We start from the raw sequence: 55,932 nt of genomic DNA, 5'->3' as shown, positions 1-55,932 counted from the left end.
GAGCCTAGTGGAAGAACAGCCCCGGGATGCCGCGGGCGCGTTCCGTCATTCTTCGGACGCCGGATGTTCCGGTCCCCGAAAAATGACAGACTGGGACCCGGAACCGGCCCATCAGCGTTGGAGGATCACCATGGCAAAATCAGACGAAGTACGTTCATCGGCATCGGTTTACCGAAGCGGCCAGGAAATCGAATGCTGGCTGACGGACATGGACGGCGTCCTGGTCCACGAAAACCAGCCGATCCCCGGTGCCGCTGAACTGATCCAGCGCTGGGTGGACACCTCCAAGCGCTTCCTGGTCCTCACCAACAACTCCATCTTCACGCCCCGGGACCTGGCCGCGCGGCTGCGTTCCTCCGGGCTGGAGATCCCGGAGGAGAACATCTGGACCTCGGCGCTGGCCACCGCACAGTTCCTGAAGGACCAGGTGCGCGGCTCGGAATCCGGGAACCGTGCCTACACCATCGGCGAGGCGGGACTCACGACGGCGCTGCACGAGGCCGGCTTCATCCTCACCGACCAGAACCCGGACTTTGTGGTGCTCGGCGAAACGCGCACGTACTCCTTCGAAGCCATCACCATGGCCATCCGGCTGATCCTGGCCGGTGCCCGCTTCATCGCCACCAACCCGGACGCCACCGGCCCATCCAAGGACGGCCCCATGCCCGCCACCGGAGCCATCGCGGCCCTGATCACCAAGGCCACCGGCCGCGAACCGTACATCGTGGGCAAGCCGAACCCCATGATGTTCCGTTCGGCCATGAACCAGATCGACGCCCACTCCGAGACCACCGCCATGATCGGCGACCGCATGGACACCGACATCATCGCGGGCATGGAGGCCGGACTGCACACCGTGCTGGTCCTCAGCGGAATCACGCACCGGGACGACATCGCCGCCTATCCGTTCCGGCCCAACCAGATCCTCAACTCGGTGGCGGACCTCAAGAGCCAGATCTAGTCTCCTTCGGACTGCGGCGGCCCGGCTGCGGCGGCCGGGCACCGGTTCAGAACGCCGTCATCTTGCCGCCGCCCGAAGGCAACGGGAAGATTTCATCCTGCAGCTCTTCGATGATGGGCCGGTAAACGAACGGGTTCCACTGCGGGCTGGCATGCGCCGGCAGGGCGTCGTCGGTGCGCAGGTCGTTGGACACCATGTTCGCGGCAAACGTCTGGGCCCACGATTGGCGGGCCGTCTGGTAGTTCACCGTGCCGTCGCGAGGGTTGCCAATGAAGGCCATCCGGGTCGCACCGATCTTGCCGGCGAACCGGGTGGCGTCGAAATGGTAGATGTAGGCCGATTCGGACTGGATCAGCACACTGGACGGAGCGATCGGTGACAGCTGTTCCAGGCTCTGGTCCACCACCTGGCGCCAGGTCCGCTCGTCCTTGTGCGCGATGCGTTCGCCGAGTTCATAGCCGCCGCGCAGGACGGTGGGAACGCGGAACCCGCCTTCGTAGAGGACAACCACACCCTCGAACCAGCTCTGGTCCAGGACGTCGAACTTGCTGTAGGGGCTGGAGTCGAGCAGGATCAACTCCACTTCCACGCCGTGCAGCTCGAGCAACCGGGCAGCGACCTGCGTCGCCACCATCCCGCCGAAGCTGTGGCCGTAGAAGTACAGGCTGGTCAGCTGCTTTTCCCGAACGTACTCGATCACCTCAATCACGATCTGGTCAATGTCCAGCCCCTCGTTGGAATACCCGACTGCGGCAAGCTGGCCGCGCTGGCGCAGCGTGCCGCGCAGGGAATTGAGGATCCACAGCGCCTCCTCCCAGCTTGTTTTGTAGCCGGGAAACAGGATCCAGCTGGAGTGCGGGTAGTAGCTCTCCGCAAAATCGTCGTGCACCGTCAGGATCCTGTTGGTGCGGCGCTCCGCCTGAACGTCCCGGGTGAAGAACATGTCGGTGGCCAGCAGGGACGCCGCACCCGCGCCGATCAGGAAATTCCGCCGGGAGAATCTCTTGAGCTCGGCGGCATGCCTGAGGAGGCGGCCCTCGGCTGATCCGGGGCCGCCCTCGGGGTATGGCTCCTGGGCACGCGGCACACCTCTACCGTAGCCACAGCGGAAGCCGGATATAAAACGCGATGAACGGTACTAGTTCGCATCCCCGGACGGACGGACAGGAACGCCGCCTACGGCGTCCTTCCCGCCGGCTCTGGCGCTTTCCCGCCGGGAAATTTCCAGGCCGATCGCATCGTAGCGTGCCAGGAGTTCGGTCCGGGCGATCGCAGCAGGATCGTCCAGCATTCCGAACACTGAGTCGCTGGCCGCAAGAAGTTCGTCATCGGAGTACTGGGCCAGCGGACCGCACCCCGACGGGTCAATGGACGCCGCGAATTCCCCGGTGATTTCAACGGTCCTGGAACCAGCGCCGGAATCTGAAGCAACGTCGTCCCGCCGCGGCGTGAAATCGAGCGAAACCCCCGATCCGGTGGATACGCCGCCGTCGCTGGCGCCGCCGTCGATCGCGTTGAGGTCATTGCGGAGTCCTACCAGGGCGACCGATTCGACGAAGGCGGCCCGGGAGAGATCCACGCGGATGTGGGCGGTGATGCCCATCCGGCGGATGCGGCGAATAACCAGCACAAGGGCGGGGCGGGAATCGTGGTTAAGGCTCCCCCGGACATCAATCCGGACAACATCGGAGGTGACATCGAGTTTAACGAGGGCGTGAAGTTTGCGGTCCATAGGTACTCCAAAAAAGGGTGTCTATGGCCGACGGCTCAACCTTGGCCAGCGTATCCTCCGCGCACCGCCAGCACAAGCCTGCGGTCAGCGCGCAGGCTTGTGCTGGCCGGTAGCGGAGGACCGGGCCCGGCCCGCACCGGCTAGCTTGCCTGGATTCGGCCCTGTCCGCGGTTCTGGCCCTGGCCCGGCTCCTCGAAGTGGGTGCGTGCTTCCGCGCCGCCCACCGAATCCACCAATGACCTGGCGATGTCCCGGAGCTTGACGTTGCTGTTGCTGGAGGCATCAGTCAGGATCTGGACCGCCGCTTCCTGGCTGCAGCGGTTTTGCGCCATGACAATTCCCACGGCGATATCGATGGTGGTCCGGGACTCCAACGTGGCCCGAAGGTTGGTGGCGCTGTCTGTGTGCAGCGAAAACCTGACGGCCAGCCGCAGCGCCTGCGAAATTTCGCGCGTGTAGCCCCTGGCGCGGGCCGCTGCCTTCTCATCGAATTTGCGTGGAACGTCCGAGTAGAGGTTCAGGGCGGCCTTGGCATCACCCTGGAGGTGGAACGGGAGGGACAGCACGGACCGAAGCCCGTGCGAGGCGACGGCATTTGCGTAGTCAGGGCCCCAGCGGTCCTCCTCGAAGAGGTCCGGAACGTGGACTTCCCGTTCCTCCTCCGCAGCCGTCAGGCAGGGCCCCTGGGACAGCGAGTACTGGATTTCGTCCACCTCGCGCGCGGAATCGCTGCTCCAGCCGATGGTGGCCGCCTTGCGGTCCCGGAGCAAGGTAATGCCGCACAGCGCGTCGTCGCCGTCGCCCGCCATCTGGTGCGCGGAAAAGCGCGCCAGTTCGTTGAGGAAGTCCTCGAAATCCGCACTCTCCAGGATGAGGTTCTGGATCTGGTCGACGGTGGTGGGGTTTGGGTTGGACGGGAGCATGGCGCGTTTTCTCCAGGGACAGGTGCACGGGGTCGTAAGGCAAATGGTAAGCCACCGGCGGAGGACCGTCCACGCAGGCTTGGCTACCGGAAGCTGGTCTCCGAGGACACCGGAGCGGCATTGGGCCGCGTGGCCTCAACGGCAGCTGTCGCCTGGCGGAGGTGTCCGGTTCGGGGAAGCGCCTTGACGTTCCGGGCGGGAATCCCCTAGCTCAGGCCGAGTTCGTCCTTGCCGAACGCAAACAGGTACGGCACGCCGGTCTCGGCTTCGATCTTTTCCTTGGCCCCGGTGTCGCGGTCCACGATGACGGCGACCGCAACTACGTTGCCGCCGGCGTTCCGGACACCCTCCACGGCGGTCAGGGCGGAGCCACCCGTGGTGGACGTGTCCTCAAGTACCAGGACCTTGCGGCCTTCCACCGATGGGCCTTCCACCTGGCGGCCCATGCCGTAGGACTTCTGCGCCTTCCGGACAACGAAGGCATCCACGTTGCGGCCCCGGTCCACGGCGGCGTGCATCACTGCGGTGCCCACCGGGTCGGCGCCCATGGTGAGGCCGCCGGCGCACTCGAAGTCGATCCCGGCGTCATCGATCAGCGAGAGCATGACCTGGCCAACGAGCTTGGACGCTTCGTGGTGCAGGGTGATGCGGCGGAGGTCGATGTAGTAGTCGGCCTCGGCTCCGCTGGACAGGATCACCTTGCCGCGGACCACGGCGAGTTCCTTGATGAGTTCAAGCAGGCGGGCACGGGCGGCAGTGGCATCAAGCGGGGCAGTCATGGGGTCCAGTTTAGTGGCTCCGGGATTTATGACGGCGCGGTCCGCGTTGCGGGGGAACCGGCGGAACGGCCAAGGGACTTTCTACTCTATGCAGCCACCCCGGGGAGGAGTCCGATGGAGTCATGACGGCCGGAACCGCTCCATCGACCCGCTGGCCCGCAATCCCCAAGGACATCCGCGGCCTCGCAGTCCGCCCGAACATGGTGGACTACGAGGCCAGCCGCGCCGCGTTCTCCTGGGATGAGGCGCGGCATGCACTGTCAGGACTGCCCGACGGCGGCATCAACATTGCCTACGAGGCCGTGGACCGCCACGCCGCGGGCGAGCTGGCAGGCCATGAAGCGCTGCGCTTCATTCGCGCCGACGGTACCGCCCGTTCGTTGAGTTACGCAGAGCTGGCGGAACAGACCGGACGGTTTGCCGGCGTCCTGCAGGGGCTGGGAGTCGGCCGCGGGGAACGGGTCTTTTCGCTCCTGGGCCGCACGCCGGAGTTGTACGTGGCGGTCTTGGGAACGCTCAAGAACGCCAGCGTGTTCTGCCCCCTCTTTTCCGCCTTCGGCCCCGAGCCCGTCCGTCAGCGTCTTCACCTGGGATCCGGCCGTGCCCTGGTCACCACTCGGGCACTGTACCGGCGGAAGGTTGCCCAGATGCGGGACGAGCTGCCGGAGCTGGAGCACGTGCTTCTGATCGATGCGGACGGCCTGCCGGACCCCGGAACCCTGGATCTGGCCGAACTGATGCGGGACGCGCAGCCGCGGGAAACCGTCCCGACCCGGGCCGAAGAAATGGCCCTGCTGCACTTCACCAGCGGCACCACCGGCACCCCCAAAGGGGCCATCCATGTGCATGACGCCGTCACGGCGCACCGCGCCACAGGCTTCTTTGCACTGGACCTCCACCCGGACGACGTCTACTGGTGCACGGCCGATCCCGGCTGGGTCACGGGCACCTCCTACGGTGTGATCGCTCCCCTGACCCACGGGGTGACCACCATCGTGGACGAAGAGGAAATGGACGCGGACAGGTGGTACCGGATCCTCGCCGAGCAGCGCGTCACCGTCTGGTACACCGCCCCCACCGCGCTGCGCATGCTGATGAAGGCCGGGGCTGACCATGCGGCCGGGCACGATCTGTCCGCACTGCGGTTTGTGGCCAGCGTGGGCGAGCCACTCAACCCCGAAGTGGTGGTGTGGGGCCAGGAAGCCTTCGGTCAGCCTGTCCATGACAACTGGTGGCAGACCGAAACCGGCGGAATCATGATTTCGAACTACCCCGCCATGGAGATCCGGCCCGGCTCCATGGGCCGGCCCCTGCCCGGCATCGAGGCCGCCATTGTGGCCCGGGACCAGGACGGCAAGCCAGTGCTCCGGAACGGCGAAGCCGTGCTGGTGAACGAGCCGGATGCGGTGGGCGAACTGGCCCTCCGTCCGGGCTGGCCGTCCATGTTCCGCGGCTACCTCCACGAAGACGAGCGGTACCGGCGTTGCTTTGCCGGCGGCTGGTACCTCACCGGGGACCTCGCGAAGAAGGACGCCGACGGGTACTTCTGGTTTGTCGGCAGGGGCGACGACGTCATCAAGTCCTCCGGGCACCTGATCGGTCCGTTCGAGGTTGAGAGCTCGCTGATGGAACACGAAGCCGTGGCCGAGGCAGGGGTGATCGGCGTCCCCGATCCAGTTGCCGGCGAAGTGGTCAAGGCCTTCGTGGAACTTCGCACCGGGTGGCAGCCCTCGGAGGCGCTCAAGCTCGACATCATCGGTTTTGCCCGCAAACGGCTGGGCCCGGCGGTGGCTCCCCGACTTCTGGACTTCACCGAGGCACTGCCCAAGACCCGGAGCGGCAAGATCCTCCGGCGGCTCCTGAAGGCCCGTGAACTCGGCCTCCCCGAGGGGGACACCTCAACCATCGAGTCACCTCCCGGCAGCTACCCCGGAGCGCCGGCATGACCGGCACGTCAGCACGGGGAACTGGAAGCGGGGACTCCGACCATAGGAGGCACCTGCTCCACCAGATGCTGCGGGTACGGCGGCTCGAGGAGCAGTGTGTGGAGCTCTACAGCGCGGCCAAGATCCGCGGATTCCTGCACGTCTACATCGGTGAGGAAGCCGTCGCCGCAGGTGTGATGAGCACCCTGGGTCCGGATGACGCCGTGGTGGCAACGTACCGCGAACACGGCCACGCCCTGTTGCGCGGCGTGCCGGCGGGAGCCATCCTGGCCGAAATGTACGGTTACGTGGAGGGCTGCTGCCGGGGCCGCGGCGGCTCCATGCACCTGTTTGACGCCGCCACCCGCTTCTACGGCGGCAACGCGATCGTGGCGGGCGGCCTGCCATTGGCTGTAGGCCTGGCACTGGCGGACAAGATGTCCGGGCGCTCCCGGGTGACGGCCTGCTTCTTCGGCGAGGGCGCCGTGGCCGAGGGTGAATTCCACGAAAGCCTGAACCTTGCGGCACTCTGGCAACTGCCCGTCCTGTTCTGCTGCGAGAACAACCTTTACGCCATGGGCACCGCGCTGGCCCGCTCCGAATCGCAGACCGACATCGCCCTCAAGGCGGCCAGTTACGAGATCGCCTCGTGGTCCGCGGACGGGATGGACGTGCTCGCCGTCGAAGAAACCGCCCGGCGCGCGGTGGATGCCGTCCGGGCAGGCGGCGGACCGCATTTCCTCGAGCTCCGGACCTACCGTTTCAGGGCCCACTCCATGTTCGATCCCGAACGGTACCGCGACAAGGCGGAGGTCTCGCGCTGGATGGAGCGTGATCCGATCGACAAGCTCCGGAACACCCTGGAAGCCGCCGGGCAGTTGACGGACAAGGACTGGAAATCCATCCAGCTGGATGTGGAGGCCGAAGTGAAGGCGGCGGTCGAGTTTGCCGAGGCGGGCACACCGGAGCCGGTGGAGGACCTGACCCGCTTCGTCTACAGCGAGCGGAGCCCGCAATGAAGACCACCTACCGCGAGGCCATGCGGGCAGCCATCAGAGATGCCATGCAGCGCGACGGGCGGGTGTTCCTCATGGGCGAGGATGTTGGCGCGTACGGCGGGTGCTTCGCCGTGAGCCTTGGCCTCTTCGAGGAGTTCGGTCCGGAACGGATCAGGGACACCCCGCTGTCCGAATCCGGCTTCGTGGGCGCAGGGATCGGGGCAGCCCTGGGCGGGATGCGGCCCATTGTTGAGATCATGACCGTCAATTTCAGCCTGCTGGCGCTGGATCAGCTGGTGAACAACGCGGCCACCCTGCTGCACATGTCCGGCGGCCAGTTCAACGTGCCGCTGGTCATCCGGATGACAACAGGCGCCGGCCGCCAGCTCGGTGCCCAGCACTCCCACAGCCTGGAGGGGTGGTACGCGCACATCCCGGGCCTGCGGATCCTCACCCCTGCAACCCTGGAGGATGCCCGCGGAATGCTGTGGACGGCGCTGGAAGACCCTGATCCGGTGCTCATCTTCGAGCACGGCACCCTGTACAACGTGGCCGGGGAGCTCGCTGACGACGCCGGCCCCGTGGACATCAGCACGGCAGCGGTCCGCCGTCCCGGCAAGGATATTTCGCTCATCACCTACGGCGGAACACTCCCGACAGTGCTCGACGCCGCCGCCCGGCTGGCGGGCGACGGCATCGACGCCGAGGTGCTCGATTTGCGCGTGCTGCGCCCGCTCGATGACGCCGCCATTCTGGGCAGCGTGGCCAAGACCCACCGTGCCGTTGTCGTGGATGAGGGCTGGCGGAGCGGCAGCATCTCCGCGGAACTGAGTGCACGGATCACCGAAAATGCCTTCTTCGACCTGGACGCCCCCGTGGGCCGCGTCTGCAGTGCCGAAGTTCCGTTGCCGTACGCCAAACACCTGGAACTGGCGGCGCTGCCCACGGCAGAACGCATCGTCGCTGCTGCCCGGGAGGCGGTAGGGACCCGTGGGTGAATTCAGGATGCCCTCCCTGGGCGCGGACATGGAGCACGGCAAGATGGTGGAGTGGCTGGTCAAGCCCGGCGACTTTGTGCACCGCGGCGATGTGGTGGCCGTGGTGGACACGGACAAGACCGTGATGGACGTGGAGACCTTCGAAGAGGGCGTGGTGGCCGAACTCCTGGTGGACGTCGGCGCCACAGTTCCGATCGGCACTCCGCTGGCGCGGATCACCCAGACCCCCGATGACGGTGCGGGGCCCGGTGCGGAGCCTGCTGAGGGCGGCGCGGCAGGCGCGGCGGGCGCGGCGCACGTTCCTCCACCGGTCCGCCATTTGGCACACCAGCTGGGGCTGGACACTTCAAACATCCGCGGCACGGGAAAGCACGGGGCGCTTACCCGCGCCGATGTGGAACACGCTGCGGCTGCCCAGCACCCTTCCAAGCCCGCCCCAGCCCCGCATGCTCCCGCCGTTTCAGCTGCGCCGCACACGGCACACGTGCGGTCCTCTCCCCGCGCCCGACGGCTCGCGGAAGAGCTGGGCGTCGACATCGGCACGGTGCCAGGCACGGGACCGGACAGCGCAGTGACGGAAACTGACATCCGGCGTGCCGCCAGTTCGGCGGTGCCGCCGGCACCGCCCGAGCTGCCTGTGCCCGCGCCCGGGAAAGGGATGCCCGCCGTCGAATTGGCGCAGCCCCTGGCGGCCTCCGAGCCGCACGACCGTGCGGCCAGCCTCCGGCGTTCCGTCGGATCGCTGATGTCCCGGTCCAAAAAGACCATTCCTCACTACTACCTCAGCACTACGCTGGACCTGCGCGCCGCCGTCGCCTGGATGGAGCAGGTCAACCTGCAGCGGCCGGTGGCCTCCCGGCTGGTTTCCTCAGCTCTGCTGTTGAAGGCAACCGCGCTGGCGGCCCGGGAGAATCCCGAAGTCAACGGCTTCTTCACCGACGGCGACTTCCGGCCAAGCAGTTCCGTACACCTCGGCGTGGCAGTGGCCCTGCGGCACGGCGGACTGGTGGCGCCTGCCATCCACGACGCTGACACCCTGGCAGTCGACGTACTAATGCAGAACCTGCGGGACCTCGTCAGCCGCGCCAGGGCAGGCCACCTTCAGCGCGCCGAAATGGCCGACCCCACCATCACGGTGACGAACCTCGGGGACCTCGGAGTGGAGGCGGTGTACGGCGTCATCTATCCGCCACAGGTGGCTATGGTGGGGTTGGGCCGGGTGGTGGAGCAGCCCTGGGCCCAAAACGGCATGTTGGGTGTGCGGCCTGCCGTCACCGCTACGCTTTCAGCCGACCACAGGGTCAGCGACGGGCTCCGGGGCGCCCGTTTCCTGGCCCGCATCGACGAACTGCTGCAGAAACCGGAGGAGCTATGAACGAGCAGGACGCACGGCGGGCCGTACACACGGCCATCGGCCAGGTTGCGCCGGACGTGGACTTTGACGGGCTCGATGAAACCTCCAGGCTGCGGCAGGACCTGGAACTCGATTCGCTGGACTTCCTGCGGCTCGTGGAAACGATCGACGAGTCCACTGGCGTTGATATCCCCGAGCGCGACTACACCGCAGTGGCCACCGTCAAGGGTCTGATCGACTACCTGGTGGCCCGCGGCTGACCGCGGCGGGCGAAGCCGGGCGCATGCTCCGGCCGGGGCCCGAAGGCAATGAGACGCGGCATGAGCCTGGTCACCGCGGGAACGTGCCTGGCAACAAACACCACCACGCGAGGTACTCCGGACCGCCGTCCGGCAAACAACGGAACGAACACTGCCCGGTGCATGATGCGCTGGACGGTCTGTACCACGACGGTGGGCATCCGCCGCCGCCGTTCCACCGCAGCGAGATCCTGCACTGTCACTTGCCCGCGAAGGAGGGCCGGCGCGAGCCGGGCCGCCGCAGCCACCGCGTCCTGGATGGCCAGGTTGATGCCTACGCCGCCCGCCGGGGACATCGCATGCGCGGCGTCCCCGATGCACAGCAGGCCATCCACATACCAGCGCCGCAACCGGTCCAGCCGGACATCAAGCATATGAAGGTCATCGAGCGAACGGATCGAGTCCACCCGGTCCGCCAGATCAGGACGAAGGCCTGCCACCCGCTGGCGGAACCGTTCCAACCCTTCGGCACGGATTCGCGCGTCCGTGCCCTTGGGACCCAGGTAACCCATCTGGTAGTAGTCATCACGGAACAGCGCGATCATGGCTTCGGTTCCCCGGAATGCCGGAACGATGCCGGCCACCGCGCCCTTTTCCGAGGCGTGGCGCGGGAGCTTGAACCACCAGGTGTCGAACGGAACGGGGAATTCCTTGGGTTGCAATCCTGCTGCCCGGCGCAGCACGGAGTGGCGCCCGTCCGTGGCCACCACAAGGTCCGCCAGGATGGCACCTTCGGAACCGCGGCGGGTCCGGTAGCGGACGCCGGTGACGCGGCCGCCGTCGGACATTAACGATGTGGCTTCATGCTCCATCAGGAGGGTGAAGGTGGGCTCACGCGCTGCTTCGCCGGCCAGGAAGCTCAGGAAATCCCACTGCGGCATCATGGCGATGTAATTGTAGGGCGGCTTCAAGGAGGAGAAATCGCCGAGCGTCAGCATGCCGCCGCCCGGGAGTGGGATGGCGGCGGCGTTCAGCCTGCTCTGCGGCAGTTTCCGGAACTGGTCCCCCAGTCCCAGCTCGTCAATCAGCCTGATGGTGGACGCGTGCACGGTGTCGCCGCGGAAGTCCCGCAGGAAGTCGCCATGCTTTTCGAGGACGGTGACCTCCACACCGGCCCGTGCCAGCAGCAGGCCGAGCATCATGCCCGCCGGTCCCCCGCCCACCACAACGCACCCCGTTCGCTCCATGCACCCACGCTACGCCCCGGGCATGCGGGAGCACAGAGCGCGAACGGACACTTGAGTCCCGGATTGCAGGGCCGCAAGTGTCCGTTCGCGCTGCTGCCCCGCTAGAGCCGGGTGTCGAAGGAATCGCAGAAGACGTTGTCGTTGAACGTTCCCTGGAATTCCGACGTGCCCATGATCTTTTGGATGGTCGCCCGAATGGCCTCGGGCGTTCCGGCGTGGGCGTTGATGGCGGTTTTCACCATCGGCACGTCAATCAGGTGGTTGGGCTGATTGAGCGAGACGAACACGGTGGGGACTTCGGTGACGTACCACGGGATCTCCACGGCCATCGGTGAGGACCACTTGATCCGGATGGCTGCCTCCTGGGCGAAGCCCTTGACATTGGCGAACACGAAGGCCGCATCGTACTTGTCCGCGTAGTCGCCGGTGGCTTCCTCGGAGATGATCGACATGAAATTCACGCCGGTCTCCCCCGCCGCCTCCCGCTGGTCCGCCGTCTTGAACAGGTGCACCTCAAAGCCGGCGCTTTCCAGTTCGGCCTTGACGGTGTCCAGGTAGGCCAGCGGATCAGCCCGGGTGAAGTCCGAGCCGCCGGAGATGCCGTACAGGCGGATCCGTTTATGCGTCTCCGGCGTGATGGGCAGGTTGTTGGCCGTGTCCTTGATCAGCGTGACGGTCTTGTCCGCGATCTCTGCCGCGACGGCCCGGTGGGCATCGCTGCCGATCTTCGCCAGCGCCTCAACCGGCGGCACAAGCTCGGCGGCTGGCTTGAGGTGCAGCCCGAGGCTTGCCTTGAGGGCCAGGATCCGGCGCAGTGCATCGTGCAGGCGCTGCTCGGTGATGACGCCGGACTTGTAGCCGTCCATCATGTACCCGAAGTCCTCGGCCGGGTTGCGGAAGAACAGGAACATGTCGCAGCCGGCGGCGATAGTGGCCGGAACCAGGTCCTTGCGCCTCATGGCCTGGGTGAGGCCGATCATCTGCGAGGCGTCAGTAAGGATCAGTCCGTTGAAGCCCAGCTCGCCGCGGAGCAGGTCCTGCAGCAGTTCCGGGGACAGCGTGGCGGGCAGGATGTCCTTGTCCGCCGTTCCCGGGCGGAAATGCCGTGTGACCTCCGGCGCGCCGATGTGCCCGATCATGATGGACTGCACGCCGTGCCCGATCATCTCGCGGTACACGTGCCCGTAGGTCCTGTTCCAGTCCTCGTAGCCGAGGGTGTTGTAGGAGGTGACCACGTGCTGGTCGCGTTCGTCCATGCCGTCGCCGGGGAAGTGCTTCATTGCACAGACGGTAGGGGATTCGCTGATGCCGTCGAAGTACTCCTTGGCGCGCTCCACCACGATCTCCGGCGTGTTGCCGAAGGCCCGGGTGGAGATCACCGTGTTCCGCCAGTTGTAGTGAATGTCCACGATCGGCGCGAACGCCCAGTTGCAGCCCAGTGCCGCGGTTTCCACCCCGGCCACCTGCCCCATCTTCCGGGCGATGGCCTTGTCCGGGTGCGAGCCGGCCTGCAGGTGCGTCGAGACAAATGTTCCGTCGTCGCAGCTTCCGGCTCCCCCCATTTCCGGGTTGGAGGCCACCAGGAGCGGGATCCGGGTCCTGGACTGCGCGTAGCGGATGTGTTCCTGCACGGCTGTGGAGGGTCCCGGCCGGTAGCGCATGCCGCCCACGTGGTAGGTGTCCAGGACACCGTCCAGATACTTCGGGGAGTAGTCGTTGTTGTGGTTGATGAACAGCTGCCCGATTTTTTCCTCGAGGCTCAGTCCGGCGATGGTGGATTCCACCCATGCAACGGCATCGCCGTCGAGATTGAACGGCGCGGCCTGGAGGTCGACGTCGAACTGGCGCGGTTGGGTGCCCGGGGCACTCTGGTACGCCACACCGGAAGTTCCGACGGCGGCTCCGGCGACGGCGGCAATGCCGGCCAGCGCTTCGGTCACCACCTGGTCAACCGGGGCGGCGATGTCCACCACAATTCCTGCTTCGTCGGCTTCGAGCGGTTCGAGGGTTGCGAGCTGGGATTCCAGGAGGGCGGGCGGCATGAAGTGGCCGGTGCGTCCTTCAGTGCGCGCCCTGAGCACTTCTTTGCTGCCGTGCAGGTGCAGGAACACGGTGTCCGGTGCCTGCTCCCGGATGGCGTCGCGGTAGCTGCGCCGCAGGGCAGAGCAGGCGAGCACCAGGCCGCCGTCGCCGGCGTTGGCCAGCTCCGCGCCCACGGTGGCCAGCCAGGGCCACCGGTCCTCGTCGGTCAGCGGCGTGCCGGCCGCCATCTTGGCCACGTTTTCCACGGGGTGGAGGGAGTCGCCGTCGAGGAACGGAACGCCCAGTTCGCGGGCCACGAGGTCGCCGATGGTGGTCTTGCCGCAGCCGGAGACGCCCATCACGATGATGCGGTGCTTGCTGTTCACTGCCGGTGCCTCACCAGTCATGGACGGTGCCGTCGACGAGGCGGTTGTAGGGCAGGTAGGCCTGCTGGTACGGGTACGTGGCGGCTGCTTCTTCGTTGAATTCGACGCCGATGCCGGGCTTGTCGCCCGGGTGCAGGTAGCCGTCCACGAACGTCATGGACTGCTCGAACACCGTGTTGGTCGCGTCGGAGTGCTGCATGTATTCCTGGATGCCGTAGTTGTGGATGGCCAGGCCCACGTGCAGCTGGGCGGCGAACCCGACCGGGGAGATGTCGGTGGGGCCGTGGAAGCCGGACTTGATCTGGTACTGCGCGGCGAAGTCCATGACCTTCTTCAGCGGGGAGATCCCGCCGAAGTGCGTGGACGCTGCCCGGACGTAGTCGATCAGCTGTTCCTTGATGATGGTCTGGTAGTCGTACACGGTGTTGAAGATTTCGCCGATGGCCAGCGGGGTGGTGGTGTGCTGGCGGACCAGGCGCAGGGCCTCCTGGTTTTCGGCCGGGGTGCAGTCCTCGAGCCAGAACAGGTCATAGGGTTCCAGGGCCTTGCCCAGCTTGGCGGCCTGGATCGGGGTCATGCGGTGGTGGCCGTCGTGCAGCAGCGGCAGCTCCGGGCCGAACTCGTTCCGGACGGCCTCGAAGACGGACGGCAGGTGGCGCAGGTAGGCCCGGGTGTCCCAGTCCTCCTCCACCGGGAACGCGCCGCGGCCGGCGGGTTCGTAGTCGTAGCGTTCACCCGAGGCCTGGGCCTGGGCGGCGACACCGTAGACGGCTTTGATGCCCGGAACGGCGGTCTGGATGCGGACCGACTTGTAGCCGAGTTCCAGGTGCTCGCGGACCGAGTCGAACAGGGAGGGGATGTCCGCGCCGGAGGCGTGGCCGTAAGCGCGCAGGCCGTTGCGGGAAGCCCCGCCGAGGAGCTGGTAGACCGGCATCCCGGCCATTTTGCCCTTGATGTCCCAGAGCGCCATGTCCACGGCGGCGATCGCGGCCATGGTCACCGGCCCCCGGCGCCAGTAGGAGCTGCGGTACAGGAACTGCCAGGTGTCCTCGATCCGGTGCGGGTCCTTGCCGATCAGCAGCTGCGCAACGTGTTCCTTGAGGTACGCGGCAACGGCGAGCTCGCGGCCGTTCAGGGTGGCGTCACCGATGCCGGTCACGCCGTCCTCCGTGGTGATCCGGAGGGTCACGAAGTTACGGGACGGGCTTGTGACAAATACTTCGGCTGCAACGATCTTCATGAAGTTCAGCTGTTCCTTCCGGGAATCAGGTGGGTAGTTGTGGCGACGTTGTCGGTGAAGGTGCCGCACAGGCCCGCTACCATCGACACGGTCTGGGCGTCGTTTCCCAGCTGGGGGCTGACCAGGCTTAGGAGGGCGGCTACCCTTTCCTGTCCCCGGGACCTGTTCGCCGTCCCAATGGCGGCGGACAACGGGTCCTGAAGCCCGTTTTGTTCGGACACACAGTCGACCCAGGCCGCCAGCATCAGGGCACTGCCGGCGCCGGATCGGCCCTGGGATCTTTCGGCGGTCAGGACCGGCAATGCCCTCATCCGGAGCTTGGTGGTGCCGTCCGCGGCAATCTGGGAGAGGTGGTGGGCAATGCGGCTGTTGCCGAACCGGTCCAGCAGGGCCAGGCGGTACTCGGGAACATGGAGCTCTCTTCCGTGCAGATGGGCCGCCGCTTCATCCCAGAAGGCTTCCACGGCTTCCCGGCACAGCGGATCCTCAAGTGCCTGTGCAACCGTGGTGTGCCCCCGGAGCTGACCGGCGTATGCCAGGAGCGAATGGGCGCCGTTCAGGAGCCACAATTTGCGGTTCTCGTACGGTTCGATGTCGTCCACCACGACGGCGCCGGCATCCTCCCATCGGGGCCTGCCGTTCGGGAAGTCCCCGCTGATCACCCAGTCCCGGAACGGCTCCGCCACCACCGGTGAGCTGTCCAGGTACCCGCATTCTTCAGCCACCTCGGCAATGTCAGCCTCCGTGGTGCGCGGGGTGATCCGGTCCACAGACGTGCTGACAAAACTGACGTGCTCCCCTATCCAGGCTGCGAGCGTCCCGTCCCAGGCTTCCGCCATTCCGGTGACTGCGCGGCGGGCTACGTCCCCGTTGCCGGAGAGGTTGTCGCAACTCACGACGGCGATGGGGCCGGCCGCGGCGTCCCTGCGAGCGGCGAGGGAGAACACCAGCCGGCCCAGCGGCGTCGTCAGCGTCCCGCCCGTGCCGGCATCTGTCAGCACGGCGAGATCGCCGGCGACGCCAGGCGAATCGGCGTCGAAGCTGCCGTTGGAGGCCAGCCCGTAGGCGGCTTCCGTGATGGTCAGGGTCACCATGGCAGTTTCCGGCGCGGAGATCAGCTCACCGAGCCTGCCGACGTCGGCGCCGTCGACCGCTTCGACAACGCTTCCGATGACTTCGAACCTGTCCCCGTTGCCGGTGCGCTCGATCAGCGTAAACAGGCCGTCCTGCGCCGCGAGCGCAGCGGCCGCATCCGGCCGCCTGCCCGTGAAGGCGGCGATCCCCCATTCGCTGCCGTCACCGGCGTGCTGCGTGTACCAGGCCTGGTGCGAACGATGGAAGGCGCCGAGGCCAAGATGGACGATCCGCACCGGTGCCTTGGGCAGCGGGCGAAGCCCCCGGTCCAGCACGGGCAGGCTGTTGGCGCTCACAGCTTGAACACCCTGCGCGGCGAGGAATCGACGATGTCCACGATGAGTTCATGCGCACGTTGTTCGCTGATCCGGTGCTCGGCCACGAGGCGTGCCAGGAAGGATGACTCGATCCGGCGGGACGTGTCGTGGCGGGCCGGAATGGAGCAGAACGCGCGGGTGTCGTCGATGAACCCGGAGGATCGTGAGAAACCGGCGGTTTCCGTAACCGCGGCCCGGAAGCGCAGCATTGCATCAGGCGCGTCCAGGAACCACCACGGTGCCCCGATGTACACAGACGGGTAGAAACCGGCCAGCGGTGCCAGTTCACGTGAAAACACGGTCTCGTCCAGGGTGAACAGCACCAGGTGGAAGTCCTTGGCGGTGCCGAAATCCTGCAGCAGCGGCCGGATGGCCTCGGTGTAATTTACCGCGAACGGAATGTCATGCCCCGTGTCCGCCCCAAAGGCCTCGAAAGTGGGAGCGTGGTGGTTACGGTACGAGCCTGGGTGGATGGTCATGACCAGCCCGTCCTCGACGGACATCCTCGCCATCTCGTACATCATGTGGGCCTCGAAGGCCTGGCAGTCCTCCGGAGTCGCTTCCCCTGACCTGGCACGCTCGAACAGCCGCTCCGCATCCGCCTTGTCCATTTTCAGGGTGGCCGGGGTCCGGACGCCATGGTCTGCAGACACTGCCCCGTTTGCCACGAAGTGCCGCCGTCTTGATTCCAGGGCGCTGATGTAGCCCGAATATCCGGACGCACCCGAACCGGCGGCAGCAATGAGCCGTTCCACGTTGTCGTGCCAGGCCGGATGGGCAATGTTCAGGTACTGGTCCGGACGGAAGGTCGGCAGGACACGGCCGGCGAAGGCAGGGTCCGCGGCCAAGGCGGCATGGCTGTCCAGGGAGTCCAGCGGATCGTCCGTGGTGGCCAGCACCTCGATGTTGAATTCCTTGAACAGCTGCCGCGGCCGGAACCCAGGTTCGGCAAGCTTGGCCGAAATCGCGTCGAAGATGCGATCTGCGTTCTCCGCGTTCGGTTCGTCGTGCAGGCCGAAGACAAACTCGAATTCCTGCCGGATCCAATACCCTGAGGCCGTGCCCTCGAAGTCGGGCCACGCGGCACAGAAGTTGCGCCAGATCTGTCGCGAGCCTGCAGTGGAGTCGCCGAGCCCCAACTGGTCCATCGGGACGCCCCCAGCGTGGATCAGGCGGGTCACATAGTGATCCGGCGTGACCAGCAGGGCGGCAGGATCGGGGAAGGGCAGGTTCTGTTCAATCACTGCTGCGTCCACGTGACCGTGCGGTGAAATGATCGGAAGACCCTCCACCAGGGTGTACAGCGAGCGGGCAATGTCCCGTACTCCAGGTTCCGCGGGGAGAAGCCGGTCCGGATGGGCTGCTATTGTGTGCGCCATGGTCTCAACGGGCCCCGGCCCCGGCGGTGAGTCCGGCGATGGCCGCGGTACGCCGCAGGTAGTCAAGGTTGGCGGCGGTTCGTTCGGCGAGGGGAAGCTCCGTGGAGAAATCTTCCACCGTGACCCAGCCGTCGTAGCCATGGGCAGCCAACGCGTGGAAGTACTCAAGGACGCTCCCCTGTCCGGACTGCAGCGGTGCCCATTCGTTCTGGAAGACTGCCGCTCCGGATGCGTCCGTCTCGTCCCGGCGGACCCACACGGCGTTCTTGACGTGAATATGCGCCAGGTATTCTCCCAGGAGCTCGAAGGCTGGAAGGTAGTCTTCCTGGCCTTCGATCAGCAGATTGCCCAGGTCGTGGATGACCCCGACATGCCGCGGGTCCAGACCCTCCAGCAGGCGCCGTGCAGAGGAAGCGGACGCCGTAATCGTGCGATGGTGCAGTTCCACCAGTGCCTTCACTCCGTGGTGGGCGGCCCGTTCCGCCACCCACTCGAAATCACGGCGTGCCGACTCAAAAAGAACAGGGTACGGGATTCCGCTGGGCTCCTCATTCCCCCATCCGGCAGTCCCCAGCGGAAGCGTGGTCACGCGGACCTGGCCCGCGCCCAAGGCGGCGGTCGCCGCCAGCATGCGCTCGACGTCATCGTGGTTGTCGCACCGGGCATAGCCGCCAATCCCGGAGAACTCCAAGCCGGCGTCGCGGGTGATGGCAGCGATCCGCTCCAGGTTGCCTTCGAGGCCCGTCAGCGGGATGGTGGCCCTGTTGCCGGCCCAGAAACCGGGCTCGGGCGCCTCCGCCTGGTCCGTGACCCGCCATTCGATGCCGTCCCACCCCTGTGCGGAGAGGTGGGCGACTGCGTCCTCCGGAGTCCAATCAGGCGTGGAGGCCGTGAATACTGAGAATTTCATCGCTTCAGGCGCTTTCTGTCGAAGTGGATCCTGTACGGACTTCAAGGTCGTTGTACTTTCCTGCCAGGACGTCCTCGAACAGGACCGCCTGGTTAAGGGTGGCCGACACGTAGACGGCGCGGACGGTGGCCAGGGCGTTGACTGCATCGCTAACGGTCACGCCAGGCTGGCGGCCCTCGGCGATGGCCCCCAAGATGTCGCGGTACTGGCGGACATGGCCGGCCGGGTACACCGTGGGATCCTTGGCCTCGTAGTCCTCTGCCGGGTACTTGGCAAGTTCCTCCTGTGCCTGGTTGCCTCCGCCCTGGAGCCCCATGTCCGCGGACGCGTCGCCGATGTCCTTGGCGTGGAAATACTGCAACTGGTCGTTGTCCACCACCGCGGAGCCTTCCGAGCCCATGAGCTGGACCCGCACCGTCAGCCCCGGGTAGGCGGCCGTCGTGGCATGCAGGACGGCCAGGCCGCCGTTTTCGAATGTCACGGTGGCAACGGCGGTGTCTTCCACCTCGATCCGCTCGTGTGCCAGGCGGGCCGTGTGGGCGTGGATCTCCACCGGCCGGCCCATGAACCACAGGAGCAGGTCCACTGTGTGGACACCCTGGTTCATGAGGGCTCCGCCGCCGTCCATCGACCAGGTGCCGCGCCAGTCCCCGGAATCGTAGTAGCCCTGCCCCCGCCACCACGCCACGGAGGCGATAGCGGAGGTTAGCCGGCCAAAGCGGCCCTTGGCCACGGCATCCGCAACGGCAACGCTCGCCTGGTCAAAACGGTGCTGGCTGATCACGGAGGCGACGACGCCGCGGCTGGCGGCTTCGTTTGCTGCCGCCTCGATCTCCTGGGCACGGCTCAGATCGACGTCAAGCGGCTTTTCGATGACCACGTGCTTACCGGCCGCCAGGACTTCAAGCCCCTGCTGGATGTGCAGTCCACTGGGAGTGGCCAGAGCCACCAGATCAATTTCTTTGGCGGCCAGCGCCAAACTGATGGTAGCGAAGACGGAGGGCCTCGGCCGCCCACTCGCCTCGATGAAGTCGGCAAGGGACTCGGCCGCGTCCGGGATGGCGTCAACCAGCGCCTCAATGCTGGTCCCGGGGAATTCCTGCAGGGCAACTGCGTGGGTGCGGCCGATGACGCCGCATCCCGTGATTGCTACCTTCAATGTCTCATTCATACTGTCTGGACTCCTGCTTCTGCTGTGACTTTTGCAAACGCCCGGGCGGCAATCCCGAATGCCGTGGGGCCGGAAAATCCGCCGAGTCCGTGCGCGCCGGCAAGGTGGGGTTCAAGGGAAGCGAAGCCAGTGAAGCCGTCGGCCTTGAGCGCCTCCACGGTGCGCAGCACGTCGCCGTCGCCTTCCCCTGCCGGAACCACATGCCCGTTGGCAAAAAGAGCGTCCTTGACCTGCAGGTACTCCAGGTGAGGGCGGAGCTTCCCGTATGCTTCGTCGAACGGCTTTACGCCCACCTGCACGAAGTTGGCCGCGTCCCAGGCCACTTTCAGCGCCGGCGAGTTCACGGATTCGATGATGTCCAGCACACGGTCCGGAACGTCGCCGAAAATGTCCTTCTCGTTCTCGTGCAGCAGAACCACGCCTTCTTCCTCAGCGACGGCAGCCAGCGCGCTCATCCGTTCCATTACGGCGTCACGGATGCTGTCCACGGGCACTGACTCGCCGTAGTAGAAGGAGAAAATGCGGATGTACTTCGCGCCAAGGACTTTGGCTGCGTTGGCGGCACGGCGCAGGCGTTCCACCTCGTGTTCCACCGGAAGGCTGACGTCGACCTTCCCGATCGGGGAGGCGATGGCCGAAACCTTCATGTCCTTCGCCGTCAGCAGCTCGGCGAAGGTGCGGAGCTGGTCGTCGGAGAGGTCCACGATGTTGGTGCCCCAAGCGCTGCGCACCTCAATGTGGTTGGCGCCGAGCGCCTGGAGCACGGCGATCTGGACGGCGGGGTCGTCGTCGATCTCATCCCCGAAGCCTGACAGCGGCCACGAAACCTGGGTGGTTGAAACCATGGTTACTTAACTCCTCCGGCGGTCAGCCCGCCAACTAGATAACGCTGGAAAATCAGGTAAAGAATCACCACGGGGGCTGCGCAGACCAGGGCCGCGGCCATCATCTGGCCGTAGTACGGGATAGCGCCACCTTCCTGGGACGCGCCGAAAATCTGCAGTGCAACGGCCGCGGTCTGGCTTTCGGGACGGGTCATGACGGACGCGAACAGGACATCGTTCCAGCCAAGCAGAAAGGCGAAGATGCCCGAAACGACAATGCCGGGCCAGCTCAAGGGGAGAACGATCCTGAACAGGACGCCCACGTTGCTGGCGCCGTCGATGCGTGCCGCTTCCTCCAGTTCACGCGGAAGCCCGCGTAAGTAGGTGACCATGACCCACGTGGAGAAAGGCATGGCGAACGTCAGGTACGTGACGAACAATCCCCATTGGGTACCGATTACCTGGATGCCCAGATACGTGGCTGCCGAAGAAAACAGCACGAAGACCGGGAGCACCATGAGCGTTCCGGGCACGGACTGCAGTGCAAGGAGTCCCCGCAGGATGGTGAGTCGGCCGCGGAAGCTGTAGCGGACCAGCACAAACGCGGTTGACACTGACAGGGCTGCCGAGACGACCGCCGTGGCGCCGGCAACCAGGACGCTGTTGGCAAGGCCAGTGGCCAGTCCCACGCTGGTCCAGATCTTCGAATAGTTCTCGAAGGTGACCGTGGAGGGCCAGAACTCACCGTTGGCGACCCCAATGTCCGAATTTACCGATGCCAGGAAAATGTACAGCACAGGGATGAGGACGAGTGCGCCCAGGAACACCAGAATGATGGCAAGGAGTGGACGTGGAAGCAGCCGCGTGACTTCGTGCTGCCGGGCGGAGCCCGGACGGGGAACCGAGGCCTCGGCGGCGCGGAGCCTACTCGCTACGGAGGTGCTCATTTCTTTCCTCCAGGTGTTTCGGCGTCGTCAAGCTTGACGGCACGCAGGTAAACGAAAAGCGGAATGGCGATCAGCACCAGTGAGATAAATGCCATTGCTGCGCTGAGGCCGAAGCGGAAGCTCTGGAAGCTGGTGACGTAGGTCAGGATGGGCAGAACCTCGACGTCGGACGGCGCCGGGACGCCGAAAAGGACGAAGGGGAGCGTGAAGTTGTTGATGTGGTGCAGCATTCCGATCAGGAATGCGAGCGAGAGCGGACCCTTCAGGTAGGGGAAAATTACGTAGCGCAGTTTGTTCCACCAGAGCGCTCCGTCAAGGGCCGAAGCCTCATGGACCTCATGATCCACCGCCTGAAGCCCCGAAAGTGCCAGGAGGTAGATGAACGGCCAGGATGCCCAGATCTGCACCAGGACGAGCGTCCAGAAAGTCTGCGGCCCGTTAAGCCACAGTCCGGTTTCGATGCCCACCGTGCCGAGTGCCTTGTCGATGATGCCGTCCGGCTGGAACATGGTGCGCCACACGGTGGCGACCACGAACGAGGGAAGCACATAAGGGATGAGGAAGATGGACCTCACCACGGCCCGTCCTTTGAACGCGTTCTGGGTGGCAACGGCGGCAGCAATGCCCAGCGGCAGGGTCACCACCATGGCGAGCAGCGAATAGCTGACACTCAGCCAGACGGAGTGGAGCAGGGGCGATGTGGTTATTGCCTCGACAAAGTTTTCCACTCCAATGAACGGAGAACTTATCCATCGGCGCAGTGTGTACTGATCCAGATTGAGGGCGGACATGTAGATGCCCAGTACCAGGGGTAGAACGATGATGATGAGCATCAGCGCGCCGCCAGGGATGAGCATCCAGAGCGGACGGTCGCGCTCGCTCAGTCCCTTTCGGCGACCTGTTGGCCGGTTTACGGGTGGCTCCCCTGCTGATGGCGGTTCCGTGACGGCGGACGTTTTCCGGGAGGTCCTGCTTGCGGCGGACTCCGCTGCAAGCAGGACTTCGTTTGAAGCGTCAGTAGACATTAGTACTTATCCTTTTGAAGCGCGGTCGAGGGACGCCTGACCCTTCGTCTGCGCCTCCTTGATCCTTGTTTCAAGGGCGGAGTCGTCGATGCTTCCCTTGGACAGTTCCGGAATCGACTGCACGGTCACGTTCAGAAGCCCGAGCTGGATATCGCCCCAGGCCCCGGTGAAAGGGGTGGCCTTGGACTTGGCTGCGGCATCGGCGATCGGCTTGAGCTTAGGATCAGTGAGGCTGGCCAGTGCTTCGGCGTTCGCCGGAAGGTCGCCGAAAGTCTTCTGGTAGTTGAGCTGCTCATCCTTGGAAGTAATGAGCTTGATGTAGGCGAACGCCAGGTCCTTCTGCTGCGAGTAGTCAGCGACGACAAGGTTGTCTCCGGAGAGGATACTCGCGGCACTTCCGCCGTCACTCTTCGGGCCTGATTCGCCGGGTGCGGTGGTGGGCATCAGCGCGTATTCGTACTTGCCGGCCACGGCCGACTTGTCCAGCGTCGGGATGGAACTCGAGGTTGTCATCATCAAGTAGCCTGCTTTTCCGCTGGCAAAGGAGGCAACGGCATTGCTGTTGCTCCAGCCGACAGAGGCGGGGTCCACGACTTTGTCCTTGGTCAGCCAGCCGAAGTAGGTTTCGTACGCCTTCTTCACGGTGGGATCATCCATCTTGAGGTTCTTGCCATCCACCAGGGGGTTGCCGGCCTGGACGGACATGGCCCAGATGAACTTCCAGGGGTCGTAGGCGTCTTTGTACCCGGTGGCGATGCCGTAGGTGCCGTCCTTGGTCATTTTCTTGGCCTGCTCTGCGAGCTCGTCCCATGTGGTGGCAGGCTTCTCGATGCCCGCAGCAGCAAGAACTTCCTTGTTGTAGGCCATCACGAAGGGGCGGCTGACGAACGGGATGCCCGCTTGGTGCTGCTCGTCCGGACCCGAGATACCCAGCGCTGCCTTGTTGAACCGGTCCTTGCCGCCAACCTTTTTCCAGTCGTCGTCAGAGAGGGTCACGAAGGCCTTGGTGGCAACTGCGGTGGGAGTGAACGTTGTCCCAAGCCCGTAGATGTCCGGGCCTTGACCCGATACTACGGAGGTCTGGATGCGCGTGAGCTCATCGTTGGCCGAGGCAAAGGTTTCAAACTTCACGTCGGCCCCGGTCTCCGCCTTGAACTTGGCCGCAATGTCGCTCTGCCACTTTTTCTGCTGTTCCGGGTACTGGCTCAGGACGCCGACCAGGACGTTCAGCGTCTTGCCCGTGCCGTCGACCTTCCCGTCTGCGTTTGTTGAACCACCGGTGGTTCCTGAGCCCGCGCCGCAGCCGGTCATTGCCAAGGCCGCGGCCGTAACGATTGCCGCAAGCCCGGAAGACGATCTAAACCTCATTGTTTTCTCCTCTAGGACACCCACATGGCCACAACGTCATGTGGCGCACATCACTGCAGGCGATTCGGAACCCAGTCTAGGGATGGGGCAACGTTGCGGCAAGCGATTGCCAAAAGTTGCCAAAGGTGTTGAGATGATAGCCACAGGCACTGCACCAAGCCCGCCGCGCACACTGCCCGGGGGCGATGCGTCGGCCCCATGAAAGGACTTATCCATGAGCTCTGCGGTGGTGGATGCAGGGGAGAACGGGTCGGCGGACCGCAGGCCCCCCGCCGAAAGAATGCCAACAATCAAGGACGTAGCTGAGCTGGCCGGAGTGGCCACCTCCACGGTTTCGCGCGCATTGTCCAAGCCGGACCGCGTAAACCGGCACACCCGGGAACGGATCGAAGAGGCCGCAGCCCGGCTTAACTACGTGCCCAGCTCGCAGGCGAGGGGACTCAGTTCGGGTCGCACCGACACCGTAGCGGTCCTGGTGCCGGACATCACCAACCCCTTCTATTTCGACATCATCCGGGGGACGCAGCACCAGCTCAAGGCCGCCGGTCTCACTCAGCTCCTGGTAGACACTGAAGAGTCCAGCGAGATGGAGCTTGAGGCACTTCACAAAATGCGGCGGTCAGCGGACGGATTTATCCTGGCGGCATCGCGCCTGACGGACGCGCAGCTTGCCGAGGTGTCCGGTTCGCAGCCGCTGGTTACCATCAATCGCGCGTCAGCGAACGCGCCCACCGTGGTGATCGATACGCCGTCCGCCATGATCCAGGCATTGGAACACCTCGTATCCCTCGGCCATCACCGGGTCTGCTACGTGAGCGGCCCGCCGACGTCGTGGTCCAACTTGCGGCGCTGGAAAATCTTCGAGGAGGACTCCGCCCAAAGAGGACTCGAAACGCACAGGATCGGCCCCTTCACGCCGAAAACCACGTCCGGAGCGGCAGCCGCTGACGCCGCCGTGCGCACCGGGGCCACGGCATGCATCGTCTTCAATGACCTGCTGGCCATTGGCATGCTCCAGCGATTGCGCGAGCGGGGCATCCGGGTGCCTGAGGACATGAGCATCGTCGGCTGTGACGACATTTTCGGCGCTGATTTCTGCAATCCTCCTCTGACAACGATCTCCTCGCCGATCGAGCAGGCCGGACGCGTGGCTGTATCCATGCTTCTGTCGCAGTTGAATCCGCTCCACGGCGGAACCACCAGACGGCTTGCCGTGATGCCCACCCACTTGACCGTCCGCGGCTCTACCGGGCCGGCGCCTGAGCCTGGCGCGCGGTAGTGCCCGGCCGGATTGAGGCGGACACAGTTGAGCATGGTTGACACTGCTGACTAGTCTGGATCACATGCGCGAACTCCAGGCCAGCATCATTGAAGAAATGGGCGTCCAGCCCCGGATCGACCCCGCCGGGGAGGTGCGCAAACGCGTCACGTTCCTGAAGGAATACCTCAAGGCAACGCACACTAAGGGCTTCGTCCTGGGCATCTCCGGAGGCCTTGATTCCTCGCTCGCGGGCCGGCTTGCCCAGCTTGCCGTCGAAGAGCTGACCGCGGAAGGGACGGAAGCCAATTTCGTGGCGGTCCGCCTGCCCTACGGCGTGCAGCACGATGAGGACGACGCCCAGGCCGCCCTCGACTTCATCCAGGCCAAGACGGAGTGGACCTTCAACATCTCCGCCGCAGTGGACGGCTTCGAGGAAGAGTTCGAGAAGACCGTGGGCAACGGGATCTCCGACTTCCACAAGGGCAACACCAAGGCCCGCACCCGCATGATCGCGCAGTACGCCCTCGCCGGCGAGCACAACTACTTGGTCATCGGAACCGACCACGGCGCCGAGTCAGTCACGGGCTTCTTTACCAAGTACGGCGACGGCGGCGCGGACATCCTGCCGCTGTTCGGGCTGAACAAGCGCCAGAACCGGGCACTCCTCGCCGAGCTCGGCGCCCCCGCTCGGATCTGGGAGAAGGTCCCCACGGCCGATCTCCTTGACGGCAAGCCCGGCCGCACGGACGAAGACGAGCTGGGCATCAGTTACGACCAGATCGACGACTACCTCGAAGGACGCGAAGTCCCGGACGCCGTTGCCGAATCGATCGAGCAGAAATACCTCCGCACCCGCCACAAGCGCACGGTCCCGGTCACCATCTTCGACACCTGGTGGAGGGGCCAGGGCCCGGAGGAGCCCCGGGTCGGGCTGTAGCCCTGTAGCCCTGTAGGCCTGCAGGCCTAACCGGGGCACTTTGAGCCTTGGTTGGCCCGTTTCGGCCCGAAATAACGGCGTGTCCGTGTCAAAGTGCCCCACGGCGGCCGGGCCTGACCACCTCCCGGCCGCCGGATTCATTCACTAGCGTCCGCCGGTCCCGGTCAGTCCCGGACTTCCACTGTGCCCTTCATCCCCATGAAGTCGTGGAGGGCACAGATGTAATCGAACTCCCCGGCCTTGTTGAACTTCACGGTGAAGGTGCTCTTCGGCAGCATCAGGCCGGAACTGAGGTCACCGCCGGTGAAGTCGGCAGGATCGCCCACGGATGCAAACTCGTCGGCCGGTTCCTCGCCGAAGGTGACGGTGTGCGGGGCTCCCATGCCGTCATTTACGAAGGTCACTTCGTCGCCAACATGGACCACGATGTGGGAGCGGACGAACCGCATCAGCATGGCCGTCTCATTGTCGGTGCCTGCGATGACGGTATGGTCATCGGCTTTGGCCCGCGCTGCGTCCCACTGCTCGTAGCCGTCGCGCAGGATCCTCCGCTCCTGTTTGTTCGACTGACGGTCGTACTGCGACTGGGTGTAGGGGTAGTCAGTGCCGGCATCCCGCACGTGAACGGTCCCCTTCATGGCCATGCCATGAACCAGGCAGTAGTACGTGAACTCGCCCGTGTCCGGGAATTTCAGCGTGTAGCGTCCCACTTCATTGAAGCCGCTGTCTGACACGTTCGTCATGACACCTGAGTTGTAGTACGACTTTCCGTCGTAGGACTTGCCCCCCTGCGCTTCAACGTACTGGGGATTGCTTGGGTTGAACGGCTGCGTGGACTCCAGCGACTGGCCTTCGGCAAGGAACGTCACGGTATGGATTTCTGCCGCGTTCGCTTTCCAGGTGATCTTGTCGCCCGCATTGATGTAGATATTTTCCGGGAGGAAGGACATCCCCTGGATCGCCTGGTCCGATGACTCGGAACCGACCTGGACAGTCCAGGTCCTGGGTGATTTCCCGCCGTCCGCGGCGGCGGTGCCACTGAGTGCCACCGGCATCAGCAGCGAGATTAACGCCGCCAGGAGCGCGCGCACCATTCGGCGGTTTTCTTTTTGGAGAGCCATAAGACTCATTCCTTCTGTGTGTTTCCCTGTGTTGTTGTTGACGGCCGGGAGACCGGTCCGACGGTTCCGGCATTGCCAATCACGACGTCGGCCCGGCAGACGCCAGCCACGTTTCTCCTCCCCCGGGGCTACCCAGGCTTAGGCGGGAAAGAAGTCAATATGAGCCGACGCGCCCGGTATGAGGCGTGGCGCGCCTGCGGTGAACTTCCGAAGAATTACAGGCTCGCAGCTGCCGCATTGGACACTGCCGATACAGTCCAATCGTGCTCCGGGGCAACGGATTTGTCGATACTCGCCGCTCAACGTCAGGCGCCGCCCGGCGACCGTGTCAGCAGCGTGGAGATCCGGTGCGCTTCCTCCATCAGGAGACGGCCCAGGGTCTCCTGCCGTTCGCCCCGGAACCGCGGCTCGATCCCGGTCAGCGACAACGCCCAGGCGGGGCGCCCGCGCTGGTCGAATACCGCTGCGCCCATCCCCCAGCTGCCCTCCAGCACGAGCCCCGGATTCACCGAGTAACCGGCCTGCCGGGTCTTGGCCAGGCTTTCCCGGACCAATGCCTCCGTGTGGCCTGCCGCAAAACTGCCCGCATGCTTGGGCCAGTCCGCCAGAAGCTCCTCCTGCTCCGCTTCGGGAAGGAACGCCATGATCGCGGTTCCGGCGGACGCTACCCCCAGCGGGAACCGGACGCCTTCGTGCAACACAAAGGAGCGCACCGGGAAGCTGCCTTCCTCGCGGAGCAGGCACACTGTTTCCGTCCCCCGGCGGATGGAGAAGAACGCGCTTTCGCCGGTCTCTTCGGCGAGTCGGCGGAGGCTGGGCCGGGCGATGTCTTCGAGCGGGAAGCGGGCTGAGGCCACGGACCCCATCAGCAGGATCTCCGGACCCAGGACCCAGTTCCCGCTCTGCGGTTCCTGGTCCAGCAGCCCCTCCGAAGCCAGTGAGGAAAGCAGCCGGTGCACTGTGGGGCGGGTGAGCCCGGATTCCCTGACGAGTTCCACAAGCGGGGAACCTTCCGGCTTCCGTCCGACAATGCGCAGCAGGGACGCGACGCGGCTGACGACTTGTGCGCCCTGGACCGGTAATGAAGACATCTTTTTTCCTCGGAATTTACGTAGATCCACCTAAATCATCCATATTATGGACACTCGCCAGTCTACCGTCCACACTGTAAAAATGCCGTCTTTTGGACCAAAATCAACCATTGACAGTGCCTATTTCGGAACCGTAGGCTCCAGCAACAGAGGAACAGTCCACAACGTGGATTGCGTCAAGAGCTCAACGAGGAGATCCAATGTCAAAGCTGAAATCCGGAGCGGCCGCGGCCCTGCAGGACATACTGCGGGACGGCATGACGCTCGCCGTCGGAGGCTTTGGCCTCAGCGGCATCCCGGCTGACCTGATCGAGGCGGTCCGCGATTCCGGCGTCAAAGACCTCACCGTGGTGTCCAACAACATGGGCGTGGACGGCAAGGGCCTCGGCATCCTGATCGAAGCCGGACAGGTCCGCAAAGTCATTGCCTCCTATGTGGGCGAGAACAAGCTCTTCGCCGAGCAGTACCTTGCCGGCAAGCTGGAGGTGGAGTTCACCCCGCAGGGCACCCTCGCCGAGCGCCTCCGTGCCGGCGGCGCCGGCATCCCGGCGTTCTACACCAAGACCGGCGTCGGGACCCTTGTTGCCGAAGGTAAGCCGCTCGCCGAGTTCGACGGCGAGACGTACGTCCAGGAACGCGCCATCAAAGCCGATGTCGCGCTGGTGCACGCGCACACGGCCGATACCGACGGCAACCTGATCTACCGTTACACCGCCCAGAACTTCAACCCGGTGGTGGCCACGGCAGGCGCCGTAACCATCGCCGAAGCGGAAGTCATCGTGGAACCGGGCACGCTGGACCCCAACCACATCATCACCCCCGGCGTCTTCGTCCAGCGCCTGGTGCACGCCCGCGCCCGGGTCAAGGACATCGAACAGCGCACGGTCCGCTCCCGCGCCAACGAGCCTGTCCCCGCCTGACGCCCGCAGCCCGGCGCCACAGCGCGAACGAACACTTAAGCCCCCAAGACTTCAAGACCCAAGGAGAACCCCATGGCCTGGACCAGGGATGAAATGGCTGCCATCGCGGCCGAAGAACTGCACGACGGCGATTACGTCAACCTCGGCATCGGCATCCCCACGCTGGTGGCCAACAACCTGCCCGACGGCGTCCGCGTCGTCCTGCAAAGCGAGAACGGCCTGCTCGGCATGGGCCCCTTCCCCTACGAGGGCGAGGAGGACGCGGACCTCATCAACGCCGGCAAGCAGACCGTCACCGTCCTTCCCGGCGGCAGCATCTTCGACTCCGCCACGTCCTTCGGCATGATCCGCGGCGGCCACGTCAAGGTCGCGATCCTGGGCGCCATGCAGGTCTCCGGCAGCGGCGACCTCGCCAACTGGACCATCCCCGGAAAGATGGTCAAAGGCATGGGCGGCGCCATGGACCTCGTCGCCGGAACCCCGCGCGTGGTGGTCCTCACCGAACACAATGCCAAGGACGGCACCGCCAAGATCGTGAAGGAATGCACCCTCCCGCTCACCGGCCTGAGCTGCGTGGACCGGATCATCAGCGACCTCGCGGTCTTCGACCTCGAAAACGCGGACGACGGCGGCCGGCAGCTCACGCTGACCCGCCTCGCCCCGGGCGTCAGTGTTGAGGAGATCCGCGGGAAGACCGAGGCCGCCTTCGACGTCGCCCCCTCCCTCGATTCACCCCCAACCATTGAAGCCCGCACCATTGAAGCCAGCACCCTTGAAGGAGCCACAGCATGAGCCTCAAAGACCAGTTCGGCAAGGATGTCCTGCTCACCGGCTGGGGCCACAGCCGCTTCGGCAAACTTACGGACGAGACCCTGGAGTCCCTGATCGTCCAGGTCGCCACGGAGGCGATTGGCAACGCCGGCATCGAGCCGGGCCAGATCGACGAAATCTACCTCGGCCAGTTCAACTCCGGCATGATGCCGCTGGCCTTCCCGTCCTCACTGGCCCTGCAGGTCTCGGAGCAACTGGCCAACGTCCCGTCCACCCGCGTGGAGAACGCCTGCGCATCCGGCTCGGCCGCGTTCCAGCAGGGCACCAAGTCGCTGCTGGCCGGAACCGCGAAGACCGTCCTTGTGATCGGGGCCGAGAAGATGACCCAAGCAGGCGCCGACGTCGTCGGGGCCGCCCTGCTGGGCGCGGACTACGACATGGCCGGCAAAGCCTCCACCACCGGCTTCACCGGCCTGTTCGCCGAGGTCGCCAAGCACTACGAGAAGCGCTATGGACCGGTCTCGGATGTCCTGGGCACCATCGCCGCGAAGAACCACCGCAACGGCGTGGACAACCCCTACGCCCAGCTCCGCAAGGACCTCGGAGAGGAGTTCTGCCGCACCGTCTCGGACAAAAACCCGATGGTCGCCGACCCGCTGCGCCGCACCGACTGCTCCCCCGTGTCCGACGGCGCAGCCGCAGTCGTGCTTTCCGTCTCGCCCACCGGCGGGGCCACCGCCCCCGTCCGGCTCGCAGGCATCGGCCACGCGAATGATTTCTTCCCGGCCGAACGGCGGGACCCCACCGCCTTCGCCGCTACCCGCGTGTCCTGGCAGCGCGCGCTGGGGATGGCCGGCGTCGGGCTTGAAGACCTGGACTTCGCCGAAGTCCACGACTGCTTCACCATTGCCGAGCTGCTCATGTACGAGGCCATGGGACTGACCGAGCCGGGCCAGGGATCCCGCGCCATCGAGGAAGGCTGGGTGTTCAAGGACGGCAAGCTGCCAGTCAACGTCTCCGGCGGGCTCAAGGCCAAGGGCCACCCCGTGGGTGCCACCGGCGTCTCCCAGCACGTCATCGCGGCCATGCAGCTCACCGGCACCGCGGGCGGCATGCAGCTCGCCAGCCCCCGACGCGCCGCCGTGCAGAATATGGGCGGCGTGGGCATCGCCAACTACGTGAGCGTCCTCGAGGCCGTCTAGCCCCACTCAAGTAGGTAGCAGCAGATGTCGTTCTGAACCCTCAAAACGACATCTGCTGCTACCCAGTTGGGCTAGACCACGACGCCGGCTGCGGCGATGAAGGCCGCCAAAGCTGCCGTGCCCGACGCCATGTCCTGAACCGCCGCAGCCCGCAGCCTATTTTGCAGTTCCGGCAGCAATGGCCTCAGCGCCGGCGGCTGCGCACGCTTCATCCAGGGCACCATCCGGGGCGCCGCCCACGCCGATGCCCGCCACGGAGACCCCGTTGACCTTGAGCGGGACCCCGCCAGCCAGGAAGAGTGTGCCGGGGAGGTCCGCGATGCTGGGCCCGTTGCCGTTGATGCGCTTGGCAAGCTCGCTGGTGGGTGTGCCGAACGCGGCAGCCGTGTAGGCCTTCTGCTGCGCCGCTTCAATGGTGTGCTCGGCAGCGTTGTCGCCGCGGAGGAGTGCCTGAACGGTTCCGAACCTGTCCACCAGGGCCACTGTGACGAACGGCAGCTTGTCCGCCTGGCACTTGGCGAGGGCCGCCTTGACCGCGTCCGCGGAGGCACCGACGCTGATCCGGTTCTGGGCCACCACGGTTGCCGGGGCCGGCTGGACATCGGCCGCCGGAACGGCTGCGGGTGCCGCTGCCGGTGCAGGGGCGGCAGCTGGGGTACCGGCGTTGGCTGCGGCGGTCAGCCCGCCGGTCAGGAGCAGTGCTCCGGCGGCGGCGGCGATCTTCTTGGACATCTTCACGGGTTCTCCTTGGACTTGAACTTCTGGGGCTTCCCGGAATCACATACCGGGCCTGGAATCCATCCTTTCCGCCCAGGCGGGGCAAGGCATCGGGCGTTGGTCTGTTCCGGCCTCCCCCATCAGGCTCGGCGTATCAGCCAAAAGGCTGAGAGACCAGCAACGGCGGGGGCCCTAGCATTGTGGGTAGCACTCCTCCACCGGAACCGGACCCCCATGCCCTCCTCACCATCAGCCCTCCCGGCGGCGCCGGTCCCCTCGCAAGCCTCCGAGCCCCTCCCCCACCACGGCGCTCCCGGAAGAGGCCCGCTGGGCCGCATCGACGCCGTCGTCCATCTTGGTTTTGCCGTGCTGCTGGTGGCCTCAGCGGTCCGCTACGTCATGCGGCACAGCCCGGCGGACAACCTGTGGGTGCTGGCCCTCGCCGCGGCAGTGTGTTCGCTCTATGCCGTGATCGCCGTGCTCTCCCAGCGCAGGCGGCCGTGGGCGGTGTGGATGTTCGTCCTGGTGGCGCTCTGGGCGGTGCTGGTGATCGCGGCGCCCAGCTTCGCATGGTGCTCGTTCGCGCTGTTCTTCCTGTGCCGGACCGCCTTCAGCGGCTGGGTGGCGTATTTGGCGGGCGGCGCGACGGCGGCGGCCACCGCCGTCGGGCTGTTCCGGCTCAGCGGCGGCAGCGATATTGCCATGCTTCTGGGGCCGCTGGCCGTGGGCGTTATGCTGACGCTGATCTACGATCGCATCGAGCAGGACGCCGCTGAGCAGCGCAGGCTGCACGCCGAGGTGTCGCTGGCCCAGGGCCGGCTGGCGGCCAGCGAGCGCAGGGCGGGCACCATCGAGGAGCGCGAACGGGTGTCCCGGGAAATCCACGACACCGTTACGCAGGGCCTGGCCAGCAGCCTGCTTCTCCTGGAAGCCGCGAACAGGTCCTGGCCCAGCCCGGCCGCGCGCGAGGACGTCCTCAACGCCAGCGGTATGCTGCGCCGGAACCTCGCGGACACGCGCAGCCTGGTCCACGAGCTCGCCTCCCCCGGGCTGGACACGGCACCGCTGCCGGATGCCCTGCTGCAGGCTGCCTCGCAGTATGTCCCGGGCGTGCGCCTGCTGGTCACCGGCGAGCCGCGCCCTGTCCCGGCGGATGTCCGGCACGCGCTGCTCCGGGTGGTCCAGAGCGCCGCCGCGAACACCAAGCTCCATGCCGGCGCGGCGAACGCCACGGTGACGCTGGGGTTCCTGGCCGGTGCCGTCACTCTGGATGTGTACGACGACGGCGGCGGCTTCGATCCGCTGTCGCTGGCACCGCCGTCGGACGCCGGAGGCTACGGACTCCGCGCCATGCGGCAGCGGGTGGAGCAGCTGGGCGGCGTATTCTCGGTGGAAAGCACCCCCGGCGAAGGGACGATCGTGGCCGCGCAACTGCCCACCGGGGAGGATCAGTGAACCCGATTACCGTGCTGCTGGTGGACGACCATCTGGTGGTCCGCAGCGGGCTCAAGGCCCTGCTGGGAACGCAGCCCGACATTCAGGTGGTGGCCGAGGCCGCCTCCGGCGAGGAGGCACTGGTCCAAACGGAGCAGCTCAGCCCCGCGGTGGTGGTGATGGACCTCGCCATGGGCGCCGGGATGGACGGCATCGAGGCCATCAAGCAGCTGCGACGCCGCGACGGCAGGCAGGCCGTGCTGGTGTTCACCACCTACGATTCGGACGCGGACATCGTCCGGGCCGTCGACGCCGGCGCCATGGGCTACCTGCTCAAGGACGCCGCGCCGGAGGAGATCTTCGCTGCCATCCGGGGAGCCGTCCAGGGCAAGAGCGTGATGAGCGCCCCCGTGGCTTCGCGGCTCTTCCAGCAACTGCGGAACCCGGACGAGATCCTGACTCCGCGCGAGGCGGAGCTGCTGAGCCTGCTGATCGAAGGGCTCAGCAACCGGGAGCTCGGCCAGCGGCTATTCATCTCCGAGGCCACGGTAAAGACACACCTGGCCCATATTTACGCCAAGCTCGGGGTGGAGACCCGGGCCGCCGCGATCGCCACCGCCATCCGCCGCGAGGGGATGCGCTAGCGGATCCTTCTGGAACGGAGGTCTAGACTCGACCCTAGCCCCGCCCCCCTGACTTGAGGAGCCCGCATGCGCGCCACCATCATCCACGGCCCTGGAGACATCCGGGTCGAAGACCGCGACTACCCCACCATCCAGCTGCCCACGGACGTTGTGGTGAAAGTGACCGCATCCTGCGTCTGCGGCTCGGACCTGTGGCCGTACCGGGGCGTCAGGCCCACGAAGAAGCCGACGGCCATCGGCCACGAATTCGTAGGCGTGGTGGAAAGCGTCGGCGCGGACGTGACAGCGCTCGCTGCGGGCGATTTCGTCATTGCACCGTTCGTCATCAGCTGCGGGGAATGCCCGCAGTGCCGCAACGGCGTCACCGTTGCCTGCGACCACCTGGCCGGCTGGGGCGGCCGCGACGATACCGGCCACCGGATCGACGGCGGCCAGGGCCAGGCCGTCCGGGTTCCTCTTGCCGAGAGCACCCTGGTCAAGGTGCCGGGAGTCACCGGGCCGGACGCTGGGCTCACCGCCAACCTGCTGACGCTCTCCGATGTCATGGCCACCGGCCACCACGCGGCGCTGTCCGCGAAAGTCGGGCCCGGGCGGACGGTGGTAGTGGTGGGCGACGGCGCCGTCGGGCTTTGCGGTGTCCTCGCGGCCAAGCGGCTCGGGGCAGAGCGGATCATCGCCATGTCCCGCCACGCGGACCGGCAGGCGCTGGCCCGCGAGTTCGGCGCCACGGACATCGTGGAGGAACGGGGCAACGACGGCGTGGCCAAGGTCCGCGAATTGCTGGGCGGTGTGCTGGCCGATTCGGTGCTGGAATGCGTGGGCACGAAGGAGTCCATGGAGCAGGCCCTGCACTGTGTCCGCCCGGGCGGCGCGCTTGGCTTTGTGGGCGTCCCCACCGGAGGGGCCGAGGTTCCGCTGCGCTACCTGTTTGACTCCAACGTCTCCATCGCCGGCGGCATGGCTCCCGCACGCACGTACATCCCCGAACTGCTGGCGGACGTGCTGGCCGGAACCATCAACCCGGGCCGGGTGTTTGACTCCGTGATGCCGCTGGAGGAAGCTGCCGAGGCCTACAAAGCCATGGACGAACGGCGTGCCATCAAGGTGCTGCTCACGCCCTGACCCGGCCGGCTGACCGCAGGGCTCAAGCAGGGCTTAACAGACTGCAACGGCAGTCCCCTGCGAGCGCTTCGGGTGCGATACTAAGTCTGCGTACGAATTGGGTGCGCGCACGGTCCGGGTCTTCGCTTGGTGGCGAACTGGGGGAACTGAATGCAGCTCGACACCTCAACCCTCAGGGTTGCCTTCGGCGTTGTCGCGTTCACCCTTGCCCTCCTGTTCTACTTCGCGGCCTACCGGAGCACGCGGTCCCCCTACAGTGCGTGGTGGTGCCTCGCCCTGACGCTCTTCCTCGCTGGGTCCGCCGCCTTTCTCTTCAACGGGACAGCGCATCAGGTGTGGGCCAACCCGCTGGGAAACTGCCTGCTGATCGCCGGTGCAACCTGCGTGTGGGCAGGTGCCCGGTCGCTGCGGGCACCGAGGCCCCGTTCCTGGCAGCTGGCGGCAGGTCCCGCTGTTGTGACCGTGTCATCAGCCCTGGAGAACCCAGCCGTCAACGTCTGGTCCGGAGGGGCCGTGTTCCTGGCACTCATGAGCCTCATGCTGGGCCTGGCGTCCCGCGAACTCTGGCGGCTGGAGCCGGGCTACTCCCGGGTCCGGATTCCGCTCGCCATCGCGGCCGGGTTCTTCTCCGCCTACTACTTCTGCCGGCTGGTGGTGTACGTCGGCGAAGGACCGGACGGCCCTGTTTTCGTTGCCTACTTCGGCTCCGCGGTCACCACGCTGGTCACCATGGTGCTGCTGGTGGTGGTGTCCTTCAGCATGGCTGCGCTCAGCAGCGAACAGCAGACCCGCGCCCTCCGCGCTGTGGCCACGCAGGACGGCCTCACCGGGCTGCTCAACCGTTCGGCCTTCATGGAACTGGCCTCCGATGAGCTGCAGCGGCTGCGGCGCAAGCAGGCACTGGGCTGCTTGATCCTGGCCGACATTGACCACTTCAAGGCGGTGAACGATACCTACGGCCACGCGGCCGGTGATGTGGCCCTGCAGTCGTTCGCCGCCGCCTGCAATGACACGGTCCGCTCAACAGACCTGGTGGGACGCTATGGCGGCGAGGAGTTCATCTTCCTCCTGCCCGGTGTAAGCCCGGACCGGGCAGAGGCCATCACTGCGGCGATCAACCGGCAGCTCAGGTCGGTCCGCGGACCGGGCGGTTTCCGCATGCCCACGGCGAGTTACGGCATTGCGCCGATAGACCATGGAACGGCCGGGCTGGACGAGCTGATCGCGACGGCGGACGGCGCCCTGTATCAAGCCAAGTCGCTGGGCCGCAACCGCACCGTCCGGGGAGTCCACACCCCGTAGTCGGCCGGGTAGTCGGCCGGGCTCCCACCAGGACAGCGCCACGGCACCGGCAAAGTAGGGCATTTCTCCCCTTTGCGCCGCCCTGCGGCGGGGGCTAGCGTGAAGCGCGTCAGCATCCACCGCCGTCGAGGAGCCGTCATGGCCGGGTTTGTGCAGATCATCGAATTCAAGACCTCCCGCATCAAGGAGATTGAAGAGCTGGGCCGTCCGTCAAGGACCGAGGGAAGTACCCCGCCAACGTTCCGCCGCATTGTCGCGACGGCGGACAGGGACCACCCGGGGACCTATTTCACCATCGTCGACTTCGATTCCTTTGACTCTGCGATGGAGAATTCCGGCCGCCCGGAAACGTCGGAGTTCGCGGCCAAGATGGCGGAGCTGTGCGACGGACCCGTGATCTTCCGCAACCTGGATGTCATGTGGGAGGACACCGGCGAGGGCGCCGACAACGGCTAGGAGCGGGACATGGGTTCTGTAACCCTTGGTCCGCAGTCGGGCAGCGGGGCCGGGGACAGCCTCGTTGCGGGGCTCAGCGAGCTTGCCTCCGGGTCGTTGGCGCTGGTGGGCGGCAAGGCGCTGAACCTTGGCAAACTCACGGCGGCAGGCTTTCCTGTTCCGCCCGGCTTCTGCCTGACCACGGCTGCCTACCGGATGGCCGTCCCCGCGGCACTCGGCGGCGTGGCCTCCCGCCTGGACGGCGCTCCGGACTCAACGGGCGACGGCGCGGCCGACGTCCGGGACGAGCTGGCGCGGCGCGCCCGCGAGGCGGTGGCGGCGGCACCGGTGCCGCCCGACGTCGAGGCCGCCGTCCGCCGGGCGTACGCGGCCATGGGCGACGACGTGGCAGTGGCGGTACGGTCATCGGCCACCGCGGAGGACCTGCCCTTCGCCAGCTTCGCGGGGCAGCAGGATTCGTTCATGGATATCGTCGGAGCCGACGCCGTCGTCCAGGCAGTGCGGCGCTGCTGGGCTTCCCTCTGGACGGACCGGGCGGTGGCCTACCGCACGGCGAACGGGATCAGCCATCGCGAGGTGGGTCTCGCCGTCGTGGTTCAACAGATGGTCGACGCCGGCACGTCCGGCGTGCTGTTCACCGCCAACCCGGTGACCGGGACGCGCACGGAGACTGTCATTGATGCCAGCCCGGGACCGGGGCAGGCCGTGGTCTCCGGCGCGGTGAATCCCGACCACTTCGTTGTGCACTCGGCCACTGCTCGGATCTTGAAGGGGCCGCAGGGCACCGGGACCAGTTTGGACCCGGCCCAGGTGCGCGAACTGACTTCACTCGGTGATGCCACCCAGCGGCTGTTTGGTGCACCCCAGGACGTGGAATGGGTGATCGACGCCGGCGGCAAGGCCTGGCTGACCCAGTCGCGGCCCATCACCACGCTGTATCCGCTGCCGGAGGACGAATCACCGGGCCCCGACGGTGCGGACCGCACAGCGGGCGGGGACACACGCGTCTACCTGTGCGGCACGCTGCTCCAGGGACTTACCCGCCCGCTCACGCCGATGGGCCTCTCCGTGCTGGGCCTCATGCGGAACAGCAAGGGGCCCTGGAAATACGTGTACCCGGGGTTGCGGATGTACGTGGACCTGACTCCTATCGTCCGTAGCAAATCCGGCCGCAAGGCGCTGTTGAGGTTGCTGCCGCTGGCTGACGGGAGGTCGGCCGCGGTCTTCCCCTCGCTGCTGGAGGACCCGCGGTTCAGCATTGTCCGGCCGGCTCGGAGGAAGCCGGGCCGGAAGCGCACGCAGCGCCGCGCCGGGACAGCCGCGCAGGGCACTGAGGGAACCCAGAGCCTGGGCCTGATGGCGGGGCTCCTTCCGGCCATGGTCAGGACACTGCTGTGGCCGGACGTGGAACTGCGCCGGGCGCGGCGCTACCAGGACCGGCTCGAAGCCCAGCTGGCGCTCCCCCTGCCTGCGACCCCGGCGCGGCGGCTGCAGCACGCGGAGGACGTCCTGGGAAGCACGGTCAATGGGATCATCCAGGCAACCATGCCCGCTCCGTCCGCGGGATACCTCATGCTGGCCGCGGCCCGCAGGCTGTTGCGCGGTATTGCCAAACCGCGCGAGCTTGAGGCGGTCCTGCGGGGGCTTCCCCACAACGTGACCACCATTATGGACCTGGAACTGTGGCAGCTGGCGGTGTCGTTTGGCCGGGACCCGGAGGCCCGCAGGGTGTTCACGGAGCTGGGGCCGGATGAGCTTGCGGCGCTCTACAAGGCGGCCACTTTGCCGGGCGTTGCGCAGGCCGGGCTGCGGAAGTTCCTGTCCAAGTACGGCCACCGTGCTGTGGCGGAGATCGACCTGGGGATGCCGCGGTGGGCCGAGGAACCGGACCACCTGCTGGGGATGATCTCGAACTATCTCCGGGTCGAGGATGCGGAGCAGGCCCCGGACCGCCAGTTTGCCCGCGCCGCCGATCATGCGGAAGCGCGGGTCAGCGAGCTCGTGGAACGGGCGGCGGCCAGGAGCCGGCTGCGGGGGCGGCTGGTGGCGCTGTGCCTGCGCCGGGCACGGCAGCTGTCCGGACTGCGGGAACTGCCCAAGTACTACATCGTGATGGCGCTGGCGGAGATGCACCGGCAGCTCCTGGCCGTTGGAGGGGAGCTGACGAGGGCCGGCACCCTCGCTGCGGCCGGCGATGTGTTCTTCCTGGACTTCGAGGAGCTGAGGGTGGGCCTTCGCGGTGCGAACCTGAAGGGAATCGTCGCCCCGCGCCGCCGGCTGTACGACATCGAACTCCGGCGACGGCGGATTCCGCGCCTGCTGCTCTCGGACGGCACCGACGTGGAGGCCGCCGTCATGGCGAAGGCCGCCGCGCTGGCCCCGTCAGACGCGGCGGACCGGCTGGCGGGGACGCCGGCATCGGCCGGCACGGTCACCGGGAAAGTCCGTGTGGTTATGGATCCGGTGGGTGCCCGCCTGGAACCCGGGGAAATTCTTGTGGCCCCGTCGACTGATCCCGGCTGGACGCCGCTTTTTATGACGGCCGGCGCCCTGGTGATGGAGATGGGCGGAGTCATTTCCCACGGTGCGGTGGTGGCACGCGAATACGGCATCCCCGCCGTCGTCGGCGTTCCCGACGCCACCGCGAGGCTGCGCGACGGGCAGACGGTGACGGTGGACGGGGCAGCCGGAACCGTCACGTGGTGAGGGTTTTGCCCGGTGGTTTACGGTTCGTGGGGGAAAATTATTGGCTCGAAAGCCAGACTTATAGTGCCGTAAGAGGACTTATACCCTTGCAAGCAGCGCCGCCGCCCCGTACGTTGGGGACAGCGGGGGACGTTCTCCGCACCGCGGGCCACTGTGCCTGCGGAGAGAATCAGAGTCACATGAAGGAATGCAGCCATGGCAACAGGCACAGTTAAATGGTTCAACGCCGAAAAGGGTTTTGGCTTCATTGCCCCCGACGACGGGTCCGCTGACGTTTTCGCCCACTATTCGGCAATCGCCAGCAGCGGATACCGCTCACTGGATGAAAACCAGAAGGTCGAATTCGATGTGACCCAGGGCCCCAAGGGCCCGCAGGCAGAGAACATCCGCCCTCTCTAAAGGCTTAGGGTAAGGCTCCGGCGCCTAGCCGGACCGCCCTGTACCAACTACGGCCCCTCCGAACCGAACGGTTTGGAGGGGCCGTTGTTGTTGCGTGCTGGCATTGGCTACTGCGTAGGCGCCACCTCACCGGGGCAGGCCCGGCTTGCGCCGTGCGCGTTGGACGGCCCGGTACACCGTGGATCTGGCTACTGAAAAAAGTTCTGCGAGTTCGCCTGTGGTGTGCTCGCCTGCGTCGTGCAGTTTGACCAAGTGCGCCTCCTGCGCGGGAGACAGCTTCGGTTTCTTCCCGCGCAGCCGGCCCTTGGCTTTTGCGATCTTCATGCCCTCGCGGGTTCGGGCGCGGATCAGGTCGCTCTCGAATTCCGCCACCATAGCCAGCACGTTGAACAGCAGTTTTCCGATGGGGTCGGTGGGATCGTGCACCGAGCCGCCGATGCTGAGTTTCACATTGCGCTGGGCAAGCTCGTCGACGATTTCATGGGCGTCCCGGACTGACCTGGCCAGGCGGTCCAGCTTGGTTACAACAAACGTATCGCCATCCCGGCACGCCGCCATCGCTTCCCGAAGGCCCGGCCGGTTTCGGTCAGTGCCGGTCAGTCCGTGGTCCACGTAGATCCGATCCGGAGTGATCCCCAAGGCTGACAGTGCGTCGCGCTGCGCCGTGAGGTCCTGCTGCTCCGTGGACACACGCGCGTAGCCGACCAGCAAAGCGGTCATGCGCAAAAGTCTGCCACGCGACTCTTAGGTGGGCCAGATATGTTACCGTCACCGGGCATTTCACCGGACGGGTCTTACGGTGGTGGCTGACGCGCACGGACACGTTTATGCAGGTGGGTGGTGGGTTCGTCCGGAAGAGGACCGGCTTACGGGACTCGTCTAGCGGGCGGGGGTGCGAGAAATGTTTCGTTGTGTTTCGTGGGGTCATGGGTGCGGACGAGTGCCCGGAAAGGTACCTCGGCCTGCGAACGCTCAATGCGGAGGCCGGGCCGACCTTCAGAGGCCTCATGTCATCGCCCCGCAACAAGGCCATACGCGCAAAATCCGAGGCCGAGGAGAATCCATAAAAACGCGAGCACGTGAATCTGCGCCTTTCCACGTTGCGTCCACCATGCGATGTCGACCTCCGCAACCCACGACCGGATAATCGCTGCTCGCCTCGCCACGAACCCGGCAGTCATCCACACAAACAGGCCAGATCCAAGAAGGAATAAGCCGAATAGCAATGCCGGACTCATCTTTAGGCCTTCCGTTCCCGATTCTTCCAGCCGGGCCTGGGAACCAGTCCCGACGGAAATTCGTACGTGGAGGTCTTCACGGTGGATCCATCGAGCAAAGACACTTCGACGTGAACGCGTCCAGGGCCCTGAACCTCTTTGGAATTCCCAGTACAAACTGCCCGCACGACGTCCTTGACGAACGTCACGTCCTCATCGGTCCAACCCAGCTCCCACCGGGCGCGCCCGTCACCGTACGACAGCAATAATTGAACCTCACCAAGGCAGGCCAAACTCATTGGTGTCCCCGCTTCATCCGTTGGATGGAAATCAGCCTGCGCAAAAGGGTACGAGCGCCCGCCGGGTCCGTCGTCACTGACGATGATCGCCACTTCATGCAAGGAAGATCGAAGATCCTTCAGCAGCGCGTCCCACTTTTCAGCGACCATATGCGGACAATACTGATAAGAGCCCGGCTGCACCAGCACCGGCCCGATCAGGATAGCGTTCCTCTGAACCGCTCATTCCTGACCTTCTCGGGGCCAATCTCCAAAACAATCATTTCTTGGCCCGGCTAAGGTTCCCCACGGGATCCTCGTACGGGACAACGCCTTCTGGCACGATGTGGTCATGAGCATCAGTGCTGCGCAGGCAAGCGCGTTTTATGACGAAGTCCTCGGAGGCGGGATGGTTTGGACCGTTCACGACAAGAACGGATATCCGGCACCTGTTGGGGAAGATGGGCAACGAAGCATGCCTTTCTGGTCGTTGATGACCCGTGCCGAAAAGATCGTGTCCTCGGTGGCTGCCTACAAGGACTTCCAGATCGTCTCAATTCCCCTGGACGAATGGCGCTCAAAGTGGCTCCCAGGCCTCGAACAAGACGGGATCCTGGTAGGGGTTAATTGGTCCGGATCCCGCGCCACTGGGTTCGACGTGGCACCCTCCGCCGTATTGGACTCCTTGTCAGTTCGGGAATCCCTGTAATTGGCTTCGCATCGGTTGCCCGTTCCGTAAGACGTTCGGCCGGTGGAAGTTCCTTCGCGAGTAGGTCAATGCTGATGCACATAAACGACTTACACCTTCAGCGACGCATTAGCAGGGGGCAGAACATGTGCTCGGCGTCTGGGGAGAACCCCACCGGATCGGATTCATGGCCACTTCAACAAACCTCGACCAAGAGCTCCCCCCTCTATTTACGCCGCCTCATGATCACGAACGCGCTGATTCCCAGAATCACTAACATGACGGCGGAAAAACCACGACGAACAGGGGGTCAAGTCCCACTCCTCCACAGCTGGGAGCAAAATTCTTCACATGTACTCCTGCCTCTTGTGGTGTGCGGCTAGTCATCGTCTGAGCGCTCAGGGAAGCGGTCGGGATGCTTAGGGTCTCTGCCGCGTTCGCGCCAGTACTCATCGCGTTGCCACAATGAAAACCGAGTCGCCCAGATGATGAATATGATCGTGCCAACGGCAAGAACTGCCACCTTGCCCCAAACCCACGGCTCGGACTCAATGGGTAGGAAGTTCAGAATAATCATTGCCAAGGCCAAGGCTAACCCATAGTAGGTGAGGCGGCGGAGCCTGCGCCTCAGCTCAGGGCTTGCGCTGACCGGAGGCTTGCCCGTCGTCGGCTTTCGTGGGGATCGCTCTGGCATGAGTGTACTGAACCACAAGCGAAAGCATTCCGATAGGGCCCATACCAGCTGATCCCCGGCCCCGCGTAGATGCCCGGTAAAGGTCGCAATCGCTCTGCGCAACCAATTCCTGGCAACAACTAGCCTCACTCGTCGCATGACCAATATTCGTCCCGGTCAAGGTTGGCTCAGATCCCCACCTGGGCACATGCCCCAATGACTTCCGTCGTGCAAGAATCGCCGCATGGATGAGGATGAGCGGCAGACGAGGGAACAATTGATGATCCACGAGGCCCTGGTGCAAGCGATGGATCGGCGCGACGAGGTCTTTCATGAGATTGAGGATTCGGAGGACATGGACGAAGCAATCCGTCGCGTGGGTCAGCTGTTGGGCGTGGGAGAACTGGGCAGCCGGTTTGTCCTCGACCTGCAGGCCAGAAGATTCACCCGAGACCAGCGTCAGGCCATCGCTTCCTATGCAGAAGAACTTAGATCAAAGTTGCGTGATGGCCGCTGAACTGGTCGCGCGCGATCGACGACCGGTCAGATGCCCGGTAAAGGTCGCTATCGCTCTGCGCGACCAATTCCTGGCAACCATTAGCCCCAGCCGTTGAATGACCAAATTTCGTCCCGGTCAGGGTTCCTCGAACAGCTAGTCAAAAACGGTAAATATCAATAGTCCTGTGCCAATCAGGGCCGTAGCGACGGGTTGAATCCGTTCTGGCTTTCACGCCACGTTGCGGCCGAACGAACCCGGAGAAACTTGGTGACATGCGCCGAAAACTCAACTGGGTATCTCAGAGATGGACAGCCCGATTGGCTAGTCTGAGGTCGTGAATGACTATAGGGAGCACCCAAGCGTCGTTGCTCATTGGAGCGACAACCAGCTCAAGCCCTTGAACGAGGCCCGCGCTGCAGACACCACTGTGTGGTTTCCCCTGCCGGAGGAGAATAACGGTGACCGAATCTGGGAAGGCATCAACGGTCGTACCGAGCCGGGCGGGGAAGTGACTCTTTTGGGAGTACCCGCATACGTCTACGATCTGAATTTCGGCGACGCGGTCAACGTCGTTCGATCCCAGGAAGGTCCCTTAGTGGCAACCGGGATCCTGCTGGACGGTGGCAACTTCACCTTTAGGGCACTGCTAACGGATCCGCATGAACCGGACAACCGATGGCGCACCATTGCCGAGGAATTCGCCCGGATGGGCTGCCTGGTGGATGCCATCTCGGAACGATTCATCGCGCTCTCCTGCGCTCCGGGCTTAGCACAGCGGGTGGCCGACAGGCTGCAGGATCTCAACGCCGACGGAACCCTTGACTACGAGACGGGACGGACGATGCTCGGCACCTGATCTGGGCTGGCCGACCAGATTTCCGCCCGGTAAGGGTCGCTATCCTCTGAGCGACCGATTCTTGGCAACAACTGGTTCCCCACGTCGGATGACCATTTTTCCGCCCGGTCAGGGTTCCCCTTACGGACAGCCGAACGTCCAACTTGCCTCGAAACTTAGGGCTTCGGGGCATGTCGGTGCATTTGTAAATAGGAGTACCGAGCGAAAGGGGACTTTGTGCATAGGAGTACCGAACAGCTAGTGGTCACAAGCCCTCTGCACAAACCCTGAAATTCGGGGGAACTTTGTGCAGAATGTCAGAAGTCCTCTGCACAAGTGTCATGGGGCGTGGGAGAAGACGTTAGTGCTGTCCTGCCGATGTGTCTCGAAACTAACGATGAATACGCCGATTCAACCGGAAGGTTTCGATACATAGTTATGAGAATCGCAGGCCACGAAAGACTCCGGTATCTCTAAGAAATCGTAGGCGATAGCGCCTCGCCCAGGTCATGAAGCGAGACGTCTCGTATCCCAAGGGATGTGAGACGGACAAAAGCCGGACAGCTGACCTTCGGCAAGCCGTTTAGTGGAACCGATGATAATGGGCGCAGCGCCGAGGCGTCTTTGTTTAGATTGGACTCGGGGGGATGAGCCGCCAGGTACGGTGGGTTTCCACGTGGAGCAGTCGTCGTTCGCCGACCTTGTGTCGGCGAATCCAGCGAACGCCGAGGTCCGGCGCCGTCATATCGACGTAGGCGGGTGTGGGCAATCGGGGTCGTCTGACACTGCAACTGGTTCACCTGGTTGAAGGCTCGCCCAGTCGGTGACATCGTGGGAGGAACGGTAGCGGCTTGTTGGATTGTTGCTTTGACGTCTTTCCTTGTGGGTACGGAATAGCCCATGCTTGACAGCTGGCGGCCAGGCACGGGCTATTCGTGTGGGATCGTTAGCCGTTGATGACCTGGGGAACGCCGAGGGCTTTGAGCCCTTCGACGCCGAATTCGAGGCCGTAGCCGGATTGCTTGGCGCCGCCGAAGGGGATGCGTGGGTCCACGGCGCCGTGTTTGTTGATCCAGACGGTGCCGGCCTCGATGCGGGCGGCTACCTGGCGGGCGGCGTCCGAGTCTGAGGACCAGACGGAAGCGCCGAGGCCGACGTCGAGGGCGTTGGCCATCTCCACGGCTTCGTCGATGGTGCTGTAGCGGATGATCGGCAGCGCGGGTCCGAACTGTTCTTCGGCCACGAGCGGGTTGTTGTTGTCAATATCCGCTATCAGGGTGGTGGGGTAGAAGTAGCCGGGCCGGTCGATGTCCGGGTTCCCGCCGACGAGAACGCGTGCGCCGGAATCCTTTGCCGCCTCCACGAGGTTCGCCACGATCTCGTACTGTGCTTTGTTCTGCAGCGGGCCGAGGACGTTGTTTTCGTCCAGGCCATTGCCCATGGGCATGGCCTTGGCTACAGCGGTGAGTTCTTCGCAGACGGCGTCGTAGATGTCCTCGTGGACGTAGAGACGCTTCAGGGCCGCGCACGTCTGGCCTGTGTTGATGAAGGCGCCCCAAAACAGGCCTTCGGCGATCGCGTTCGGGTCGGCATCGGGCAGGACAATGCCGGCGTCATTGCCGCCGAGTTCAAGGGTAAGCCGCTTCACAGTGTCCGCGGAGGACTTGATGATGGCTTTGCCGGTCGCGGTGGAGCCGGTGAACATGACTTTTCCGATGGCGGGGTGGGAGGCGAGGGCCTCGCCCACGTCCCGGCCGCCGGAAACCACGGTCAGGAGTCCCTCCGGAAGGGCTTCGTTGATGGTCTCGACGAGGGCGAGCACGCTCAGCGGAGTGTATTCGGAGGGCTTGACCACCACGGCGTTGCCCATCCGCAGGGCCGGGGCAATCTGCCACACGGTGATCATCATGGGCCAGTTCCAGGGCCCGATGGCCCCGACGACGCCGATAGGCTTGTAGTGAAGCCGGGCGTATGTTTCGCCGTCGTCCACCACGGTTTCGGGCTTGAGCTCGGTGGTGGCGGTGGTGCGGAGCCAGGCGGCGCAGGCGCCGACTTCGAAGCGGGCGTTGGGCCCGTTCAGGGGCTTGCCCTGCTCGCGGGAGAGCAGCCGGGCCAGTTCCTCGGCGGAGCGTTCGACGGCGTCGGCGGCCTTGAGCAGCGCGGCGGACCGGGCGTCATGGCCCAACGCGGCCCACGCCGGCTGCGCGGCGGCGGCGGCGGCGACCGCCGCTTCAAGGTCTTCCACGGTGTGTACCGGGGCCTCACCGACCGGTTCGCCGGTGGCGGGGTTGAGGATCGTGCGGGTGTCGACGGCGTCCTCGGTCAGGACGGGTGTGGCGTTCATGGCTTCCCTCTCACATCGGGTGTTCAGTGGGGTTGGAGTCGGGGTGCGCTTCGTGCTGCACTCCCGAACGGGTTAGACGGTGGGTTCGGCTGCGATTGCAGTGTCGGTGAACTCGATGGTGTGTTGCGTGCGGTTGCGGCGCTCCAGGACCAAGCCCGAGATGAAGGCGACCGGGACCATGAGGAGCAGCCAGTTTGCGGTGACGGGGTCACCGCCGATGAGGGTGGTGAAGTTGCTGACTACCGACCAGAGCACGGCGGTCATCAGGATCACGGCCAACACTGGGGCGATTAGCGTCTGCCAGGCTCCCTGCCCGCCGTGGCGGCGGAAGAAGACGACGATAGCTGCCGATGCGAGGACGTACAGGACGAGCAGGGCAACGACCGCGACGCCGGAGAACCAGGCAAAGAGCGTCAGGACGGGATCCATGCCGAGGATGGCGAACGGCATCGTCATCACGAGTGCTATCCCCGTCTGCACATACGCGGCGGCGTAGGGCGCGCCATGGGTGTTGGTGCGGGCAAGTCGGCCAGAGACGGATCCGCGCTGGGCCAGTGAGTGCAGGTAGCGGTTGATGGCGTTGTGGAAGGCGATAATGCCCGCCAGGACGGATGTGATGAGGAAGATACCGCCGACCGGGCCGGCCCAGGCGCCGAGCTTGTCGATGGCTGCTGCGAAGAAGAATGATGTTGTATCACCTGAGGCAACTGCTGCCCCGGCGGCGTCAGCTACGGTGCTTGGGCCGTAGTACGAAACAAGCATCCATGTCATGAAGGCAAAGAAGACGGCAATGACGCTGACCGAGAGGTAGGTGGCGCGGGCGACCGTGCGGCGGGGGTCCTTTGCCTCGTCGGAGTAGATCGCCGTGGACTCGAATCCGAACATGGACGCGACGGCGAACATGATGGCCACGCCCGGTGCCCCTGCCGCGATCGCGGCGGGGGAGAAACTGGCCGAGAGGTTGATTCCTTCGGGTCCTCCTCCAGAAGCGAGGACGCTGATGGCAAAAGCGACCAGGATGGCGACTTCGGCGCCCACGAGCAGGGCAAGGAACTTGGCCCCGAGCTCAACATTCCTCGAGCCCAGGAGCTGGACTCCTGCCATGGTGACCAGGACCAGCAGCCACCATGGAATGGTGACGCCTGTGTAGGTCGCGATAAGGGCGCTGAGGCTGGCACCATAGAGGCCGTACATGCAGGCCTGGACCGTGCTGTATGCCAAAAGCGCCAGCCAGGCTGCCCCGGCGCCAGTGTGTCGGCCCAGTCCTGCGGAGACGTAGGCGTAGAACGCGCCGTTGGCGCGGATCCTCCGGCTCATCGCAATGAAGCCGACGGCGAAGATGATGATGACGACGCCCACTGTCAGGTAGGCCCCGGGTGCCCCCGCCCCGTTGCCGAGGAAGACGGTGAGACCGGATGCCCCCGCTATACCGGTCAGTGGTGCCTGGGCGGACAGGACGAAGAACAGGATGCCGAGGACCCCGACGGAGCCCTTTTTCAGGTCGGTGCCGGGCATCGTTGCCGCGGCTGAACCCGTGGGTGTTTCTGTCTTTGACATGGTGGATGTCAACCTTCTCTGAGGATTTCTAGGGGGTGTTGGAAGGGCTAGGCGCGGCGCTGGTTGATGGTGTGTGCTGCTTCCATTCCGCTTTCGATGGCTCCGTCGATGAAGCCGCCCCAGCCGTTGGCGTAGTCGGCTCCCGCGAACAGCAGGGGTCCCTGCGGCTGCTGGAAGCTGGGGAGGGACTCTGTGAGGAAGCCGGTGCGGTGCATGGGCCAGGTTTCTCCAGAAAGGGGATCACTGGTCCAGTCATGGCTGGCGACAGCCAGGACTTCGAGGTCCGGTACCAGGAGGTCGACCGCGGCCTGGACCTGCTGGAGGTCGGTCGCGTCGATGCGGGCGGTGTCCGGGCCGAAGGCCACTAGGATTGTGTTTCCGTCCTGGTCGTATTCGGCCTGGACGTAGTTCAACGGCCAGTCGGCGGAGCCGAGGGCAACGAAGGGCCTGACCTCACCTTTGACGGTGATCCATGCCTTGATGCCTTTCGAGACCTGGCCTTCGGTGATTGCTTTCTGCTTCGGTGCCGGCAGGGATGGCTGGAAGTTTACGGTCTCCATGGCACCCAGGGGAAGGGTGCAGATCACGTGTGCCGCTTCGAGGGTGTCTCCGGCGCTGGTGGTGACACTAGCCTTGTCTCCGCTGTACTGGACGGCCGTGACGGTCTTTCCGAGCCGGACGTCGGTGCCCTCGGCGATGCTGTTAATCAGTTTTCCCGTACCTCCTTGGATCTTGAACGTGGCGCAGGCTTCGAAGTTGACCATCCAGTCGCCATTGGTCAGTGCCACCCAGCGCAGGGCCTGGGTGAACGCGGCGTGGTCCACGGGCCCGTTGAAGTTCAGTGCCCAGAAGGATTCCAGGATGTCGCGCGAGTAGGGGGATAGGGCGAGCTCGGTGAATTTTTCGGTCAGCGAAACCTCGTCGATGCTTTTGATGTCGGGGTTGGTGAAGGGGCTGAATGGCTGGGGGAAGTACGCCCGTGATTCCTCAACGAGTTTCCGGTTGGGTTCGTCGAGGTCGCCCAGCAGCTGTTCGGGGCTGCCTTCGTGGCGTTTACCTTCGGCCCACCAGTATGCGTGTTCCGGCGCAGGGCTCTGGACGGTGCCGAGTCCGTAGCGCTTCATTTCGGCCCAGACGTAAGGCTGGGTCCAGTGCACCCATGTCCCGCCCATTTCCAAGGGCCGGCCCAACTGGTCATCGAGCCAGGTGCGGCCGCCAATCCGGTCGCGCGCCTCCAAGACGATGACGGACTTGCCTGCCTGGCGAAGTTCACGGGCAGCGGTGAGACCGGCGAAGCCGGCACCTAGAATGACGACGTCGGCCTGCTCAGCCTGGGCGGTGTTGGTCATAGTCACGATGGGACCTTCTGCTTTCAAAAGATTCTGAGGTGTTGATCAGGCGTAGACGAAGAACTCAGTGGTGTCTTCGACGACAGTCCAGCGCGTCAGGGTGCCCTTGTTGAAAGACGCTGCGGATCCCGGACGCAGGTCGAAGCTTTCACCGCCTTCAACTTCGATGTGCAGGTGTCCCTCGATGATGTGCACGGTCTCGTCGGCCTCGATCAACAGATCAAACGGCTCCGGCGCCTCTTCAGTAGTGACGTGCCAGAAACCGGCAGACAGGGCAGGCCGGTCGCCGTCACCGGGGCGCCGGACCCACTGCACCTGGCCCAGAGCGAACGGCTCGTACTTCTGCGGGTCAAAGGCGTCATGAACGGTGAAATGTGTGCTGGTGGAAGTGGACATCATTGTCTCCTGAAGGAAGTAAGGGAGGGGCGGACTCCGCCTGCTGAGCAGCTGCTTAGTTGTGCCTTGAATCACATCTAAGCACCTGCTGAGTATTTACGTCAATACCCGGTTCCGGAAAGCTAGAATCGACACATGAATGGGGATAGGCACAAAGGGTACGGGACGGGCCGTGAGGCACTGCTTGTGGCGACGGTGCACGTCGTGGCGCGGAAGGGACTGAGAGGTTTGACCTTCAGAGCCGTGGCAGAGCACGCCGGTGTCAACAACACTCTCGTCGCCCACCACTTCGGCACGCGAGACGCGCTGATCAAGGCAGCGCTCGACTGGTCGGTTCAGCAGTCCATCGGGTTATCACAGTTGGAGAAACTCCCTGCCACCGAAGAGGAATTCTGCGAAAGCATCCTGGCGCTGATCGCCGAAAACCCGGACCTGCAGATCTTCCAGTACGAAATGATCCTTGAATCAAGGCGCCGGCCCGAATTGGCGGAAGCTGTGCAGCAGCTGTATGCAAGCTACATCGACGCGATCACCGAGGGGTTGCGCCGGATTGGTTTCGGTCAGGAGGAGGGCGCAGCCCAGGCCGCATTTGCGGCCCTGGACGGACTGGTGCTGCAACTCCTCGCCGGCGTAGACCGCCAAGGTGTGGAGAACTCCATCCGCTACCTATGGGTCTCGCTCGGCGGCCACATCCCCGCCCCCGCGGTCAGCACACCCAGCTAGAACCCTCCCGCCAACCCAAAAGTGGCCGCCAGGTCCCCCTCGACACCGCAGCCCCGCTGTTCCAGCATGACCACTGCGCTACAAGCAAACCCAGCGTCTCCTCGTTTCTGCTGACGCCGTTGTCCAACCGGCGTATTGAACAGTCAGCTCACTGTCTCGAAACCTCCATGTCTTGAAACGCTAGAGATTCAAGGCAGCCGGCGCAGTGGTGCGACAAAGAGCGATCACAAAACGCCGCCATTTATCGGCAAACTCCACACGAAAAATGGCGCTTTGGCCCGATATTTTTGATCAGAACCCGTTGCCGGTATCAAAGCCGGTCTGAACGCGGGAAAGAGGGTGTCGTTTTCAGAAGCTGACTGCACAACTTCCCGCTGAATTCCGGGGTTTGTGCACACGGGTTGTGATCAGTGACTGCCCGCTACTCCTATGCACAAGTGCCCCTTTGCTCTGCACTCCTGTTCTCGATACTTGCCTTTTCCCGCCGCTCGTCGGCTTGGAGGATGCCGTCGCGGACAGCAGCGCGGATGACACCGTAGAGGACGTAGAAGAAGACTGCCGTGAAGACCACGAGCAGGACCGGGTTGTTGAGTGGATTCATCCCTGCACGTTTTCCTCGGGCCAGTACTTCTGGACTCCAGCAGCGGCATCTCGAAGCCGAAGACCGTCGAGGGAGATGGAGCTCTCGGGCATGCCCATGTCCGTCCACTGGGCGACCAAGCGCAGGTCTCCGGCCGGCGGCCGCGGCCAGAGCCAGAGGGCGGCGTTTGCTGACATGTCATCTTCCCCACCGTTACCGCCCTTTGGCCGGTATTCGAAGACCGGGCCATCAGGCTCCTGGTTTAGTGGCCTTTGCCCGTACATCGCCAGGGAGGAGCTGCTGGCCTTTGTACCATCCGGGAACTGGACCCCTAGCAGGAGGATGGAGTCGGCAGAAATACCCCCATCCCGCACTTGCGGCGCCGACCGGTGAAAAACGGCATTGATCTCCGCCCATTTTCGGTCTTCCTGGTCAGTGCGGCGCAGCATCCAGTTCACGTCAATGATGCATCCTGTGGAGTAGACCTTGACGGCTTCAACGGCTATCACAAAAGTCGGGGACTTGTAGATGAACCGACCCACCGGGACGAGGGCGGGCAGTTCGTAGCGGGGTGGCCCCGCCCAGGGAGGCGGTGTGAACTGCGGCGTCCTTGGCCGGGGAGGCGGCATCGGGATCGAGTAGTCCTGGAAGAAGGTCACGGTCGTTCCTACGGGCTCGATGGCTGCGACCGACCAGCGGAACAGCGTCATGCGCCGCCTTGGATCCCCCAATCCGTCCTTACCGGCCCAGTCTAGCCGCGGACCACAGTCACTGAGGATCCGTTATGGTGCAGTGTCTCTAGCAACAAGAATCGAGGAATCCATGGATCCCGCCGGTCGGTCCCCACTCCATTACGCAGCACTCAATGACGATGCCGGGGAGGTGACGCGACTGATCGCAGAAGGCGAGTTGACCGATTCGTCCGACAGCGAAGGATTCACCCCGCTTCATCTTGCCTCCCAGGAACACGCCCTGACGGCGGCAGCCGCACTGCTCAACCTCGGCGCGACGGTCGACCCAATTAATTCCTTCGGCAATACACCGCTGTTCGTCGCCGTGTTCAACTCTCGCGGACGGCCCGAGATGATCAAGCTGCTGCGTTCACGCGGTGCAGATCCGCTGCATCCGAACGCGACAGGGCAGACCCCGGTAGGACTGGCCAGATTAATCGGCAACTACGGTGTTGCCCAGTACTTCGAGGATCTCTTCTAAGCCGCCGGCTTGTATCTTCCAAATGGGGATCCTCACCTGCCGGCGTTGATTGTGCCGCACCACTTCCCTACGGCTACATCTCTGCACCCCAGAAGGCCCGAAAGTCATCGCCAACCCCATACTCTTGTGGATGCTTCATTTGAAGCGTGCTGTCCGGTCGGCGACCGGGTGAGGGCATCGGCCCCGGGTCCGCGATTCGTTTGCGCCGCGTGCGAGCCAAAATCCTTGGTGCTCCCTCCCGCACATACACCGCAGCAACTGCGCATGCTTTCGCGATCATCATGCTTCCTCCCGAGGGCCGACTCGGACCGCAGTACAGGAGCCACTCCGCCACAGAGCAGACCCTAACGAGTTCGCCCTCCGAACACGTCAAGATCCAATTAGCAGTTTCGTCTTCGCCATACTCGTGCAAGTCCCGAGACATGTACTCCACTGGCGCGTTCAACATACGGAAAAGGTATCGGCACGGCACGTCAAATCAGTAATCAACGAATTAGCTGTCCGTAAAGGGATCGTCTTTCGGGCACCTATGCACCGACGCGGACGCAATCCTCTGTATCCACTCGACGTCGTAGAGACTCCGTCGGTTGAGCTGTCTGCGGTGCGTGCTCGTCGCTACTGAGCGTGGTGAACGTAGAGGTCGCGGAGCAGCGCGATCTCGGCTCCGTGGTGCAGGATCTCCTGGTTCTCCCACCACACGATCGTCGGAAAGGTCTCCTCGGCATCGCTGCCGTACGGGTAGCTGCTGAGCCCGGTCCGGTCATAGTCGGACTCATCGACACTGAGTAGTACCTGGCGCCAGTCGGCTGCGGCGTGACGGAACCTCTCGATGGCGCCGGCTGCATCTGGTCGTGATTCGTACGTCGCTCTATCGAACGTTCGGTCGCCCCCGAGGTGGTTGGCTCGGCCCAACAGCGTCTCGGAGATGTGGTCAAGCCGCCAGGCGATCGTCGTGAGCGGCGGAGGCCACGGACTTTCGGGGGCGCCGTCTCGCCCCCACTCACCCGCGCCGATGAGCTTGATGGCGCCCGGTCCGGGCCCATCGGCGCGCCTCCGCACCGACCAGCACGCGTCGACCGGTTCCCAGAGGTACTCGGCGTCCGTCAGTACCGGTACGTCGACGTCGCTGCCATCACCCGAGTTGCTGGTGGGCCCGGCGAGGCGAGTGAGGAGTCGTTCCGTGGCCCAGTCGTACTGCTCGAGCAGGGGCTCAAGTCGCTGATTGGTCATCATGGCATAGAGCCTAGCCTCCGCGAGAGCCGTGGGAATGCCCTCAAGGGTTCACCAAACGGTTCCTTCGCTGACTGGCTTGTGGGCGGGACCAATCTGCGCCCCCGCGAACGCTGAAGGCTACAACTGGGCCTGTAGGCTCTGGTTCGTGATTGCTCAAATCTTAGGAGAAGGACTTCCGCTCGTCGTCATCCACGGATTCGGTGTAGATCATCGGATCATGCTGCCGTTGGAGGACGCCATCGATGAGTGCGGATGGCAGCGGATCTATATCGACCTACCGTGGGCCGAGGGGAATGCTGACATCAACGTCACCAGCACGGACCACGTCGCGCAAGGGGCTCTGGACGACATCCATGCCTATCTTGGAGACCGGCCCTTCGCGCTGATCGGCAACTCCTTCGGAGGCATGATTGCCCGATACGTCGCCCACGAGCTTCGAGATCAGGTCCTTGGCCTGGCTACTCTTGCGGGCGTGTACGAGCCGACCCATGAGGCGCGTAGCCTTCCCCGCCGGCAGATTGTCCGAAAGGACCCCTCCGTCCTGGCTTTGGCCGGCGAAGTGAGGGGCGACTACGAAGAGATGACCGTCGTCCAGAGCGAAACCACGCTCGAGGCATTCACCCGGTATGCACTTCCTGGTCTTCGCACAGCGAACCAAACCATTCTCGATCAGGTGGCAGCGGAGTACGCGCTCTCTGTAGAACCGGAGGTCGCGCACCCTGCTCCCTTCGAGGCGCCGTCGCTACACCTCTTTGGGCGTCAGGACCATGTAACTGGCTACGAAGACGGGTGGAAACTCCGCAACCACTATGTCCGGGGCAGCTACGCGGTCCTCGACGCCGCTGGCCATAACGCCCACCTCGAACGCCCGGAACTTACTGCCGCGTTAGTGAAAGACTGGCTCATACGGACCAGCGCATCTGCTCTGTGAGTGAGAGGCCGGATCGCTGGTCATCGCGGCCCAGTCGGCAGCAGTGAGTGCGCAACCGGTGAGGGTCGGCGGTTACGAGGGCTGGTGGAATGCTACTCCTTACTCGGGTGACGTGACCGGGCTGCCTTTGGAAACGGTGACGGTTGATACGAACAGCGGCAAAATCATCGATGCCTTCAACCGGGCGAAGAATGACGCCGGGCAGACGACGTCGGTATCCGACGTTGACTTTGACGTTGTTCCGGATCCCACTTGGCCACGGGACACGACAGTGGTCATCGACACCGCCACCGGCGACGTGATCGAACAGTTCCGGTCACGGACATCAGAGTAACGGCGGTGGAATCCAGCAGCCCTAGGGTTGTAGCCCCGGCCCGCCGGGAGCGGATGACGCGGGCGCAAAAGTGGTCTGTGGCCCTTTCACTTGTGGGAGCAGTAGTTTCCTTGCCGGCTGCCGGTCTCTTCGGCGCCGCGCTCGGGTTCTACCCCTCGCGGATGGACTGCACGCCGGAGACCCTTGGGTCCGGCTGCTACGAGGGCGAACTGCTGATAGCCAGCGTGTTCTTCGCCTTGCTGTTTATACCGTTCTTCATGGCTTCGCTCAGCGTGGCGGTACGTCACCGCAAGAGAGCCCGGCAACTTGCGAACTGGTGGCCGTTCTTCGTGCTGTGCGCAGTGCCCTTTTCCGTGATCGTCATGTTCGTCATTTCGGCTTCGGCCAACCCCAACGAATATTTCTGATCTACAGGGATCGGTCCTCCCCGGCAAATCCCTCGCTTCGAACGGCCAGTTTTCGTCCCGGTAAGGGGAGCTTTCTCCCTGGCCCTGTCGCGGCTGAAAAATCGACTCCACGTGCCCAACCACCGATTTTTCGCCCGGTAAAGGTTCGGGTCCCGGTAATCCGACCAACGCGAAATGGGGGTGCTTAGGATGACAACATGAGCATCCCCGGAGATCCTGACGAACCTCTGCAGAAACTGCCAGCGGGAATGCCGAGAAGGTACGCAGAATATAAGCCAGTCACTTCGGATGCCGTGGTACCACCGCCAACTAACGTCGGCGGATACGACGAACTCCTCAGCTATTTCCAAGAGAGAGGTCGACCACTGCCACGCAAAGCAGAAAGCCTCGCCACTCTTGATCAAGCCATTAATGATGGTTTGCCGGCCGAGCTTGCCCGCCCTATCGGGATGTTCTACGGAGATCTCCTCACGCATACTGTTCCCGGCGCCCACTGGGAAGTAGTCGAGGAGGGATATCCTCGGGTTCGTATCACCAGGAAAACTGGCGTCGACGTCGTTCGAGTTGCGCTTCGACGCCTGGCTACCGCGATTCCCACCCTCGAACAAAACTATGCCCACGTCCTCGAAGTGGTCAGCCGAGAGCCGTAGAAGGAAGACTGGCCGGCTGGTCCGACTCTCTTCGCAACGGCCGTAGGCGGGTATCAAGTATCCT

At 64.7% G+C, this 55,932-nt stretch carries 54 protein-coding genes; 27 read left to right on the top strand and 27 right to left on the bottom strand.

The features are described 5' to 3' along the window. Positions 1-130 precede the first annotated feature (130 nt). Positions 131-961 (top strand): HAD-IIA family hydrolase, encoded by an 831-nt coding sequence (locus AC1DRE_RS07765; RefSeq protein ID WP_104174109.1) that lies wholly within the window; start codon positions 131-133, stop codon positions 959-961. 46 nt (positions 962-1,007) lie between these two features. On the opposite strand, the gene AC1DRE_RS07760 is transcribed toward AC1DRE_RS07765, so the two are convergent. The 4 genes from AC1DRE_RS07760 to pyrE all read right to left on the bottom strand — a co-directional run bounded on the left by AC1DRE_RS07760 (position 1,008) and on the right by pyrE (position 4,395). Continuing rightward, positions 1,008-2,048, bottom strand: a complete 1,041-nt coding sequence (locus AC1DRE_RS07760) for a thioesterase domain-containing protein (protein ID WP_476984083.1) — start codon at positions 2,046-2,048, stop codon at positions 1,008-1,010. Between the two features lie 51 nt (positions 2,049-2,099). Then, positions 2,100-2,693: a hypothetical protein gene (locus tag AC1DRE_RS07755; protein WP_476984082.1), complete on the bottom strand. Its 594-nt coding sequence runs from the start codon at positions 2,691-2,693 to the stop codon at positions 2,100-2,102. A 140-nt stretch (positions 2,694-2,833) separates the two neighbouring features. Further along, a complete protein-coding gene (locus tag AC1DRE_RS07750) occupies positions 2,834-3,616 on the bottom strand; it encodes a GAF and ANTAR domain-containing protein (RefSeq protein WP_476984081.1) in 783 nt (260 codons plus the stop codon). A 206-nt stretch (positions 3,617-3,822) separates the two neighbouring features. Next, a complete protein-coding gene (pyrE, locus tag AC1DRE_RS07745; protein WP_476984080.1) occupies positions 3,823-4,395 on the bottom strand; it encodes an orotate phosphoribosyltransferase in 573 nt (190 codons plus the stop codon). 122 nt (positions 4,396-4,517) lie between these two features. Between pyrE and acsA the strand changes: the two genes are divergently transcribed. Genes acsA through AC1DRE_RS07720 form a run of 5 tightly spaced genes read left to right on the top strand, consistent with a single transcriptional unit; the run spans position 4,518 to position 9,930 of the window. Next, the gene (gene acsA, locus AC1DRE_RS07740) at positions 4,518-6,341 is read left to right on the top strand and encodes an acetate--CoA ligase (RefSeq protein ID WP_476984079.1); all 1,824 of its coding nucleotides are present in this window, start codon (positions 4,518-4,520) and stop codon (positions 6,339-6,341) included. Beyond that, complete coding sequence (pdhA, locus tag AC1DRE_RS07735; protein ID WP_476984078.1) at positions 6,338-7,339, top strand: pyruvate dehydrogenase (acetyl-transferring) E1 component subunit alpha; 1,002 nt, start codon at positions 6,338-6,340, stop codon at positions 7,337-7,339. Before acsA ends, pdhA begins: the two co-directional genes overlap by 4 nt. Further along, the gene (locus AC1DRE_RS07730) at positions 7,336-8,316 is read left to right on the top strand and encodes an alpha-ketoacid dehydrogenase subunit beta (RefSeq protein ID WP_476984077.1); all 981 of its coding nucleotides are present in this window, start codon (positions 7,336-7,338) and stop codon (positions 8,314-8,316) included. The genes pdhA and AC1DRE_RS07730 overlap by 4 nt, the downstream gene beginning before the upstream one ends. Beyond that, on the top strand, positions 8,309-9,691 hold the full coding sequence (locus tag AC1DRE_RS07725; protein ID WP_476984076.1) for a dihydrolipoamide acetyltransferase family protein: 1,383 nt from the start codon (positions 8,309-8,311) through the stop codon (positions 9,689-9,691). Before AC1DRE_RS07730 ends, AC1DRE_RS07725 begins: the two co-directional genes overlap by 8 nt. Further along, the gene (locus AC1DRE_RS07720; protein ID WP_476984075.1) at positions 9,688-9,930 is read left to right on the top strand and encodes an acyl carrier protein; all 243 of its coding nucleotides are present in this window, start codon (positions 9,688-9,690) and stop codon (positions 9,928-9,930) included. The genes AC1DRE_RS07725 and AC1DRE_RS07720 overlap by 4 nt, the downstream gene beginning before the upstream one ends. Here AC1DRE_RS07720 and AC1DRE_RS07715 read toward each other — a convergent pair. The 11 genes from AC1DRE_RS07715 to AC1DRE_RS07665 all read right to left on the bottom strand — a co-directional run bounded on the left by AC1DRE_RS07715 (position 9,909) and on the right by AC1DRE_RS07665 (position 23,879). Then, on the bottom strand, positions 9,909-11,156 hold the full coding sequence (locus tag AC1DRE_RS07715) for an FAD-dependent oxidoreductase (protein ID WP_476984074.1): 1,248 nt from the start codon (positions 11,154-11,156) through the stop codon (positions 9,909-9,911). The genes AC1DRE_RS07720 and AC1DRE_RS07715 overlap by 22 nt on opposite strands. A 101-nt stretch (positions 11,157-11,257) precedes the next feature. Further along, positions 11,258-13,585, bottom strand: a complete 2,328-nt coding sequence (locus AC1DRE_RS07710; protein WP_476984073.1) for a gluconokinase, GntK/IdnK-type — start codon at positions 13,583-13,585, stop codon at positions 11,258-11,260. Then, entirely contained in the window at positions 13,575-14,804 is a 1,230-nt protein-coding gene (gene manD / locus AC1DRE_RS07705) for a D-mannonate dehydratase ManD (RefSeq protein WP_476984072.1), read from the bottom strand. The genes AC1DRE_RS07710 and manD overlap by 11 nt, the downstream gene beginning before the upstream one ends. Positions 14,805-14,809: 5 nt before the next feature. After that, positions 14,810-16,234, bottom strand: coding sequence for a mannitol dehydrogenase family protein (locus AC1DRE_RS07700; protein WP_476984071.1), 1,425 nt, complete (start codon positions 16,232-16,234; stop codon positions 14,810-14,812). Further along, positions 16,231-17,634, bottom strand: coding sequence for a glucuronate isomerase (uxaC, locus tag AC1DRE_RS07695; protein ID WP_476984070.1), 1,404 nt, complete (start codon positions 17,632-17,634; stop codon positions 16,231-16,233). The genes AC1DRE_RS07700 and uxaC overlap by 4 nt, the downstream gene beginning before the upstream one ends. A gap of 4 nt (positions 17,635-17,638) precedes the next feature. After that, the gene (locus AC1DRE_RS07690; protein WP_476984069.1) at positions 17,639-18,544 is read right to left on the bottom strand and encodes a sugar phosphate isomerase/epimerase family protein; all 906 of its coding nucleotides are present in this window, start codon (positions 18,542-18,544) and stop codon (positions 17,639-17,641) included. Between the two features lie 4 nt (positions 18,545-18,548). Beyond that, entirely contained in the window at positions 18,549-19,715 is a 1,167-nt protein-coding gene (locus AC1DRE_RS07685; RefSeq protein WP_476984068.1) for a Gfo/Idh/MocA family protein, read from the bottom strand. Next, positions 19,712-20,560: a sugar phosphate isomerase/epimerase family protein gene (locus tag AC1DRE_RS07680; RefSeq protein ID WP_476984067.1), complete on the bottom strand. Its 849-nt coding sequence runs from the start codon at positions 20,558-20,560 to the stop codon at positions 19,712-19,714. The genes AC1DRE_RS07685 and AC1DRE_RS07680 overlap by 4 nt, the downstream gene beginning before the upstream one ends. Before the next feature lie 2 nt (positions 20,561-20,562). After that, the gene (locus tag AC1DRE_RS07675; protein ID WP_476984066.1) at positions 20,563-21,486 is read right to left on the bottom strand and encodes a carbohydrate ABC transporter permease; all 924 of its coding nucleotides are present in this window, start codon (positions 21,484-21,486) and stop codon (positions 20,563-20,565) included. Continuing rightward, positions 21,483-22,511, bottom strand: a complete 1,029-nt coding sequence (locus AC1DRE_RS07670) for a carbohydrate ABC transporter permease (protein ID WP_476984065.1) — start codon at positions 22,509-22,511, stop codon at positions 21,483-21,485. The genes AC1DRE_RS07675 and AC1DRE_RS07670 overlap by 4 nt, the downstream gene beginning before the upstream one ends. Positions 22,512-22,517: 6 nt before the next feature. Then, positions 22,518-23,879, bottom strand: a complete 1,362-nt coding sequence (locus tag AC1DRE_RS07665) for an ABC transporter substrate-binding protein (protein WP_476984064.1) — start codon at positions 23,877-23,879, stop codon at positions 22,518-22,520. Positions 23,880-24,093: 214 nt separating this feature from the next. Between AC1DRE_RS07665 and AC1DRE_RS07660 the strand changes: the two genes are divergently transcribed. Together AC1DRE_RS07660 and nadE are read left to right on the top strand one after the other, a co-directional pair. Next, positions 24,094-25,158 (top strand): LacI family DNA-binding transcriptional regulator, encoded by a 1,065-nt coding sequence (locus AC1DRE_RS07660; RefSeq protein WP_476984063.1) that lies wholly within the window; start codon positions 24,094-24,096, stop codon positions 25,156-25,158. Between the two features lie 64 nt (positions 25,159-25,222). After that, positions 25,223-26,077, top strand: a complete 855-nt coding sequence (nadE, locus tag AC1DRE_RS07655) for an ammonia-dependent NAD(+) synthetase (protein ID WP_476984062.1) — start codon at positions 25,223-25,225, stop codon at positions 26,075-26,077. A 164-nt stretch (positions 26,078-26,241) separates the two neighbouring features. On the opposite strand, the gene AC1DRE_RS07650 is transcribed toward nadE, so the two are convergent. Both AC1DRE_RS07650 and AC1DRE_RS07645 read right to left on the bottom strand, forming a co-directional pair. Next, on the bottom strand, positions 26,242-27,198 hold the full coding sequence (locus tag AC1DRE_RS07650; protein ID WP_476984061.1) for a plastocyanin/azurin family copper-binding protein: 957 nt from the start codon (positions 27,196-27,198) through the stop codon (positions 26,242-26,244). A gap of 305 nt (positions 27,199-27,503) precedes the next feature. Further along, on the bottom strand, positions 27,504-28,289 hold the full coding sequence (locus AC1DRE_RS07645) for an IclR family transcriptional regulator (RefSeq protein WP_476984060.1): 786 nt from the start codon (positions 28,287-28,289) through the stop codon (positions 27,504-27,506). Between the two features lie 200 nt (positions 28,290-28,489). On the opposite strand from AC1DRE_RS07645, the gene AC1DRE_RS07640 reads away from it, so the two are divergent. The 3 genes from AC1DRE_RS07640 to AC1DRE_RS07630 all read left to right on the top strand — a co-directional run bounded on the left by AC1DRE_RS07640 (position 28,490) and on the right by AC1DRE_RS07630 (position 31,182). Beyond that, positions 28,490-29,209, top strand: coding sequence for a CoA transferase subunit A (locus AC1DRE_RS07640; protein WP_476984059.1), 720 nt, complete (start codon positions 28,490-28,492; stop codon positions 29,207-29,209). A 72-nt stretch (positions 29,210-29,281) separates the two neighbouring features. Continuing rightward, positions 29,282-30,001 carry a CoA transferase subunit B gene (locus AC1DRE_RS07635; RefSeq protein WP_476984058.1) on the top strand — a complete coding sequence of 240 codons (720 nt, stop codon included), beginning with the start codon at positions 29,282-29,284 and terminating at the stop codon, positions 29,999-30,001. Beyond that, positions 29,998-31,182 carry an acetyl-CoA acetyltransferase gene (locus tag AC1DRE_RS07630; protein ID WP_476984057.1) on the top strand — a complete coding sequence of 395 codons (1,185 nt, stop codon included), beginning with the start codon at positions 29,998-30,000 and terminating at the stop codon, positions 31,180-31,182. Before AC1DRE_RS07635 ends, AC1DRE_RS07630 begins: the two co-directional genes overlap by 4 nt. A 156-nt stretch (positions 31,183-31,338) precedes the next feature. Here AC1DRE_RS07630 and AC1DRE_RS07625 read toward each other — a convergent pair whose 3' ends face one another. Beyond that, a complete protein-coding gene (locus AC1DRE_RS07625) occupies positions 31,339-31,914 on the bottom strand; it encodes a GlcG/HbpS family heme-binding protein (RefSeq protein WP_476984155.1) in 576 nt (191 codons plus the stop codon). Positions 31,915-32,133: 219 nt separating this feature from the next. Here AC1DRE_RS07625 and AC1DRE_RS07620 point away from each other — a divergent pair, with 219 nt between their 5' ends. The 7 genes from AC1DRE_RS07620 (at position 32,134) to AC1DRE_RS07590 (ending at position 39,962) form a co-directional block, all read left to right on the top strand. Then, positions 32,134-33,354 carry a sensor histidine kinase gene (locus AC1DRE_RS07620; protein ID WP_476984056.1) on the top strand — a complete coding sequence of 407 codons (1,221 nt, stop codon included), beginning with the start codon at positions 32,134-32,136 and terminating at the stop codon, positions 33,352-33,354. Beyond that, entirely contained in the window at positions 33,351-33,977 is a 627-nt protein-coding gene (locus AC1DRE_RS07615; RefSeq protein WP_476984055.1) for a response regulator, read from the top strand. The genes AC1DRE_RS07620 and AC1DRE_RS07615 overlap by 4 nt, the downstream gene beginning before the upstream one ends. 66 nt (positions 33,978-34,043) lie before the next feature. After that, the gene (locus tag AC1DRE_RS07610; protein ID WP_476984054.1) at positions 34,044-35,099 is read left to right on the top strand and encodes a zinc-dependent alcohol dehydrogenase family protein; all 1,056 of its coding nucleotides are present in this window, start codon (positions 34,044-34,046) and stop codon (positions 35,097-35,099) included. Between the two features lie 150 nt (positions 35,100-35,249). Beyond that, positions 35,250-36,401, top strand: coding sequence for a GGDEF domain-containing protein (locus AC1DRE_RS07605; RefSeq protein ID WP_476984053.1), 1,152 nt, complete (start codon positions 35,250-35,252; stop codon positions 36,399-36,401). A gap of 138 nt (positions 36,402-36,539) precedes the next feature. Next, positions 36,540-36,857 carry a hypothetical protein gene (locus AC1DRE_RS07600; protein WP_476984052.1) on the top strand — a complete coding sequence of 106 codons (318 nt, stop codon included), beginning with the start codon at positions 36,540-36,542 and terminating at the stop codon, positions 36,855-36,857. A gap of 9 nt (positions 36,858-36,866) precedes the next feature. After that, positions 36,867-39,563 (top strand): PEP/pyruvate-binding domain-containing protein, encoded by a 2,697-nt coding sequence (locus AC1DRE_RS07595; RefSeq protein ID WP_476984051.1) that lies wholly within the window; start codon positions 36,867-36,869, stop codon positions 39,561-39,563. A gap of 195 nt (positions 39,564-39,758) precedes the next feature. Further along, entirely contained in the window at positions 39,759-39,962 is a 204-nt protein-coding gene (locus tag AC1DRE_RS07590; RefSeq protein WP_013599688.1) for a cold-shock protein, read from the top strand. A 126-nt stretch (positions 39,963-40,088) separates the two neighbouring features. Here AC1DRE_RS07590 and AC1DRE_RS07585 read toward each other — a convergent pair whose 3' ends face one another. Both AC1DRE_RS07585 and AC1DRE_RS07580 read right to left on the bottom strand, forming a co-directional pair. Then, positions 40,089-40,682, bottom strand: a complete 594-nt coding sequence (locus tag AC1DRE_RS07585) for a recombinase family protein (protein WP_476984050.1) — start codon at positions 40,680-40,682, stop codon at positions 40,089-40,091. A 520-nt stretch (positions 40,683-41,202) separates the two neighbouring features. Continuing rightward, positions 41,203-41,628 (bottom strand): hypothetical protein, encoded by a 426-nt coding sequence (locus AC1DRE_RS07580; protein ID WP_476984049.1) that lies wholly within the window; start codon positions 41,626-41,628, stop codon positions 41,203-41,205. Positions 41,629-41,809: 181 nt separating this feature from the next. On the opposite strand from AC1DRE_RS07580, the gene AC1DRE_RS07575 reads away from it, so the two are divergent. From AC1DRE_RS07575 to AC1DRE_RS07565, 3 genes are all read left to right on the top strand, one after another. Beyond that, positions 41,810-42,166 carry a DUF2750 domain-containing protein gene (locus tag AC1DRE_RS07575; protein WP_476984048.1) on the top strand — a complete coding sequence of 119 codons (357 nt, stop codon included), beginning with the start codon at positions 41,810-41,812 and terminating at the stop codon, positions 42,164-42,166. An 896-nt stretch (positions 42,167-43,062) separates the two neighbouring features. After that, a complete protein-coding gene (locus tag AC1DRE_RS07570; protein WP_476984047.1) occupies positions 43,063-43,335 on the top strand; it encodes a DNA gyrase subunit A in 273 nt (90 codons plus the stop codon). Between the two features lie 316 nt (positions 43,336-43,651). Continuing rightward, a complete protein-coding gene (locus tag AC1DRE_RS07565; protein ID WP_476984046.1) occupies positions 43,652-44,173 on the top strand; it encodes a DUF4265 domain-containing protein in 522 nt (173 codons plus the stop codon). Positions 44,174-45,098: 925 nt separating this feature from the next. On the opposite strand, the gene AC1DRE_RS07560 is transcribed toward AC1DRE_RS07565, so the two are convergent. From AC1DRE_RS07560 to AC1DRE_RS07545, 4 genes are all read right to left on the bottom strand, one after another. Beyond that, the gene (locus AC1DRE_RS07560; protein ID WP_476984045.1) at positions 45,099-46,496 is read right to left on the bottom strand and encodes an aldehyde dehydrogenase family protein; all 1,398 of its coding nucleotides are present in this window, start codon (positions 46,494-46,496) and stop codon (positions 45,099-45,101) included. Positions 46,497-46,568: 72 nt separating this feature from the next. Then, a complete protein-coding gene (locus AC1DRE_RS07555) occupies positions 46,569-48,053 on the bottom strand; it encodes an APC family permease (RefSeq protein ID WP_476984044.1) in 1,485 nt (494 codons plus the stop codon). A gap of 47 nt (positions 48,054-48,100) precedes the next feature. Continuing rightward, on the bottom strand, positions 48,101-49,408 hold the full coding sequence (locus AC1DRE_RS07550) for a flavin monoamine oxidase family protein (protein ID WP_476984043.1): 1,308 nt from the start codon (positions 49,406-49,408) through the stop codon (positions 48,101-48,103). A 39-nt stretch (positions 49,409-49,447) separates the two neighbouring features. Further along, a complete protein-coding gene (locus tag AC1DRE_RS07545; protein ID WP_476984042.1) occupies positions 49,448-49,798 on the bottom strand; it encodes a cupin domain-containing protein in 351 nt (116 codons plus the stop codon). 135 nt (positions 49,799-49,933) lie between these two features. Between AC1DRE_RS07545 and AC1DRE_RS07540 the strand changes: the two genes are divergently transcribed. Continuing rightward, a complete protein-coding gene (locus AC1DRE_RS07540; RefSeq protein ID WP_476984041.1) occupies positions 49,934-50,521 on the top strand; it encodes a TetR/AcrR family transcriptional regulator in 588 nt (195 codons plus the stop codon). Between the two features lie 427 nt (positions 50,522-50,948). Here AC1DRE_RS07540 and AC1DRE_RS07535 read toward each other — a convergent pair whose 3' ends face one another. Further along, positions 50,949-51,122, bottom strand: coding sequence for a hypothetical protein (locus AC1DRE_RS07535; RefSeq protein WP_476984040.1), 174 nt, complete (start codon positions 51,120-51,122; stop codon positions 50,949-50,951). Then, a complete protein-coding gene (locus tag AC1DRE_RS07530) occupies positions 51,119-51,811 on the bottom strand; it encodes a hypothetical protein (RefSeq protein ID WP_476984039.1) in 693 nt (230 codons plus the stop codon). The genes AC1DRE_RS07535 and AC1DRE_RS07530 overlap by 4 nt, the downstream gene beginning before the upstream one ends. 112 nt (positions 51,812-51,923) lie before the next feature. Between AC1DRE_RS07530 and AC1DRE_RS07525 the strand changes: the two genes are divergently transcribed. Beyond that, positions 51,924-52,313 carry an ankyrin repeat domain-containing protein gene (locus AC1DRE_RS07525; RefSeq protein ID WP_476984038.1) on the top strand — a complete coding sequence of 130 codons (390 nt, stop codon included), beginning with the start codon at positions 51,924-51,926 and terminating at the stop codon, positions 52,311-52,313. A 615-nt stretch (positions 52,314-52,928) separates the two neighbouring features. On the opposite strand, the gene AC1DRE_RS07520 is transcribed toward AC1DRE_RS07525, so the two are convergent. Next, complete coding sequence (locus AC1DRE_RS07520) at positions 52,929-53,546, bottom strand: DinB family protein (RefSeq protein WP_230012674.1); 618 nt, start codon at positions 53,544-53,546, stop codon at positions 52,929-52,931. A gap of 145 nt (positions 53,547-53,691) precedes the next feature. On the opposite strand from AC1DRE_RS07520, the gene AC1DRE_RS07515 reads away from it, so the two are divergent. The 4 genes from AC1DRE_RS07515 to AC1DRE_RS07500 all read left to right on the top strand — a co-directional run bounded on the left by AC1DRE_RS07515 (position 53,692) and on the right by AC1DRE_RS07500 (position 55,868). Next, positions 53,692-54,477, top strand: a complete 786-nt coding sequence (locus AC1DRE_RS07515; protein ID WP_476984037.1) for an alpha/beta fold hydrolase — start codon at positions 53,692-53,694, stop codon at positions 54,475-54,477. A 43-nt stretch (positions 54,478-54,520) separates the two neighbouring features. Next, on the top strand, positions 54,521-54,811 hold the full coding sequence (locus tag AC1DRE_RS07510; protein ID WP_476984036.1) for a hypothetical protein: 291 nt from the start codon (positions 54,521-54,523) through the stop codon (positions 54,809-54,811). Between the two features lie 77 nt (positions 54,812-54,888). Next, a complete protein-coding gene (locus AC1DRE_RS07505; RefSeq protein ID WP_476984035.1) occupies positions 54,889-55,218 on the top strand; it encodes a hypothetical protein in 330 nt (109 codons plus the stop codon). Between the two features lie 197 nt (positions 55,219-55,415). Beyond that, positions 55,416-55,868, top strand: coding sequence for a DUF6278 family protein (locus AC1DRE_RS07500; protein WP_476984034.1), 453 nt, complete (start codon positions 55,416-55,418; stop codon positions 55,866-55,868). Positions 55,869-55,932: the final 64 nt, after the last annotated feature.

Source organism: Arthrobacter sp. P4_H3 (genome assembly GCF_056400885.1).
This window is presented reverse-complemented; position numbering and strand designations above follow the sequence as displayed.

Coding starts and splice junctions, on each gene's coding strand:
- AC1DRE_RS07765 (WP_104174109.1), top strand. CDS start 131: ATGGCAAAATCAGACGAAGTACGTTCATCGGCATCGGTTTACCGAAGC.
- AC1DRE_RS07755 (WP_476984082.1), bottom strand. CDS start 2,693: ATGGACCGCAAACTTCACGCCCTCGTTAAACTCGATGTCACCTCCGAT.
- AC1DRE_RS07750 (WP_476984081.1), bottom strand. CDS start 3,616: ATGCTCCCGTCCAACCCAAACCCCACCACCGTCGACCAGATCCAGAAC.
- pyrE (WP_476984080.1), bottom strand. CDS start 4,395: ATGACTGCCCCGCTTGATGCCACTGCCGCCCGTGCCCGCCTGCTTGAA.
- acsA (WP_476984079.1), top strand. CDS start 4,518: ATGACGGCCGGAACCGCTCCATCGACCCGCTGGCCCGCAATCCCCAAG.
- pdhA (WP_476984078.1), top strand. CDS start 6,338: ATGACCGGCACGTCAGCACGGGGAACTGGAAGCGGGGACTCCGACCAT.
- AC1DRE_RS07730 (WP_476984077.1), top strand. CDS start 7,336: ATGAAGACCACCTACCGCGAGGCCATGCGGGCAGCCATCAGAGATGCC.
- AC1DRE_RS07720 (WP_476984075.1), top strand. CDS start 9,688: ATGAACGAGCAGGACGCACGGCGGGCCGTACACACGGCCATCGGCCAG.
- AC1DRE_RS07715 (WP_476984074.1), bottom strand. CDS start 11,156: ATGGAGCGAACGGGGTGCGTTGTGGTGGGCGGGGGACCGGCGGGCATG.
- AC1DRE_RS07710 (WP_476984073.1), bottom strand. CDS start 13,585: ATGACTGGTGAGGCACCGGCAGTGAACAGCAAGCACCGCATCATCGTG.
- manD (WP_476984072.1), bottom strand. CDS start 14,804: ATGAAGATCGTTGCAGCCGAAGTATTTGTCACAAGCCCGTCCCGTAAC.
- uxaC (WP_476984070.1), bottom strand. CDS start 17,634: ATGGCGCACACAATAGCAGCCCATCCGGACCGGCTTCTCCCCGCGGAA.
- AC1DRE_RS07690 (WP_476984069.1), bottom strand. CDS start 18,544: ATGAAATTCTCAGTATTCACGGCCTCCACGCCTGATTGGACTCCGGAG.
- AC1DRE_RS07685 (WP_476984068.1), bottom strand. CDS start 19,715: ATGAATGAGACATTGAAGGTAGCAATCACGGGATGCGGCGTCATCGGC.
- AC1DRE_RS07680 (WP_476984067.1), bottom strand. CDS start 20,560: ATGGTTTCAACCACCCAGGTTTCGTGGCCGCTGTCAGGCTTCGGGGAT.
- AC1DRE_RS07675 (WP_476984066.1), bottom strand. CDS start 21,486: ATGAGCACCTCCGTAGCGAGTAGGCTCCGCGCCGCCGAGGCCTCGGTT.
- AC1DRE_RS07670 (WP_476984065.1), bottom strand. CDS start 22,511: ATGTCTACTGACGCTTCAAACGAAGTCCTGCTTGCAGCGGAGTCCGCC.
- AC1DRE_RS07665 (WP_476984064.1), bottom strand. CDS start 23,879: ATGAGGTTTAGATCGTCTTCCGGGCTTGCGGCAATCGTTACGGCCGCG.
- AC1DRE_RS07660 (WP_476984063.1), top strand. CDS start 24,094: ATGAGCTCTGCGGTGGTGGATGCAGGGGAGAACGGGTCGGCGGACCGC.
- nadE (WP_476984062.1), top strand. CDS start 25,223: ATGCGCGAACTCCAGGCCAGCATCATTGAAGAAATGGGCGTCCAGCCC.
- AC1DRE_RS07650 (WP_476984061.1), bottom strand. CDS start 27,198: ATGGCTCTCCAAAAAGAAAACCGCCGAATGGTGCGCGCGCTCCTGGCG.
- AC1DRE_RS07645 (WP_476984060.1), bottom strand. CDS start 28,289: ATGTCTTCATTACCGGTCCAGGGCGCACAAGTCGTCAGCCGCGTCGCG.
- AC1DRE_RS07640 (WP_476984059.1), top strand. CDS start 28,490: ATGTCAAAGCTGAAATCCGGAGCGGCCGCGGCCCTGCAGGACATACTG.
- AC1DRE_RS07635 (WP_476984058.1), top strand. CDS start 29,282: ATGGCCTGGACCAGGGATGAAATGGCTGCCATCGCGGCCGAAGAACTG.
- AC1DRE_RS07630 (WP_476984057.1), top strand. CDS start 29,998: ATGAGCCTCAAAGACCAGTTCGGCAAGGATGTCCTGCTCACCGGCTGG.
- AC1DRE_RS07625 (WP_476984155.1), bottom strand. CDS start 31,914: ATGTCCAAGAAGATCGCCGCCGCCGCCGGAGCACTGCTCCTGACCGGC.
- AC1DRE_RS07620 (WP_476984056.1), top strand. CDS start 32,134: ATGCCCTCCTCACCATCAGCCCTCCCGGCGGCGCCGGTCCCCTCGCAA.
- AC1DRE_RS07610 (WP_476984054.1), top strand. CDS start 34,044: ATGCGCGCCACCATCATCCACGGCCCTGGAGACATCCGGGTCGAAGAC.
- AC1DRE_RS07605 (WP_476984053.1), top strand. CDS start 35,250: ATGCAGCTCGACACCTCAACCCTCAGGGTTGCCTTCGGCGTTGTCGCG.
- AC1DRE_RS07600 (WP_476984052.1), top strand. CDS start 36,540: ATGGCCGGGTTTGTGCAGATCATCGAATTCAAGACCTCCCGCATCAAG.
- AC1DRE_RS07595 (WP_476984051.1), top strand. CDS start 36,867: ATGGGTTCTGTAACCCTTGGTCCGCAGTCGGGCAGCGGGGCCGGGGAC.
- AC1DRE_RS07590 (WP_013599688.1), top strand. CDS start 39,759: ATGGCAACAGGCACAGTTAAATGGTTCAACGCCGAAAAGGGTTTTGGC.
- AC1DRE_RS07585 (WP_476984050.1), bottom strand. CDS start 40,682: ATGACCGCTTTGCTGGTCGGCTACGCGCGTGTGTCCACGGAGCAGCAG.
- AC1DRE_RS07580 (WP_476984049.1), bottom strand. CDS start 41,628: ATGGTCGCTGAAAAGTGGGACGCGCTGCTGAAGGATCTTCGATCTTCC.
- AC1DRE_RS07575 (WP_476984048.1), top strand. CDS start 41,810: ATGAGCATCAGTGCTGCGCAGGCAAGCGCGTTTTATGACGAAGTCCTC.
- AC1DRE_RS07570 (WP_476984047.1), top strand. CDS start 43,063: ATGGATGAGGATGAGCGGCAGACGAGGGAACAATTGATGATCCACGAG.
- AC1DRE_RS07560 (WP_476984045.1), bottom strand. CDS start 46,496: ATGAACGCCACACCCGTCCTGACCGAGGACGCCGTCGACACCCGCACG.
- AC1DRE_RS07555 (WP_476984044.1), bottom strand. CDS start 48,053: ATGTCAAAGACAGAAACACCCACGGGTTCAGCCGCGGCAACGATGCCC.
- AC1DRE_RS07545 (WP_476984042.1), bottom strand. CDS start 49,798: ATGTCCACTTCCACCAGCACACATTTCACCGTTCATGACGCCTTTGAC.
- AC1DRE_RS07540 (WP_476984041.1), top strand. CDS start 49,934: ATGAATGGGGATAGGCACAAAGGGTACGGGACGGGCCGTGAGGCACTG.
- AC1DRE_RS07535 (WP_476984040.1), bottom strand. CDS start 51,122: ATGAATCCACTCAACAACCCGGTCCTGCTCGTGGTCTTCACGGCAGTC.
- AC1DRE_RS07530 (WP_476984039.1), bottom strand. CDS start 51,811: ATGACGCTGTTCCGCTGGTCGGTCGCAGCCATCGAGCCCGTAGGAACG.
- AC1DRE_RS07525 (WP_476984038.1), top strand. CDS start 51,924: ATGGATCCCGCCGGTCGGTCCCCACTCCATTACGCAGCACTCAATGAC.
- AC1DRE_RS07520 (WP_230012674.1), bottom strand. CDS start 53,546: ATGATGACCAATCAGCGACTTGAGCCCCTGCTCGAGCAGTACGACTGG.
- AC1DRE_RS07500 (WP_476984034.1), top strand. CDS start 55,416: ATGAGCATCCCCGGAGATCCTGACGAACCTCTGCAGAAACTGCCAGCG.